Source organism: Maricaulis maris, from assembly GCF_003634045.1.
In the GTDB taxonomy this organism is placed as follows: domain Bacteria; phylum Pseudomonadota; class Alphaproteobacteria; order Caulobacterales; family Maricaulaceae; genus Maricaulis; species Maricaulis maris.
Genome location: NZ_RBIM01000006.1, coordinates 1 through 53,845, shown reverse-complemented (window position 1 = coordinate 53,845; position 53,845 = coordinate 1). Strand labels below are relative to the sequence as shown.

The 53,845-nt window shown below is 64.1% G+C and carries 66 protein-coding genes and 1 tRNA gene (1 of these 67 cut by a window edge); 48 read left to right on the top strand and 19 right to left on the bottom strand.

Annotated elements, in window-relative coordinates; translation table 11 throughout:
- From C7435_RS12820 to C7435_RS12810, 3 genes are all read right to left on the bottom strand, one after another.
- Window positions 1-284, bottom strand: the 5' portion of a protein-coding gene (locus C7435_RS12820) for a GNAT family N-acetyltransferase (RefSeq protein WP_121211997.1). 13 nt of this gene lie to the left of the window's left edge; the window shows 284 of its 297 coding nt (coding positions 1-284); it begins with the start codon at window positions 282-284; the stop codon falls past the left edge of the window.
- Between the two features lie 295 nt (window positions 285-579).
- Window positions 580-1,386: a crotonase/enoyl-CoA hydratase family protein gene (locus C7435_RS12815; protein WP_121211996.1), complete on the bottom strand. Its 807-nt coding sequence runs from the start codon at window positions 1,384-1,386 to the stop codon at window positions 580-582.
- Between the two features lie 136 nt (window positions 1,387-1,522).
- Window positions 1,523-1,912, bottom strand: coding sequence for a hypothetical protein (locus C7435_RS12810; protein ID WP_147422698.1), 390 nt, complete (start codon window positions 1,910-1,912; stop codon window positions 1,523-1,525).
- A gap of 334 nt (window positions 1,913-2,246) precedes the next feature.
- On the opposite strand from C7435_RS12810, the gene C7435_RS12805 reads away from it, so the two are divergent.
- Window positions 2,247-2,426 (top strand): hypothetical protein, encoded by a 180-nt coding sequence (locus C7435_RS12805; protein WP_075189715.1) that lies wholly within the window; start codon window positions 2,247-2,249, stop codon window positions 2,424-2,426.
- 81 nt (window positions 2,427-2,507) lie between these two features.
- Here the strand turns inward: C7435_RS12805 and C7435_RS12800 are convergent, their stop codons facing one another.
- Complete coding sequence (locus tag C7435_RS12800; protein WP_121211994.1) at window positions 2,508-3,314, bottom strand: response regulator; 807 nt, start codon at window positions 3,312-3,314, stop codon at window positions 2,508-2,510.
- A 151-nt stretch (window positions 3,315-3,465) separates the two neighbouring features.
- Between C7435_RS12800 and C7435_RS12795 the strand changes: the two genes are divergently transcribed.
- From C7435_RS12795 to C7435_RS17200, 4 genes are all read left to right on the top strand, one after another.
- Complete coding sequence (locus tag C7435_RS12795) at window positions 3,466-3,678, top strand: NepR family anti-sigma factor (protein WP_147422697.1); 213 nt, start codon at window positions 3,466-3,468, stop codon at window positions 3,676-3,678.
- Window positions 3,668-4,276: a sigma-70 family RNA polymerase sigma factor gene (locus tag C7435_RS12790; protein ID WP_121211992.1), complete on the top strand. Its 609-nt coding sequence runs from the start codon at window positions 3,668-3,670 to the stop codon at window positions 4,274-4,276. Before C7435_RS12795 ends, C7435_RS12790 begins: the two co-directional genes overlap by 11 nt.
- Window positions 4,273-6,039, top strand: coding sequence for a sensor histidine kinase (locus C7435_RS12785; RefSeq protein ID WP_121211991.1), 1,767 nt, complete (start codon window positions 4,273-4,275; stop codon window positions 6,037-6,039). The genes C7435_RS12790 and C7435_RS12785 overlap by 4 nt, the downstream gene beginning before the upstream one ends.
- An 83-nt stretch (window positions 6,040-6,122) precedes the next feature.
- Window positions 6,123-6,281 carry a hypothetical protein gene (locus C7435_RS17200; protein ID WP_158025583.1) on the top strand — a complete coding sequence of 53 codons (159 nt, stop codon included), beginning with the start codon at window positions 6,123-6,125 and terminating at the stop codon, window positions 6,279-6,281.
- On the opposite strand, the gene C7435_RS12775 is transcribed toward C7435_RS17200, so the two are convergent.
- Window positions 6,282-7,181, bottom strand: coding sequence for an alpha/beta fold hydrolase (locus C7435_RS12775; RefSeq protein WP_121211990.1), 900 nt, complete (start codon window positions 7,179-7,181; stop codon window positions 6,282-6,284).
- A 211-nt stretch (window positions 7,182-7,392) separates the two neighbouring features.
- Here C7435_RS12775 and C7435_RS17195 point away from each other — a divergent pair, with 211 nt between their 5' ends.
- The gene (locus C7435_RS17195) at window positions 7,393-7,836 is read left to right on the top strand and encodes a D-Ala-D-Ala carboxypeptidase family metallohydrolase (protein WP_170150474.1); all 444 of its coding nucleotides are present in this window, start codon (window positions 7,393-7,395) and stop codon (window positions 7,834-7,836) included.
- On the opposite strand, the gene C7435_RS12765 is transcribed toward C7435_RS17195, so the two are convergent.
- Entirely contained in the window at window positions 7,833-8,891 is a 1,059-nt protein-coding gene (locus C7435_RS12765; RefSeq protein WP_121211988.1) for an SMP-30/gluconolactonase/LRE family protein, read from the bottom strand. The genes C7435_RS17195 and C7435_RS12765 overlap by 4 nt on opposite strands.
- A gap of 184 nt (window positions 8,892-9,075) precedes the next feature.
- Between C7435_RS12765 and C7435_RS12760 the strand changes: the two genes are divergently transcribed.
- Window positions 9,076-9,696 carry a YdeI/OmpD-associated family protein gene (locus tag C7435_RS12760; protein WP_121211987.1) on the top strand — a complete coding sequence of 207 codons (621 nt, stop codon included), beginning with the start codon at window positions 9,076-9,078 and terminating at the stop codon, window positions 9,694-9,696.
- 2 nt (window positions 9,697-9,698) lie between these two features.
- Here C7435_RS12760 and C7435_RS12755 read toward each other — a convergent pair whose 3' ends face one another.
- The 4 genes from C7435_RS12755 to C7435_RS12740 are packed head-to-tail and all read right to left on the bottom strand — an operon-like array spanning window position 9,699 to window position 12,809.
- Entirely contained in the window at window positions 9,699-10,343 is a 645-nt protein-coding gene (locus C7435_RS12755; protein WP_121211986.1) for a DUF3299 domain-containing protein, read from the bottom strand.
- A gap of 8 nt (window positions 10,344-10,351) precedes the next feature.
- A complete protein-coding gene (locus C7435_RS12750; RefSeq protein ID WP_121211985.1) occupies window positions 10,352-11,602 on the bottom strand; it encodes an ABC transporter permease in 1,251 nt (416 codons plus the stop codon).
- A complete protein-coding gene (locus C7435_RS12745; protein WP_075189727.1) occupies window positions 11,599-12,297 on the bottom strand; it encodes an ATP-binding cassette domain-containing protein in 699 nt (232 codons plus the stop codon). The genes C7435_RS12750 and C7435_RS12745 overlap by 4 nt, the downstream gene beginning before the upstream one ends.
- On the bottom strand, window positions 12,294-12,809 hold the full coding sequence (locus tag C7435_RS12740; protein ID WP_075189728.1) for a ZrgA family zinc uptake protein: 516 nt from the start codon (window positions 12,807-12,809) through the stop codon (window positions 12,294-12,296). The genes C7435_RS12745 and C7435_RS12740 overlap by 4 nt, the downstream gene beginning before the upstream one ends.
- Window positions 12,810-12,926: 117 nt before the next feature.
- Between C7435_RS12740 and C7435_RS17190 the strand changes: the two genes are divergently transcribed.
- Both C7435_RS17190 and C7435_RS12730 read left to right on the top strand, forming a co-directional pair.
- Complete coding sequence (locus tag C7435_RS17190; protein WP_075189729.1) at window positions 12,927-13,295, top strand: MerC domain-containing protein; 369 nt, start codon at window positions 12,927-12,929, stop codon at window positions 13,293-13,295.
- A gap of 155 nt (window positions 13,296-13,450) precedes the next feature.
- Window positions 13,451-14,113, top strand: a complete 663-nt coding sequence (locus C7435_RS12730; RefSeq protein WP_233350772.1) for a class I SAM-dependent methyltransferase — start codon at window positions 13,451-13,453, stop codon at window positions 14,111-14,113.
- Window positions 14,114-14,274: 161 nt separating this feature from the next.
- Here the strand turns inward: C7435_RS12730 and C7435_RS12725 are convergent.
- The 8 genes from C7435_RS12725 to C7435_RS16990 all read right to left on the bottom strand — a co-directional run bounded on the left by C7435_RS12725 (window position 14,275) and on the right by C7435_RS16990 (window position 19,781).
- Window positions 14,275-14,365: transfer RNA gene (locus C7435_RS12725), tRNA-Ser, on the bottom strand.
- 79 nt (window positions 14,366-14,444) lie between these two features.
- Window positions 14,445-15,491, bottom strand: coding sequence for a tyrosine-type recombinase/integrase (locus tag C7435_RS12720; protein ID WP_121211979.1), 1,047 nt, complete (start codon window positions 15,489-15,491; stop codon window positions 14,445-14,447).
- Window positions 15,492-15,719: 228 nt separating this feature from the next.
- Window positions 15,720-16,205 (bottom strand): hypothetical protein, encoded by a 486-nt coding sequence (locus C7435_RS12715; RefSeq protein ID WP_121211977.1) that lies wholly within the window; start codon window positions 16,203-16,205, stop codon window positions 15,720-15,722.
- Complete coding sequence (locus C7435_RS12710) at window positions 16,202-16,723, bottom strand: hypothetical protein (protein ID WP_121211976.1); 522 nt, start codon at window positions 16,721-16,723, stop codon at window positions 16,202-16,204. Before C7435_RS12710 ends, C7435_RS12715 begins: the two co-directional genes overlap by 4 nt.
- 1 nt (window position 16,724) lies before the next feature.
- On the bottom strand, window positions 16,725-17,048 hold the full coding sequence (locus C7435_RS12705) for a hypothetical protein (protein ID WP_121211974.1): 324 nt from the start codon (window positions 17,046-17,048) through the stop codon (window positions 16,725-16,727).
- Entirely contained in the window at window positions 17,048-17,254 is a 207-nt protein-coding gene (locus C7435_RS12700; protein WP_121211972.1) for a hypothetical protein, read from the bottom strand. The genes C7435_RS12705 and C7435_RS12700 overlap by 1 nt, the downstream gene beginning before the upstream one ends.
- Complete coding sequence (locus C7435_RS12695; RefSeq protein WP_170150473.1) at window positions 17,254-19,410, bottom strand: ParB/RepB/Spo0J family partition protein; 2,157 nt, start codon at window positions 19,408-19,410, stop codon at window positions 17,254-17,256. The genes C7435_RS12700 and C7435_RS12695 overlap by 1 nt, the downstream gene beginning before the upstream one ends.
- Complete coding sequence (locus C7435_RS16990; RefSeq protein WP_147422696.1) at window positions 19,407-19,781, bottom strand: hypothetical protein; 375 nt, start codon at window positions 19,779-19,781, stop codon at window positions 19,407-19,409. Before C7435_RS16990 ends, C7435_RS12695 begins: the two co-directional genes overlap by 4 nt.
- 143 nt (window positions 19,782-19,924) lie before the next feature.
- Here C7435_RS16990 and C7435_RS12685 point away from each other — a divergent pair, with 143 nt between their 5' ends.
- A complete protein-coding gene (locus C7435_RS12685) occupies window positions 19,925-20,704 on the top strand; it encodes a TerB family tellurite resistance protein (RefSeq protein ID WP_147422695.1) in 780 nt (259 codons plus the stop codon).
- Window positions 20,705-20,707: 3 nt separating this feature from the next.
- On the opposite strand, the gene C7435_RS16985 is transcribed toward C7435_RS12685, so the two are convergent.
- Window positions 20,708-21,379 (bottom strand): helix-turn-helix domain-containing protein, encoded by a 672-nt coding sequence (locus C7435_RS16985; RefSeq protein ID WP_170150472.1) that lies wholly within the window; start codon window positions 21,377-21,379, stop codon window positions 20,708-20,710.
- A 59-nt stretch (window positions 21,380-21,438) separates the two neighbouring features.
- Between C7435_RS16985 and C7435_RS12675 the strand changes: the two genes are divergently transcribed.
- The 38 genes from C7435_RS12675 to C7435_RS12495 all read left to right on the top strand — a co-directional run.
- On the top strand, window positions 21,439-21,702 hold the full coding sequence (locus C7435_RS12675; RefSeq protein ID WP_121211964.1) for a helix-turn-helix domain-containing protein: 264 nt from the start codon (window positions 21,439-21,441) through the stop codon (window positions 21,700-21,702).
- A 373-nt stretch (window positions 21,703-22,075) separates the two neighbouring features.
- Complete coding sequence (locus C7435_RS12665) at window positions 22,076-22,591, top strand: hypothetical protein (RefSeq protein WP_121211961.1); 516 nt, start codon at window positions 22,076-22,078, stop codon at window positions 22,589-22,591.
- Window positions 22,591-22,734, top strand: coding sequence for a hypothetical protein (locus tag C7435_RS17185; protein WP_170150471.1), 144 nt, complete (start codon window positions 22,591-22,593; stop codon window positions 22,732-22,734). Before C7435_RS12665 ends, C7435_RS17185 begins: the two co-directional genes overlap by 1 nt.
- Window positions 22,731-23,102 carry a hypothetical protein gene (locus C7435_RS12660; RefSeq protein ID WP_121211959.1) on the top strand — a complete coding sequence of 124 codons (372 nt, stop codon included), beginning with the start codon at window positions 22,731-22,733 and terminating at the stop codon, window positions 23,100-23,102. The genes C7435_RS17185 and C7435_RS12660 overlap by 4 nt, the downstream gene beginning before the upstream one ends.
- The gene (locus C7435_RS12655; protein WP_121211957.1) at window positions 23,102-23,536 is read left to right on the top strand and encodes an ASCH domain-containing protein; all 435 of its coding nucleotides are present in this window, start codon (window positions 23,102-23,104) and stop codon (window positions 23,534-23,536) included. The genes C7435_RS12660 and C7435_RS12655 overlap by 1 nt, the downstream gene beginning before the upstream one ends.
- Window positions 23,533-23,742: a hypothetical protein gene (locus tag C7435_RS12650; RefSeq protein WP_121211956.1), complete on the top strand. Its 210-nt coding sequence runs from the start codon at window positions 23,533-23,535 to the stop codon at window positions 23,740-23,742. The genes C7435_RS12655 and C7435_RS12650 overlap by 4 nt, the downstream gene beginning before the upstream one ends.
- Window positions 23,739-25,028, top strand: a complete 1,290-nt coding sequence (locus C7435_RS12645) for a phage Gp37/Gp68 family protein (protein ID WP_121211954.1) — start codon at window positions 23,739-23,741, stop codon at window positions 25,026-25,028. The genes C7435_RS12650 and C7435_RS12645 overlap by 4 nt, the downstream gene beginning before the upstream one ends.
- Window positions 25,025-25,516, top strand: coding sequence for a helix-turn-helix domain-containing protein (locus tag C7435_RS12640; protein WP_121211952.1), 492 nt, complete (start codon window positions 25,025-25,027; stop codon window positions 25,514-25,516). Before C7435_RS12645 ends, C7435_RS12640 begins: the two co-directional genes overlap by 4 nt.
- On the top strand, window positions 25,513-25,749 hold the full coding sequence (locus tag C7435_RS12635) for a hypothetical protein (RefSeq protein ID WP_121211951.1): 237 nt from the start codon (window positions 25,513-25,515) through the stop codon (window positions 25,747-25,749). The genes C7435_RS12640 and C7435_RS12635 overlap by 4 nt, the downstream gene beginning before the upstream one ends.
- Window positions 25,742-26,221 carry a DUF4326 domain-containing protein gene (locus C7435_RS12630; RefSeq protein WP_121211949.1) on the top strand — a complete coding sequence of 160 codons (480 nt, stop codon included), beginning with the start codon at window positions 25,742-25,744 and terminating at the stop codon, window positions 26,219-26,221. Before C7435_RS12635 ends, C7435_RS12630 begins: the two co-directional genes overlap by 8 nt.
- On the top strand, window positions 26,218-26,601 hold the full coding sequence (locus C7435_RS12625) for a hypothetical protein (protein ID WP_121211947.1): 384 nt from the start codon (window positions 26,218-26,220) through the stop codon (window positions 26,599-26,601). The genes C7435_RS12630 and C7435_RS12625 overlap by 4 nt, the downstream gene beginning before the upstream one ends.
- A complete protein-coding gene (locus C7435_RS12620) occupies window positions 26,589-28,244 on the top strand; it encodes an SNF2-related protein (RefSeq protein WP_147422693.1) in 1,656 nt (551 codons plus the stop codon). The genes C7435_RS12625 and C7435_RS12620 overlap by 13 nt, the downstream gene beginning before the upstream one ends.
- A complete protein-coding gene (locus tag C7435_RS12615) occupies window positions 28,241-28,432 on the top strand; it encodes a hypothetical protein (RefSeq protein ID WP_121211943.1) in 192 nt (63 codons plus the stop codon). Before C7435_RS12620 ends, C7435_RS12615 begins: the two co-directional genes overlap by 4 nt.
- Entirely contained in the window at window positions 28,432-28,794 is a 363-nt protein-coding gene (locus tag C7435_RS12610) for a hypothetical protein (protein WP_121211941.1), read from the top strand. The genes C7435_RS12615 and C7435_RS12610 overlap by 1 nt, the downstream gene beginning before the upstream one ends.
- Window positions 28,787-29,293, top strand: a complete 507-nt coding sequence (locus tag C7435_RS12605) for a hypothetical protein (RefSeq protein WP_121211939.1) — start codon at window positions 28,787-28,789, stop codon at window positions 29,291-29,293. Before C7435_RS12610 ends, C7435_RS12605 begins: the two co-directional genes overlap by 8 nt.
- Entirely contained in the window at window positions 29,290-29,736 is a 447-nt protein-coding gene (locus C7435_RS17180; protein ID WP_170150470.1) for a hypothetical protein, read from the top strand. Before C7435_RS12605 ends, C7435_RS17180 begins: the two co-directional genes overlap by 4 nt.
- Complete coding sequence (locus C7435_RS12600) at window positions 29,733-30,986, top strand: helix-turn-helix domain-containing protein (protein WP_170150469.1); 1,254 nt, start codon at window positions 29,733-29,735, stop codon at window positions 30,984-30,986. The genes C7435_RS17180 and C7435_RS12600 overlap by 4 nt, the downstream gene beginning before the upstream one ends.
- Complete coding sequence (locus C7435_RS12595; protein ID WP_147422692.1) at window positions 30,979-31,773, top strand: hypothetical protein; 795 nt, start codon at window positions 30,979-30,981, stop codon at window positions 31,771-31,773. The genes C7435_RS12600 and C7435_RS12595 overlap by 8 nt, the downstream gene beginning before the upstream one ends.
- Window positions 31,774-32,061: 288 nt before the next feature.
- Complete coding sequence (locus tag C7435_RS12590; RefSeq protein WP_121211933.1) at window positions 32,062-32,796, top strand: hypothetical protein; 735 nt, start codon at window positions 32,062-32,064, stop codon at window positions 32,794-32,796.
- Window positions 32,789-34,954: a terminase gpA endonuclease subunit gene (locus tag C7435_RS12585; protein ID WP_121211931.1), complete on the top strand. Its 2,166-nt coding sequence runs from the start codon at window positions 32,789-32,791 to the stop codon at window positions 34,952-34,954. Before C7435_RS12590 ends, C7435_RS12585 begins: the two co-directional genes overlap by 8 nt.
- A gap of 366 nt (window positions 34,955-35,320) precedes the next feature.
- Window positions 35,321-35,569, top strand: a complete 249-nt coding sequence (locus tag C7435_RS12580; RefSeq protein WP_121211929.1) for a hypothetical protein — start codon at window positions 35,321-35,323, stop codon at window positions 35,567-35,569.
- Window positions 35,566-37,221, top strand: coding sequence for a phage portal protein (locus C7435_RS12575; protein ID WP_121211927.1), 1,656 nt, complete (start codon window positions 35,566-35,568; stop codon window positions 37,219-37,221). The genes C7435_RS12580 and C7435_RS12575 overlap by 4 nt, the downstream gene beginning before the upstream one ends.
- 8 nt (window positions 37,222-37,229) lie before the next feature.
- The gene (locus tag C7435_RS12570; RefSeq protein WP_121211925.1) at window positions 37,230-38,795 is read left to right on the top strand and encodes a S49 family peptidase; all 1,566 of its coding nucleotides are present in this window, start codon (window positions 37,230-37,232) and stop codon (window positions 38,793-38,795) included.
- 38 nt (window positions 38,796-38,833) lie between these two features.
- Window positions 38,834-39,526 (top strand): head decoration protein, encoded by a 693-nt coding sequence (locus C7435_RS12565; RefSeq protein ID WP_121211924.1) that lies wholly within the window; start codon window positions 38,834-38,836, stop codon window positions 39,524-39,526.
- 113 nt (window positions 39,527-39,639) lie between these two features.
- Window positions 39,640-40,698, top strand: coding sequence for a major capsid protein (locus tag C7435_RS12560; protein ID WP_121211922.1), 1,059 nt, complete (start codon window positions 39,640-39,642; stop codon window positions 40,696-40,698).
- Between the two features lie 121 nt (window positions 40,699-40,819).
- Window positions 40,820-41,218 carry a hypothetical protein gene (locus C7435_RS12555; protein ID WP_121211920.1) on the top strand — a complete coding sequence of 133 codons (399 nt, stop codon included), beginning with the start codon at window positions 40,820-40,822 and terminating at the stop codon, window positions 41,216-41,218.
- Entirely contained in the window at window positions 41,218-41,571 is a 354-nt protein-coding gene (locus tag C7435_RS12550; protein ID WP_121211918.1) for a head-tail joining protein, read from the top strand. Before C7435_RS12555 ends, C7435_RS12550 begins: the two co-directional genes overlap by 1 nt.
- Entirely contained in the window at window positions 41,571-42,290 is a 720-nt protein-coding gene (locus C7435_RS12545; protein WP_121211916.1) for a DUF6441 family protein, read from the top strand. The genes C7435_RS12550 and C7435_RS12545 overlap by 1 nt, the downstream gene beginning before the upstream one ends.
- Window positions 42,291-42,301: 11 nt before the next feature.
- On the top strand, window positions 42,302-42,775 hold the full coding sequence (locus tag C7435_RS12540; RefSeq protein WP_121211914.1) for a hypothetical protein: 474 nt from the start codon (window positions 42,302-42,304) through the stop codon (window positions 42,773-42,775).
- A gap of 23 nt (window positions 42,776-42,798) precedes the next feature.
- Window positions 42,799-43,017: a hypothetical protein gene (locus tag C7435_RS12535; RefSeq protein WP_121211913.1), complete on the top strand. Its 219-nt coding sequence runs from the start codon at window positions 42,799-42,801 to the stop codon at window positions 43,015-43,017.
- A gap of 66 nt (window positions 43,018-43,083) precedes the next feature.
- Window positions 43,084-44,052: a phage tail tube protein gene (locus C7435_RS12530; protein WP_121211911.1), complete on the top strand. Its 969-nt coding sequence runs from the start codon at window positions 43,084-43,086 to the stop codon at window positions 44,050-44,052.
- Window positions 44,049-44,540, top strand: a complete 492-nt coding sequence (locus tag C7435_RS12525) for a hypothetical protein (RefSeq protein WP_121211910.1) — start codon at window positions 44,049-44,051, stop codon at window positions 44,538-44,540. Before C7435_RS12530 ends, C7435_RS12525 begins: the two co-directional genes overlap by 4 nt.
- A gap of 59 nt (window positions 44,541-44,599) precedes the next feature.
- Window positions 44,600-44,926 carry a hypothetical protein gene (locus C7435_RS12520; RefSeq protein ID WP_121211908.1) on the top strand — a complete coding sequence of 109 codons (327 nt, stop codon included), beginning with the start codon at window positions 44,600-44,602 and terminating at the stop codon, window positions 44,924-44,926.
- A 1-nt stretch (window position 44,927) separates the two neighbouring features.
- Complete coding sequence (locus tag C7435_RS12515; protein WP_121211906.1) at window positions 44,928-47,213, top strand: coiled-coil domain-containing protein; 2,286 nt, start codon at window positions 44,928-44,930, stop codon at window positions 47,211-47,213.
- The gene (locus tag C7435_RS12510) at window positions 47,213-47,578 is read left to right on the top strand and encodes a hypothetical protein (RefSeq protein ID WP_121211904.1); all 366 of its coding nucleotides are present in this window, start codon (window positions 47,213-47,215) and stop codon (window positions 47,576-47,578) included. The genes C7435_RS12515 and C7435_RS12510 overlap by 1 nt, the downstream gene beginning before the upstream one ends.
- Window positions 47,578-48,081 carry a DUF1833 family protein gene (locus C7435_RS12505; RefSeq protein WP_121211903.1) on the top strand — a complete coding sequence of 168 codons (504 nt, stop codon included), beginning with the start codon at window positions 47,578-47,580 and terminating at the stop codon, window positions 48,079-48,081. The genes C7435_RS12510 and C7435_RS12505 overlap by 1 nt, the downstream gene beginning before the upstream one ends.
- A 7-nt stretch (window positions 48,082-48,088) precedes the next feature.
- Window positions 48,089-48,529, top strand: coding sequence for an NlpC/P60 family protein (locus C7435_RS12500; RefSeq protein ID WP_121211901.1), 441 nt, complete (start codon window positions 48,089-48,091; stop codon window positions 48,527-48,529).
- Window positions 48,513-53,845, top strand: a 5,333-nt coding sequence (locus C7435_RS12495; RefSeq protein WP_233350771.1) for a TipJ family phage tail tip protein, incomplete at its 3' end; no start/stop codon positions are given. The genes C7435_RS12500 and C7435_RS12495, both read left to right, overlap by 17 nt.

Sequence of the window (53,845 nt, the reverse complement as noted above, 5' to 3'; positions counted from 1 at the left end):
ATGACGTCGGCCCAGTCGGGATGTCGGTCGGCCTGTGCTTTCAGGAAGGGGCAGAGCGGCACAATGGTGAATCCCTTGGCGCGGGCCTCTGCCACGATGTGATGGGCCAGGGCACTGCCGACGCCCATGCCGCGCAAACTGTCCGGAACGCCGGTATGGTCGACGATGATCCGGTTCGCCGACAGGCGTGAATAGGTCATCTCGCCGCTGTCCGCCTGTCCTTCGACATGAGCGACATAGCGACCTTTCGAGCCGCTTTCTTCGTGGCTGAAACGGATTGTCATGGGATGTCTCCTGCTCAGGCGTCCCGTGACGGGGCGTCGGCCAGTGTTGCGACCGGGGCTGCCCGTACGGTCAGCGAACTTCCGGATGCGGAATCCTGCCAAACTAGGAAACCGGTTCCAACGAGGATCATGAGGGAAAGAATGAGTCCGACAAAGCGCACAATGATCTCCTTTGTGTTGCCAGGAGATCTAGGTGTCGTTCACCGGAGCGATTAGGGCGCAAATTGGAACAATTCGACCGCCGATATGGACAGAATTTCGCGATCTCGGTGCTGCCGCCTGCCCGTTGCCGCGATTAGTCGAAGACCGGCGCGCGCTTTTCCAGTTGTGCCATCACCGCTTCGGTTTGGTCGGGACCGCCCATGAGGGCCGACTGCTCTCGGGATTCTGCGAGCAAGACAGCGGCGGGATTGGCGCTGGCGGCAAGGTTCAGCAATCGCTTGCTGGCGCGTATCGCTGACGGGCTGCGGGTGGCGATGCCTGCGGCCATCGACCGAGCGACCGCCAGTGGATCCCCGGCGCATTGCGTGGCCAGCCCCAGGGCAACTGCGTCCTCGCCCGAGACGTCGTGACCGCCATAGGTGAGGGCGCGGATCTGGTCGTCGCGCATCAGGCCGGGCAGGACGACGCAGCCGCCCATGTCAGGCACCAGGCCCCAACGGATTTCCGCGATCGCCAGACGCGCATCGGGTGTCACGATGCGAATATCGGCGCCCAGCGCAATCTGCAGACCGCCCCCCAGCGCGCCGCCCTGGATGGCCGCAATCACCGGCACGGGCAAGTCGCGCCATTGCAGGCAGGCCTGTTGTGGTCGGTTGGTCAGGCCGTGTGTGCGTGTTTCCAGCGGCTCGGGCGTGCCGCTCTCGCCCGCCATGGCTGCAAAACTGGCAAAATCCAGCCCGGCGCAGAACATGCGGCCGGCACCGGTCAGTACAACGGCCCGGACATCGCTGCGACCGGCCAGGAATTCGCCCGCCGACAGAAGCCCCTCAAACATCGCCGGATCGATCGCGTTGAGCTTGTCGGGTCGATCCAGGGCCACCACCGCGACATGGTCGTCGATCCGGACCGCAACACGGTCTGCAAAACGTTCGTCCAGCATTTCTACGGTCTCCAGATGTCCGGTCCCAGGATTTCCTGATTCCCGCCGCCTGACTGCAAGGCCACCTCAGCAAAAAAAAAGCGGGCGCCCCGGCTTCGGGACGCCCGCTTGATGTGGATCGCGTTATCCGTCCGGATCAGGAATCCGAACCGGTTTCGGCATTCGCATCATCGCCAGCCGGGACAAAGTCCGGCAGGGCAGCGAATTCTTCGGCCGTAAAATTGGCCGACACACGCCAGCCGAGCTCGAGATCATCGAGGCGGAAATCGTCCGCAATGATGCGGACTTGGCGAATCTCGGCATCGGTGGCGCCGGACGTCTCGACGATAAGGGCGGCAACCGTGCCGTCCTCGGCCAATTCGACCTGGCTGACCTGGCCAAGCATGGTGCCGGTTTCACCGAAGACATCGGCTTCGATCAGCGCATGGTCGGGCGCCGGCATTTCCATGTTGGCCGGCTGGCTGTCATCGGCCAGGACGGCGGGCGTGGTGAGAAGGGCGGCGAGGGCAAGGGTGAGGGTTTTCATCATGGGCTCCGTTGAAGCTCTGTGCGCGTTCCGTGAATGCCGTGGCATCCGAAAACACAACGCGCGGGCTGTGGGGTGGTTCCATCTGTCCTCGTCATTTTCCGGTCCGAGGGCAGGCAGTGTGCGCCGACGCCAAGCAGGCGGAACGCAGCGACGAAAAGCTCGCGCCGACGCACAGGACAGAAACGTTCCGGCTCCGGTTCGGTTCCCGTGGAACCGGCGGCGATGGTCGGCGTTGCAGTGGGGAGGGCAGGAGATTTCATCCGGGCCCGACCGTGTTACCGAACAGTGTCGGCGAGACGTCCGGCACCGGCCTTTCCCAACGGAGGCGCACATGATTGTCTGGTCTTCACTCTTCACCCTCTTGGCTGCCGCGGCGAGTCTGATCGCCATGGTCGAGCCGGCGCGTCCACTCACCCCCGTCTTGTGGATATTGGCAGCGCTGTGCCTGGTGCTGGCCGCTCTGGCCGCGCTGGGCAACCGTCATAACGCGTCGGGTCGCCGACCTTATTGATGACGGGTCGAATATCAGACAGGAAAAAGCCTCGCCGGTTGGCGAGGCTTTGACGTTTTTGGCGACGCTGGCCTGTGGCGATCAGCCCGCGGCGGCCGGTTCGGATTGCCGCTCGCGCTTGGCGAGGAAGAGGGCTTGGGAGATGGTCGCCAGCACGGTTTCCGGCATGAAAGGCTTGGTGATCAGATAGGTCGGCTCCGGGCGTTCGCCGGTGAGAAGGGTTTCCGGATAGGCGGTGATGAAGATCACCGGTACTTCGAACTCGGTCAGAATATCCTGCACGGCATCAACCCCGGAACTACCGTCGGCGAGACGGATATCGGCCAGGATAAGCTGTGGCCGGGTCCCGGCGGCGAGCGCTACGGCTTCGTCGCGGGTGCGCGCGATGCCGGTGTGGGTGTGGCCATCGGACTCGATGATGGTCTTGAGATCGAGCGCGATGATCGGCTCGTCCTCGATAATCAGGATCTCGCTGGCCAGGCCGGCGCGCAGGCTGGCATGGGCCTCGGCGAGCAGCGTATCGACACGCGGGAAGGCAATGTCGAGGATGAGACCGATATCGCGCCGCGAAAACTCCTCGACGGCGCTCAACAACAAGGCCTGTCGCGCTTCCGCGGACACCGTATCAAGCTGGCTCGGCGTACCGACATCGCCCGGGCGTCCGGGCAGGACTTCGAGCCGGCCGCGTTGCAGCGGCAGGCTGTCTTGGAAAAGCTTGTAGCAGGCGACGCGCGCCGGCAGGTCGGCGCGAAGTGACAGCTTGCCGGAGATCAGCGCCTCGAGCGCGCCGGATACATAGGCATCGCCGACCGCCTGCGATCCAGACAGGATGCGGGCATAGCGGCGCAGCAGCGGAATATGCGGTCGGATCAGTTCGGCGTTGGACATTGTGGCTCCCACACATAGACTCCATCGCGTAGAAACGCACGGATCGGCGCCTGGTTCCATTGTCGTATACAAAGACGGGAACCATTTGTCGGCCAAGACGTTGTTTGAGGGCACGCAGCCGGTTTTCATTGCCAAGACAGCAGGAATTGCCATGTCCAACTCACCACCGGAACACGACCCGACCGAGCTCAGCGAACTTGCCATCGAGCGGGTGCGCGAAGACTTGCTCGGCCGACAATTGCGCCAGCTCTACGCCGATGTCGTGGAGGAGGGGGTTCCGGACCGGTTCGCCAGCCTGCTCGATCAGCTTGATGGTTCAACGGGCTTGGCCACTGACACGGGAGGGACGACTGATGAGTCATGACTCCACCACGGTGCCGGACGATGAGTTCAAGCAATTGCTGCAGGACGCGATCCCGCAGATGCGTGCCTTTTCGCGCGGTCTCGCTCGTGATCCGGCAGCGGCTGACGATCTCGCCCAGGAAGGCATGTTGCGGGCCTGGGCCAAGCGCGGCCAGTTTCGCGCCGGTACGAATTTCCGCGCCTGGGCGCTGACCATTATCCGCAATCTCTTCTATTCGGAAAAACGACGCTCTTGGCGCCAGGTTGCCTTGGATGAGGAAAAGGCCAAGCGGACCCTGCCCAGCGCGCTCGATCTGGACGTGCTTATGGAGCTCGACGAGGTTCGGCGGGCGCTGACCCAGCTGTCCGATGATCAGCGCGAAGCCCTGATGCTGGTCGGTGCCGGCGGCTATTCCTATGAGGAAGCGGCGGAAATCTGCGGCTGTGCGGTCGGGACGGTGAAAAGCCGGACCAACCGGGCCCGGCGCAATCTGGTTGAAATCCTCGAACAGGGGCCGGACCGGAAAAGCGGCTCCGACAAGGTCGGCGCCGGAGATGCCGCCGAGGCCCTGGTCGCCGATGTTGGCGCAATGGGGGCGGCGCTGCGGGCTCGCGGATGAGGAATGGCGGGCGCGGTCTTCGGTCAACGGTTGGCCTGCGCCTGCAATTGCTGGGGGTGCTTGCCCTCAGCCTGTTGCCGCTATTGCTGCTCGCGATTGCCCAGGGCGTTGTCGAATTCCGCTCGGAAGTTGCCACCCAGCGCGACCGGCTCTATGCCGCCGGCGCCCAAGCGACCGAGGAGTTCGGTGCGGTTCTGGAACGCGCGGCCGGCGTGGCCAGTGCAATTGCCGCCCATCCGCAATCGCGGCTCCTGCATCTGTATCGCTGTGAAGTCTCATTGCAGTCGATCGCGACCGCGGATCCAGTCTATGTCTCGGTGAGGATGATCGATCCGGGCGGCGCAGTTACCTGTGCGGCCACCACTGGACCGGAGCGGATCTCCGAGGCAGACCAGGAATGGTTCGATCGGTTGTCAGCGGGCGTGCCGGAAGTTTTCAGCCATATCCAGACAAGTCCGAAGACCGGCGAACCGGTGATTGTCGCGGCCCACGAAATCCGTGACCGCGGTGAGCTGGTCGGGGCGGTTGCCTTGAGTGTTGATGTCCGCACCGCGTTGGGGCGGGTCGACATTTCCGGCTTTCCGGCCAGTTTTGCGCTGGGTCTGAGTGATAGCGAAGGCAATCGCGTCGGCTTGGCCGAAGCCGAGACGCCACTGCCGGACTTCGAACTCTCGCCCGAGCAACTTAATCAGGCGCGCGAGCGCGGCGGGCCTGTCACACTGCGAAGTTCTGACGCTCACACCGTCATGATCACGCCGCTGGCGGGTGAGGGCATCTATCTGGTGGTGCACGGCCCGACCGTGATGCTCGACGGCTGGGCCGGATTTGACCTCGTCGGCACGGTCTTGATCCCGGTCTTGATGTGGGTGATGGCGCTGGTCTCTGTTGGTTTTGCCACCGACGTCTTCATCCTGCGCTGGATCAGTTATCTGGGCCGCTTTGCCCGGCTTTATGGGGCCGGGCGGCTCGATGCGCAGCCGGTCAAGGCGTCAGGAGCGCCGTCGGAAGTTCGGGCCTTTGCCGAGACGATGGCCTCGATGGCGTCTGCTCTCAATGAGCGCACGCTCGAGCTTGAGCGGCGGGTTGATGAGCGCGGTGCCCTGCTGCGTGAGATCCACCACCGGGTGAAGAACAACCTCCAGATCATCATCAGCCTGATCAATATCCAGGCCGGACGGGCGACCGACCCTGTCGCCGATGAGGTGTTGCGCGAGATGCGCGGGCGGATCAATGCCCTCGCGATGATCCACCGCACGCTCTACGAAGCGGACGATCTGCGCAGTGTCGACATGGGCGAGTTTCTCGACTTGCTGGCCAGCCAACTCACCGCGATCGCCAGCCAGCCGGGCCGCGACATTCGCCTGACGACGCAGGTCGAACCGGTCGTGCTGGAGCCGGACCAGGCGATCCCGGTGGCGCTCTTTGTCACCGAGGCGGTGACCAATGCCTACAAGTATGCTTTCAACGCGCGCGACGAGGGCGAGGTTCTCGTGGCGTTGAGCCGGGAGACCGACGGTTCGGGTTACCGCGTCGTGATCGAGGATGACGGACCCGGGCCGGACAAGACGTCGGGTACAAGCCCCGGCGGCGGGACAGGGTCGTCGCTGATGGAGGCCTTCGCGATGCAGTTGGGCGGCCGCTTTGTGCGCGAGACGGCGGGCAAGCGCGGATGCCGTGTCAGTTTGAGCTTTCCGGCGCAGGCGGATGGTGTCGAGAGTGCCGACAAAGCGGCCGCGCGCCGGAAAAAGCGCAGAGCGTCCTGACATCATCGGGGAACGTCCATGTACCCGGCGCGTTGATGACAGGGCCGGCAATTTTGCCGGACCCCGCCAACGGGAGGCTGATCATGCAAATCTCGCGCGACCGTTTCATCATTATTGCCCTGTTCTGCGCGCTCGCCGTGTCTGCCGCAGCGACAGGATATTTTCTCTGGCAGGACGCGCAGTCGGAGACTGTCCGCATCGAGTTGGGTGACCAGGAGATCGAGATGACCCGCGAGCGGTGATCAGTTGGCCTGGCCGGCGAGGCGGGTAGTGAGAGTGGCCGCAAGCCAATCGGCCACCCGGTCGGGCGCCTCCATCGGCGCAAGGTGGCCGGTTCCCGATAGGGTGTCGATCCGGATCCCGCGTCGGGTCAGCGTCCGGCGATTGACGATGGTCGAGGCGCGCTCGGCGCCAAGGACGTGTATCGGCCCGGCATGGCGGCGCAGCGCGGCGCCGATATCATGGCCCTGGGCCTCGTAATTCGCCGCTTCCCAGTGCGGCGCGCAGGCGAGACGGAATTGCCCGTCTGCGGCCTGTTTGAGACCATCGTCCAGATAATCGGTCAGCACGCCATCGGCCCAGTTCCGGAATGTCGGATGGCGCTGATAGCGGGCGGCTGCCTCCTCCGCCTGGTCCCAACCGTCAAACCGTTTGCGGGCCGCGCGTGCGATCCCGACCTTGCCGTGGAGCAAGCGATAAAAGGGGCTTCTCGCGACCATGTAGAAGGGCGCCGGCAAAACGACCGGCTCGACCAGGCAGAGTGGGGCTGACGGCGCATTCCGGCTGGCGCTGAGAAGGGCGATGATCGCGCCCATTGAGTGACCGGCAAAGGCGTCAGCCGGCCGATCCAGCGCGCTCAGCCAGGCCGTGATGTCGTCGGCATAGATATTCCAGTTGCGGTGATGGTCGGGGTCGACGGGAAGCTCCGACCTGCCATGGCCACGCAGATCAGGCGCGAGAATGTCGAACTCGGTCACCAGTCGCCCCAACACGGCTTGATAGGCGCTGGCACAGAACCCGTTGGCATGGATGAAGACGAGCCGGGGCTTGCCGGGATTGGGCCAGGCGAGGCCGGCTAGGCGGCCATCGGGCAGGGCGTGGGAAAAGCGCACCGGTCGGGTCGTGGCTGCGGGCTGGGTCATGTCATCGTCCGTTCAACCTTTGCCCGAGGCTAGTGCGTCGGGCGGTCACGTTCGAGCCGCGATCACACACGTCGATGCATGCGGGGCATGCGCGGCATGCGCGGCCACGTGGTCGGAATGCTTCGGGCGCGCGCATGGGCTGGCGTTTTACAGCTTCTGCGCGCGGAGCAATGCGCTACACTGTGTCCGTTTCTGGCTGGAGGATGAGGACATGTTGACCCGGAATTTCACACTCGAGGAGTTCACCCGCTCGGATACTGCCAAGTCGATGGGCGATCCCAACGCGCCGGAGGAGAGCCATATGCGCGCCCTGCATGCTCTGGCCTGCGGCATGGAGCAGGTGCGCCGCGTGCTCGGGGATAGGCCGATCAGCATCACCTCAGGCTATCGCAACCCGGCGGTCAATGCCAAGGTCGGGGGCGTGCCGAACTCGGCTCATGCGCTCGGTTATGCTGCGGATTTTTCGGTCAAGGACATGTCTCCGGTCGATGTGGCCAAGGCGCTGGAAGCGTCACCGCTGGCTTTTGACCAGCTGATCTATGAGGCCTCGCGCAAGATCAATCACATCAGTTTCGACCCGCGCATGCGCCGCGAGGTGAAAACCCAGAAAGGCGGGCCGGGCACGCCGGTCGTCTGGGGGATCGCCGAGGACTAATCCGCGGTCACCGGCGCGGCGAAGACGGTGATGCCGTCGCGGGCCAGTCCCGATGTCCACAACTCGCCGTTCCAGACGAGCGCCGTGGTGATGCCGTCGGCATCCTCGACCGGGCCGCGCAATCCGAACACGGGTTGGCCGTCGGTATCGATTGCAATCGCCATGGCCGGGCGATCGGGAAGGGGCGGCAGGCCGGCGATCTGGAGCCAACGCCAGACCAGGCGTTTCAGGAAGGGGCGCGCGTGCAGCATTTCCAGATCGGTCGAACGCAGCGAGGGCATGGCGGTCCAGATGAGGCCGCTGGCCGCGTCGAATTCCAGATTGTCGGGATAGCCGGGCAGGCCATCGATCAGCACTGTCAGCGATCCGTTGTCGGGATCGAGTTGCCAGATACGGCCGGCCCAGGTCTCGTTGACATAGACCAGGCTGGTCGCCGGATCATGGTCGACGCCATTGATGAAGCCCAACCCGCCGGCCAGTTCCGTCATTTCACCGGGGGCCGTCACAAGCAGGATGCGGCCGGTCTGCTCGGCCTCCATGAAGGAATCGAGGTGGGCGCCATAGCCGTGTCGCAAGGATGCATCGGTCAGGATGATGCCGCCGTCGGCGAGCACGGTGAGATCATCGGTGAAGACCAGCGAGCCGCCATCCTGGGCCGAGGCGAGCCAGACCTCAAAACCGTCCGGCGTGTGGCGCAGCAGGCCGCGCAGGGCATCAGCGATAAACAGGCTGCCGTCGGGTGCAAAGCTCAATCCCAGCGGCCGTCCGCTGGTATTGGCGTATTCAGACCAGTCGCCATCGCGCGTGCGGGCCATGATGCGGCCATCCGCCAGCGATGTGTAGAGCCGCCCGTCGGGACCGACTTCCAGATCTTCGGCGCCGTGCAAACCCGCGGCCTCGGTGCGGACGGGAGACGACGCGGTTTCGAACACCGCATCCAGGGCTGGATTGGCCGGCGGCGGGTTGAAGCGCATGGCGTCAAGTGAGCCGGGGCCATAAGCCGCCAAGCCGACAAGCGCGGCCAGCATGATCGCGATGATAAAAGTCGTGCGCATTCCAACCTCCCCCGGTCTGGTCGGGAGCTAAGCCGAAATCCGACGCGAACGGAAGCGTCAACAAAATTAACGGCCGTCCGGCCGGGTTGCGACAGGCTGCAGCCGGGAGGTTTTCGGCGATGGACGCGTCTCCTATCCTGCAAGGCGGGCCAAAGACCGATGAAGATGGCGCGGAGACCAACAGGTGATCACCGATATCGAGGACTTCTTCGCCAAGGGTTGTGGCCGCTGTGATCGCTTTGCGACGCCTGATTGCGTGGCCCGGATATGGAGTGAGGGTCTTGATGCCCTGCGCCGGATCTGTTTGGACGCCGGCCTCGCGGAGACCGTGAAATGGGGACACCCCTGTTATATGCATGCGGGCCGCAATATCGTGCTGATCGGCGCGCTGCGAGGCGATTTCCGACTCAACTTCTTCAAGTCGGCCCTGATGACCGACCCGGAAGGCCTGCTTGAACGCCAGGGGCCCAATACCCGCAATCCCGACACGATCCGCTTTGCCGGTCCTGCCGATGTGGCCCGGCTTGAACCTGTGCTGCGGGCCTATTTGCGCGAAGCGATGGATTATGCCGAGCAGGGTCTGGTGCCGCAGCAGGCACCGGCCGAGATCGTGCTGCCGGACGAGCTGGTCGATGCCCTCGACGCTGACCCGGAACTCGCCGAAGCCTTTCATGCCCTGACCCCGGGCCGCCAGCGCAGCTATGTCATCCACCTATCCTCTGCCAAGACCAGCGCCACCCGACTGGCGCGTATCGAGCGCTGCCGTGGCAAGATCATTGCCGGCAAGGGGTTCAATGAGCGCTGAGCCTAGCGCCGGTAAGGTTCGTGAGAGATCAGTTCCATTGTATAGGCCGCGTCGCCCAATTCGTTGATATGCCTGTCGGATGAGAGTTGACCCGTCACCCAGACGGCGGCCCACAGCCGTTCGACGCGGACCGGTTCGGCGGCGGTGACATAGACGATCTGATTGGGGGGCGGCGGCGGTGTGTGAATGCAGGCACCGAAATAGGGCACGAGCAGGAATTCGGTGATGTCGCCGCCAGGTTGATAGTCCAGGGGCAGGATGTAGCCGGGCATGCGCACGGTGCGCCCGATCAGGCCTTCTTCGACATTGAAGGTGCCGATCTGCATCATCTGGCCACCGAAATGGTTCATCTCCATGATTGCCGACGAGGCATTATAGAGTTCCTCGATCCGTTCCAGCTCACCTTCGGGCAAAAGATCATCCCAGTTGATGGTGGTGATGCCGTTTTCGTCCGGGGATGGCAGGCGTGGACCCGGCGGCGGCGGGGTGGCGTGAAGCGGCGCGTTGTCGTCAACGCTGTTCGCTTGGGACGCGGCTTGCTGGCTCGCTGCAACCACCTCGTCCGGGGCGGCGCTGGCGTCGTCGGAGTTGGCACCGCAGGCGGCCAGGGCAAGCGTGATTGCGACGATGCGGAAGGATTGGATCATGCAGGACCTCACAAGCGGATGGAAAGCCCGTCGGCCAGGGCGTTGCGTTGCGCGCGCCAGGCTGGCCACGCGCCCAGTGCCGCACCGGCCAGGGTGACAAGGACGAGAAGCAGCAATTCCGACAGGCCGGTATTGCCGCCCAGCTCCAAACCGAAACGGGTTCTGACAATTTCCGAGACCGCGACAAAGCCGATCCGGGTGACAAGAATGCCGATGATGGCGCCGGCTGCCGCGATGGACGCGGCCTCAAGAATGAGCAGGGCGAAAATGTCACGCGGTCGCGCCCCTGCAGCCCGCAGCACAGCCATCTCGCGCCGGCGTTCGTTCAGGCCGGAGGACAGGGCGGTCAGTATCCCGGACAAGCCGACCACAACCACAAGGCAGGAAATTGCGGTGAAGGCCGTTTCGGCGGCGCCGATCACCTCCCACAGCTGCGACAGCGCGACGCCCGGCATGACGGCGCTCAGGGCTTCGCCGCCATAGGTATTGATCTGGCGTTGCAGGCTCAGCACCCGAATTGGCGAGGTCGCACCAACAAGCACCGCCGTGATGCTGTCCGGGGTCAATGGGGCCGAGATGTTGGCGGTGCCGGTGCGTGGCGGTGCCCCGCTGTCCCAGCCGACATGTATGGCTTTGATGCTTTCGAGCGACACGTGGAGTGATCGGTCGACCGGCGTTCCGGTTCGGGCGAGGATGCCCACAACCGCAAACTCATACCCGGAATGCTCGGCAAAACTGACATCGCCGATCCCGTGCGACAAGGCGATCCTGTCGCCGATCCCGTAATTCAGTCGCCGCGCCACGTCGGCGCCCAGAACAACTTCGTGGCGGCCCTGGAAGGTCCGCCCGGTGGCGAGCACCAAGGGGCGGCTGCGGCCATATCTGTAGTGCCGGAAATAGTCGGGTGTCGTCCCGACCACGCGATAGCCGCGATGACTGTCGCCCAGTGATATCGGCACCGCCCAGTCCACATCCGGCGCCGAAGCGATCAGCAGATAGCTGTCCCAGCTCATATTGGCGGTCGGGTCTCCCAGGCGAAAGACCGAGTAGAGCAACAGGTTCAGCGCGCCGCCCCGCGCGCCGACGATCAGGTCGGTGTCGGAGATGGTCGAGTTGAAGCTGTCGCGTACTCCGGTGCGGATTTTCTCGACGCCGAGGAACAGGGTCACGCTGAGCGTGATCGCCAATATGGTCAGGCCGGCCGACAAGCTGCGGTTGACGAGGCTCTTCCAGGCCAAGGTCAGAAGCGGCGCCCTCATGCCGCTGCCGCATGATTGATGGTGTCCAGTTCGACCATGCGGTCAAACCGGTTCGCCAGCCTGCGGTCATGGCTGACGAACAGCAAGGCGGCGTCCGAGGCGCGGCACTCGGCGGCAAGCAGTGACAGGAAAGCGTCCCGGGTATCATGATCGAGGGCCGAGGTCGGCTCGTCGGCGATCACCAGGCCGGGGCGGCCCAGCAAGGCCCTGGCGGCCGCGACCCGCTGCTGCTGGCCGACACTGAGGGCCGTCGATGCCCGGTCCAGACCGTCGCTGTCCAGGCCCAATACATCCAGCAGCCGGGCGGCTTCCTGCTCCGGGCTCAGACCCGCCGCGCGCAGGCGGCTGGCGCGTTCCGGCGAGAAGCGAAGTGGCAGCAGCACGTTTTCGAGCGGGCTGAGATAGGGCACCAGGTTGAAGAGCTGGAAAATGACCCCCAAGCGCGAGGCGCGAATGGCATCGCGGCGGGACGGACGGTCCGGATCCATCACTTCGCCAAGCACGGTCACGTCGCCGGACAGGCACGGTGTGATGCCGGCGATCAGGCCGAGCAATGTGCTCTTGCCGCTGCCGCTGGCTCCGGCCAGGAACAGGCTCTCGGCGGCTTCCAATTTGAACGCGTCAATGGTCAGCAGGTCGGGGCCGCCGGGCCAGGCGAAACGCAGGTTTGAAATGGCGATTGCGGGCACACTCATCGTGCAAGGCGATGGCGTGGCGCGGCGGCGGTGAGCGCGAATCCTTCCTGTCCGCGCGGTGACAGGAAGACGGTCTCGATCTCTTCAAACCGCTCGAATGCCTCGAACAGGTCCGTCTCCATGCGGGTCAGCCGGTCCGGCTCGGCGCACGTGAATTGATAGACGATCCTTACATTCGAATGGGCGTCGTCATCCGGGTATTCATCGTCGTCCATTGACCCGTCTTCGAACACGCATTCGGCCTCATTGTTGAACCTGACCACGTGGTTCCCGTCCGCAAGCTGCGACCGGGCCAGATCGGCGATGCGCTGCTCCGCGGCTGTCCGGGGCGCGCCTTCAAAGCCGAACAGATTGTCGCCGGGTGTTTGCAGCTCTGCCAACAATACCCCGTCGGCATCGATGGCAATTGTCAGATGGCCCACGCCGTGAACATGGGCGCTGTGCGCGGGGGCGGCGTGATGGTCCGCCGTGAGGACAATCATGCCCGCCAGAAAGAATTCAGTCGGTCCCAATGCGAGCCTCCAGACCTGTTCAGTTCATGCATTGTCAATTTGATGATACGTTATTATGTAACATTGAATTCGCCAAGCATCCCGTCATTTCAATTTTGTCATTTTCAGGAGATCCCCATGCGCCGCCACGACGCGATAGGAATTGGGCTGTCCGGGCTTTGCCTGGTCCATTGTCTGGCCCTGCCGGTTTTGATCTCGGTCAGTCCGGCGCTGTTCTGGATCGAGAGTGAGTGGACCCATTTCGGGCTTGCCATGCTGGCGCTTCTGGTCAGCGTGATCGCGATGCGAAACTGGGTTGGCGGTGTGCGGGGCATGGTTTTGCGGTGGATGGCCGCAATCGCCGTGGGCCTGTTGTTCTATGGCGCGCTGGCGGACATTTCGGAGCTGGCGGAGCAAGGCGTGACGGTTGTCGGCGCAATCCTGCTTGCCCTGTCCCATTCGATGGCCTGGATCGCCGCACGATCAAGCGGGGCGCATCGCCACTAGCCGAGCCGCCGCCGCGGGCAGGCCCTCCGACGGGCTGATGTTTGAACCCGATCCGCAATCACCGCAGACCTTGAACGCCGCACCTCACAGGAGACAGGCCAATGACCTCAGATGCCGGGAAACACCCCTTGCCGACCGAGTTTTTCAACCGGGAGATGGCGGCTCGCTATGATGAGAGAAACAGCAAGCTCTCGCCGGTCTCGGACTGCATGCATTTCCTTTTCAGACTGGTTCTGGAGGACCTCCCGCCGGACGCACGGATCTTGAGCGTCGGGGCCGGGACCGGCGCGGAAATCCTGTCGCTGTCGAACACCTTTCCCGGTTGGCAGTTTGTGGCCGTCGACCCGTCCGGGCCGATGCTCGACGTGTGTCGGACACGGTTGGAGGCTGCGGGCGTCATTGATCGCTGCGAGCTTGTGCAGGGTGATGTGCACGACATTCCCGGGAGCGACACTTTCGATGCCGTGCTCGCGATCATGGTCGCGCATTTCATCGACCGGGAAGAACGACAGCGCTTCTATCAAGCCAGTCACGCGAGGTTGCGGCCCGGTGGCTTTTTCGTCAGCACCGAGATCAGCTACGACCTCGCTTCGCCGGAATACCCGTCCATGCTTGAAAACTGGGGCCGTATCCAATCGCGGATGGGAGCGACCCCCGACAGTCTCAAGACGCTTCCGGAAACGCTTCGCAACGTGTTGACCGTTATCGCCCCGGATGAAACCGAAAACCTGTGGCGTGATGCGGGATTCGCGCGGCCCGTTTGTTTCTTTCAGGCCTTTATGGCGCGCGGCTGGTATGCGCAAAAAAAAACCGGGTAGGAGGCCCGCAGGCTGTCTGATCGCCAGCCCAAGCCGACCGCCTCGCGGTTGCGGCCGAACCGCGCTCCCACCGTACGCCTTCTGGCGTCATTTCCCGCAAGAAGCCTCTGTTCCAACACGAAAAAAGGAACGAATTCGATTTCGGAACAGGAGAAAAGGAGTGGCGGAGAGGATGGGATTCGAACCCACGGTACGCTTTTGGCGCACACTCCCTTAGCAGGGGAGCGCCTTCGACCACTCGGCCACCTCTCCACTAACCGGGATAGCCCATGCTGCATCAGAAAAACAAGAGAGGATCGCATAGGGAGCTGCCTTCCGTTCTGCCGTGAAATTACGGAACATTGCGTGAAGTTTGGGAAGAGCTTGGGAGATATTGGGGAGATTCGTTCTCTGGCTGTTCCAGGCCGAACAATTCCCAGCCCGCTTCGATCACCTTCCGGCCGTAACCAGGCGGCGCCAGCTTGACGTATCGGCGTGGCATTTCCCCCGTCGCCCATCCTCCATGCTCGCCAATCCGATACGGATCCGGATTCACGGCATAGGCCCATGTCGCCCAGGTGTGGCGCAGGATGTGAGGCGTCACATCGTCGCCCATCCCGGCCTTGGCCTTGGCTTGGTTAAAGCCACGCTTGATGGGGTTTCCGCCGCTCTCACCTTTTGGCAGGCGATAGGGTTTGCCTTTGGGAGTGAGGAAGACGGCGCCTTCGCGGTGCGGCAGGGCTGCCAGCGCAGCGCGTGTGCGTCGGCCGAAATGGGCCCAGTGGCCGTGCGTATCCATCTTGGCCGGGCCGACCCATGCGCGGCAGGCATCGAGATCCACATCTGACCAGTCGACGGCCAGCGCCTGGCTGGTGCGCACGCCCGTGTTGAGGAAGAAGGTGAGGAGCGGCGCCAGCCGACCGGCATGCAGGATCAAGGCGTCGGCCTCTTCGACTGTCAGCCAGCGCGTGCGGGTGACTTCCTTGGGGCGTGGTTGCGGCCGTGTGCCCCTGGCGTGGCTGATCACGGCCCTGGCCGGAGTGATGGCCTGGCGCCGGCGCGTTGCGGGGGCGACCTTGGGATAGAGCTGGCGCGCGGCGCGCTCGATGTCTTCCCGGCCGATCTTGGCGATCGGCGTGTCTTTAAAGTAGGTGATGAGCGGGGCGAGGAAGCGGCGCTGGCCGGTTTCTTCCATATAGTCGATCGCCGCCTCGCCGAAGCCGACCACGGCAGCGCGACCGTGGATGCTTTCTTTCGAAATGCGGCTTTCTATCGCGAGCCGTTCGTCTTCGGCGATGTCCCTTGAGCGAGTTCCAGCGCTTTGATCCACGCGGATCCCTTTGAACGTGCCCCGGATGTGATAGAGGCCGGACGGCCTTTTATAGAGTTTGAGCGGCATGGCTGATTCTCAGCTTTCTCCGACGCCGCTGCCTCCATCACCGCTTCGACCAGGTCGATATGCCGGCGCGTGAGATAGCGGGATCGGCCAATCTTCATACAGGTGCCGGGAACCTTATCCAGTATTTCCCGACGAAGCCAAACCACCGACACGTTAAGGCCGGACGCGACAGCATCATCGCGCCAGCGCTCGGCCATGGGGGGCGGTGTGGATGCGGCGGCGGTCATGTCAGTCGGCCTCGTTGACCTGATAGCCGTCCGGCTTGAGATCGCCGGGCGGGCAGGGGTTGGGGTGCGGGGCGGCGCAATGGCTGCACAGGTCGGGTTCGGCCCACCAGCACGGGCCGCGCTCGTCGACGCAGGCGCGGATCTCGGTGCAGCCGCATTGGCGGCAGGCGCGGGTCATGTCGATCGGGCCGGCGCCCGTCTGGAATGTCTGCGCGGGTTGGAAACGCGCGGCGGCGTTCATCAGCGCCGCCCGGGTGTTGCCGATCTCGATGCTTGGCATGGCGCCTGTGTGCCAGCACTCGAAAATGTAGTCCCGCATCGCCAGCGCGTTGTGGCGTTGCCAGGCGCGAAACTGGGCAAGCCATTCGCCGATCGACAGCTTGCCCAGCTTGGCGAGTGTCTCAGGGCAGGTATGGGCAAAGTCGCTGTCGTGGTGGTGCATGAAGCCACGCTGGCGGCGCCAAGCGAGTTCAATGTGCTTGGTCATCGCGTCACCTTTCCGGTTTCGACTTCCGTCACCTTTGGGCTGTCGGCCAGATAGGCGTAGAAGCCATCGGTGTACCAGCCCGCCTCCCGGGCGGCGCTGTAGTCGGCCCAGCGTGCGGCGGCGGCAGACCGGGCGCGAAAGCAGCGAGGCGGATGATTGAACCGGTCGGTGACCACTTCGAATTTTGACAGCAGGGCTTCCGGAATGAAGGCACGGCGGCGCAAAATCCTGCGATTGGCGGGCGTATTCGGCACGACCGGGCCGACATTGCTGTCGATGATGCCGGGTGCCGGATCGGTGCCGCGCGCCTTGACCAGGGCGTGGTGGATTGGAAAGCGGATCAGCGACTGGCCGTCACGCTTCCAGTAGTAGTTGATCGCCTCGATCAGCTCTGCCTGGCCATAGCGACCCGCCCAGGAGAGTGGGTAGGCATAGCCACTGTTATTGGCGCGCCAGAAGGTGATGTAGGGATTGGCGCGCCATTCCGGACGCAGGTCGGCTATGTAGTATTGGCTCATCCTAGAAGCCCCTCTCGTCAGGTTCGCGAGGCAGGTCGCCCGGCTCGAGCCAGGTGGCCTTCATCGGTTTCCCGTTTCGGGTGATCAGGTACATCGTCGGCGCGGGCGTAATGCGGTCGACCTCGGCCTCGTCGACGTCATCTGGACCGAGCCAGCCGGAAGGATCGGGCGCGGCGGTTATGTTCTCGGCTTGCTGCCTGGCATCTTCCGCATCGTCGGCCTGGATCCGGATCCGCGCGGATCCAGAGAACCTGACGGTGGCGTAAAAGAGTCCGGTCTGTTCGTCCCGCTGGAAGTCATCGGGGTTGGGGCGTTCGGTTTCCATCAGCCCACCTCCCCGACGATCAGCCCAACCGCGAAGGCGATGGCCAAGCCCAGGGCCAGATAGAGGTGGGACTTGACGACAGGGGCCTTGGCAAAGGCGGGGTCCTTTGAATGGGTGAAGGCCGCGAAAAGGAGCGCGCCGTGGTGTGTGGCGCCCCAGGCGAGGGCCAGTCCGAGGATGGCGATCAGGATGGTAAGTACGTCCATCACGACGCCTCCCCGGCGAGCATGGCGCGGACATCGGCCTGGACCTTGGCGGGGGCGGCGAATTGCAGCTCGGGCGGGGTCCAGCCGGGGGTGCGCTTGGGGTGATCCATGATCCAGGCAATGCCGTCGGCCTTGGCGGTGGGCATGGCGTCGGCCTCGTCGGCCGGGATGCCGCAGGCCTTGGCGATCTGGCGGCGCTGGGCGGCGGTGAAGGGGGCGAGATAGTCGGCTGTCATCTCGAAGGCCGGCATCTGCCGGGTGAGGCCCTGGGCCAGCCGGGTGGTGAAGGCATCGCTGCCGCCATCGCGGGCGGTGCTCGGCCAGACGGCGGCTTGATCGGCGATCAGGGCCGCGAAGATGCCGGCGACCTGATCGGGCGAGGCGCGGTTCAACGTGTCGACGGCCTTGACCGGATCGGTGACGATCACGGCGGGGGGCTTGATGGCGAATCCGGGTGGGGATGCCGGCCCGCCTTCGCTGTCGCTGGTGGCCAGCGCGGCGATCCGCTCGGCCAGTTGGGGCGGGGTCTTGATGGTGGCGTCATCGCCGGAGCGATGTTCTCGGCGAAACCAGCCGGCCGGGCCGCGATGGTCCCATGTCAGATTGATGTCAGATGGCAGCAGGCCGATGATGGTAATGGCCATGGCCAGCGTGGCTTCACTGTTGCAGATGGCCTCGCGCAAGCGGCGGCTCTGGATCTGTGCGGCCTGCAGGAAGTGGCGGCGTTCGAAGGGCTGGACGGTCTCTTCCTTGGTGGCGGGCGCTTCGCTGTCACGGGGCGTCTTGACCGGGATGGGCGCTTTGCTCCTGCCATCAACATCGGCGCGGCGGACAACATGGCGTTGCTCGATCCGGTGGTTGGCCAAGCGAAGGATGTATCCGGCTGGCAGGTCAGGATAGTCCTCGGCGTTGGGGTGGTCGTAGCGACTGTTCCATTCGGGAAGGTCGACGAAGGCCGCGCCTTCGGCCAGCAGCTCTTTCGCGCGGCGCTTGATGGCCCTTTGCTGCAGCGTGGTGACCAGCGCCAGATCCATGTAGAGGGTCTCGCCGCTGTCTTCGTCGGTCAGGGTTTCTCCGTCATAATCCTCGGGCTGGAACCCGGCCTCGCTGGCGGGCAGGCCGGCGGCCTTGAGACTGTCGCGGATTTCATCATGGGTGCGCCAGCCGTGCTGCAAGTTCTGCATCAACTCCAGCGCATTGCGCTGGCGGTCGTGGCTGGCTTTGCGGATGGCGCGGGCCTGGGCGAGGGTGATGGCGTGGCGGTCGAGCGCGTCCTGCAGTTCGGGGGCGAGGTCTTCGACCAGGTTGAAGCGCAGCTCGACCCAGCGTGTGGTCTTGCCCATCGCCGCCGCGCATTCATGCATGGCCGTGCCGGTGGCCTGGCGGATTTCCGGGGCGATGTCGGCCTCGGTGAAGCCTTTCTCGAACGGGTCGCCCTTGTAGATGTCGGCGAGGATTTGCCTGATCCGCATCTCGCGGAAGGCGGCGATGCCGCGGGCTTCCTCCATCGCCGGCGGATCCACGCGGTCTCGGTTTTCCGCGAGGGCGACCAGCAGGAGGTCCTTGTCGGTCAGGTCCTGGACGAGCGAGCGGACGCTCTGCTGTGCGGTGTCGGGATTGCGCTCGAGCGTGCGGCCCATGGCGCGCCAGCGGCGCTCGCCGGCGGCGATTTCAAACTCGCCAGGCTTGTCCGGATGCGGCCGCACGACGATGTTTTGCAACTGGCCCTTTTCGGCGATGGCATCGGCCAACTCGTCCAGCGCGGCGTCGTCGAAACTCTTGCGCGGATTGAGCGGGCTGGGATGGATGCGATCGTGCGGGATGGCGTAGAGGCCACCGGGCGCGACCGGGCCTGCGCCTTCCGGCAAGGGCGCGGCGGGCACGCCAGCGGCGGCCGGCGCGTTGCCGGACCAGACGGCGTGCAGGGCGCGCGCGGTGTCGGACACGCGCAGCGGATCCAGCGTGACGAGGCCGGTGGCGGCCAGGCGGGTGACCGCCCTTCGTGTGTTCGATCCGTCGCGGCCGCCAAGGGTGGCGCCAAGCTCGACCCAGTTGGGGGTCTCGACCCCGCTGTCCTGCAGCGCGATCAGCGCGGCGATCATGTCTGGATCGGCAACCTTGAAGGCGGCAGGCTTCAGTTTGGGGCGGGCGCTCATTGGGCGTCTCCCGGGTTGGCGACCATGGGGCGGCCGCTGGCAAAGATAGGGGTGAGATTGATCAGGCATTCATGGCTGGTGATGCCGCGAAGGGGGCCGGTGGCGATCGTGACCAGGGCGTGGCCGGCCTCGCGATTGATCTGCTGGATGTGGCCTTCGACCCCATCGCGCTGGCGCATAAAGGCGACGCGCCGCCCGATGACCAGAAGGTCCAGCTCGCGCTTGCGCTCGGGCGAGGCAAGGGCAGCGTGATCGTTCGCCGCAATCTCGCCCACCGAACGGCGTTCGCCGGGCACGAAGAGACGCAGCAGGGATGCGGGCAGGTCGCCGCCGGCGGGGCAGAAAGCGGTGATGTCGGGTGTGTCGGCCATTGAATCCTCCGTGGTTCGGGAGGACCGTACTTACGAAAAATCGTAAAATCAATCAGAAATTACGAAACAGCGTAAATGATGCGGTTGGCGGGCACTGTTAGTGTTCCCTGGTTGTGCAACCGGAAGCCGTGGAGGTAACGCCATTGCTGCATGTTTTCGAGCGAGATTTGCCGAGTGTGTCGGCACGGCCGGCGCGGCTGCCTGACGCAGATGGTATGGTCGTTACCCCCGACACATCGATCGGGCGCGATGCTGTATCCTTGGAGGATCAGTATTTCGGCATTGTCTATGAGGATTCTGACGGCTTTGAATCAACGCGAGCGGTCATCGCCCGCAAGATCAAGTTCAACCGCGATGGAATACCCCTGCTTTGTGCTTTTTGCTGCGAGCGGGAGGCTTATCGCGAGTTTCGAATGGATCGGATCGTGGAATGTTGGGATGCAGAAACCGGCGAGTACGCGGAGGCGCGGGCGTTTCTGCTTGAAGTGATAGGGTTCGATAAACTGGCGCTTGCGGCGGCAGAGGATGTGTCTCTCGAAAAAATGGAACATGTCTTCGCGATGATTAGGCCGCACGTCGTGTTGCTGGGCGCGCTATCGAAGTGCGATCACTACATGCACAAGGCAGAAGTGACGGAAATCGTGAGGCATGTATTGAGCGTCGCCGATTGCATGAGTCTCTCAGATGATGAAATAAAGCGGGTTCATACCAGGGTGCGGCGTGTGAGGCCTTCGCCCGATAGTGTTGATGCGGCGCTTGATGAGTTGCGCCGCCGGCCGCCGGCACAAGTAGTGGCATTCATTGCGGCGGCGGTTGCGGTTGTGAAGGCTGACGGGAAGGTCAAGGACGACGAGATTGCAATGCTTGACGACCTGGCGCTGGAGCTTACGGGGCTCGGCGTTGAAGATCTGATGCCTGGTTAGTGGCTATTTGCGGACAATATGAGGATCCGCGATACTGACAAATGGCATGGCGCGGATGATCTGAACGTCTTCAATAAGTGGCGCGCCGTCCCAACTCTCCAGATTGTAAGCGCCGGGGCTGTACCCCCGCCGTACGACCTTGAACATCAACTTGCCATCAGCGAGTTCGACGACGCAGGCGCGACCTAAGACCTCGTCCGGCTGAAAGGCTTGGCGATCCAGGCAGTAGATTATCCAGCGCTCTTGAGCGGGAGGCATGGAGAAGCCTCTGATCTCAAAGGCCACGTAGTCAAAATCTGCCGGTGCCCCGGGGGGCAGGGCCACTTCGTAGAGGCCTTCATTCGGGCCAACGCCATCCATCACCGTGACAACCGCTCCTGCCCCAACCAATCCCTTCACCCAAACCCATTTGGTGTGTGCAGTAGATTGTTCATCGTAAAGTTGGTCAAGAGTAAGGCCGATAGCGGTCGCTAGCCGACGCGCGGTGTCCTCACGAAGAGAGCGGGTTTTTCCATCAAGATAAGAATAGATTGTTGATGCGGGAACGCCGGCGGCTTTGGACCAGCCGTGAACATTTATTCCTGCTCGCTCCATTGCGGAGCGGAGTGCGGCCCGCCGGATATCATTTTCGCTCACCATTCCTGACGAGGTAGCACACGGATAATTCATAGGCATTCGCGGAAAATCCGAATTCGACTTGACAGATTTACGAAAAACCGTGAATCAATTGCGGCATGACGCCGACCGAGAAAAACATTGAAGCGCTTCGAAGCGCGATAACGGCGAGGGGCGGAAGCCTTTCGGCCATCGCCCGTGAAGCTGAGGTCAAGCCGACCACCCTTTATGACATGTTGCGGGACGATTGGGCGCCTCGCTCTGTCCGCAACCTTATCGCCATCGAAAAAGCCCTCGGCCTCACCGCCGAAGAGCTCGCCCAAGCCCATCATGACGATCGCCTTGCGCGGGCCGGTGATGCCAGCGCGAAGGTGGCGTCGTGACCGTGTCATCCCTCAAACTCCCCGGGTCGAAGGCAGTGGAGCTTGTCCCCCTCCGCTTGCCGGCCAACCGGGCCGGGGGTGGCCCTCGCCGCGCTGTCCTGACCGGGCGCGGCGGGGGCCGTTTCTGTTTCAGCGTTGACGAAAAAGGCGACGGCACGATCGCGGGACGGGTCTGCCGGCAGGCCCATCTCAGCTGCCAGTTCGGCGCATCGCTGCGGCGTGATCGTGTCGCTGGCCGTTTCGCTGCCCGTGCCCATCTTGCACTCCCTCGCTGCGGTATCGCCGGGCGAGACTATCGCGCCGGCGGGGCTGTGTGTTTGGAGCGCACGGACGGCGTCCAAGGTTTGGCTGTCGGGACGGGGAGGGCGCGCGCATGACCGGTGTTGCCCGATCACCCGCGCATCGCTGCCACCCGGCGATCGCTTATTCACGGCTGAAGTCGGCCAGCGCCGATGTGATGGAACAAAATGGCGGCACCGTGCGGGCGGCGAGCCGTACACGCGGCAGTGACGAGACGCTGCGCAAGGCGATGCGCCATGAATATCCCGACAACTGGCTGGGCATTGACCAGGTCGCCGATCTGGAAGTGAGGGCGGGCCGACCTTTCGTGACGGCCGAGCTGGCCGAGCTGGCCGGATACATCCTGATCCCGTCGCCAGAGCAGATGCGCGGCGAAGGGCTGGAGCAGAGATCCATCAAGGAAGCGGCCGAGGCGATCACGGCGATCTCGGCCGCGATGGCGACCAAGAACAAGGTGGAACGCCATGAAGTGCCGCATGTGCGGCGCGAAGTGCGCGAGGCCATCATTGCCCTGTTTGCCTATGACACCGCGCTTGAGCGCACCTTCCCTGATCTGATGCCGGAAACAACCGGCGGGGAGGGCGACTGATGGCGCGATCCCTGTTTCGTCGCGGCCCTTCTTACCGGCGCGGCCAGCCGCTGGGCCTGAACATGCCCTTCTCCGGCTGGCTGACGTTGGCGCTGGCGGGCGGTCTCGCTGTGTTCTGGCTGATCCGTTGGGTGCTGTCATGAGCGGGCGGGTGGCCGAGTTCGAGATTGTCTGGCGCGAGGTGGCTTTCCGCGTGGCTGCGCATTTTGACGCGAGTGGTCGGGTGGTGGCGCTGGGCGATGTGACCCTGCCCTGGGACCGGCGCAATTCCGCCAAGGCGCTGGGCGAGATGTGCGGCGCGGTGATCCAGGCCGACCGGTATTTCCGCACGCCGGGACCGGACGGGCAGCAGCTGATTGCGATGTTCGACCTGGTCGAGGCGCTGAAACCCTATGGCGAGACCGCCTTTGTGGCGCTGTTGCGTGTGCTGGCCCAAGCCGAACGCGACGAATTCCAGGCCGTGAGCGAACGCCGTTCGGCGGCCTTTCTTTCCGGAATGGAGGATGTGTGATGAAAGCGCTCTCGATCCGACAGCCCTGGGTCTGGGCCATTCTGCATGCCGGCAAGGATGTTGAGAATCGGAGCTGGTCGACGCGCTATCGCGGGCTGGTGGCACTGCATGCCGCCAAGTCTGTCGACAAGACCGCGCATCACGCCTTCCTCGAGCAAGGCCATCCGTTGCCCGGCTCTGAGGCCGGGTCGGCCTGGCTGGGTGCCTATGTCGGCACGGCGCGGCTGGTGGATGTGGTCACGCAATCCGACAGCCGCTGGTGGCAGGGGCCTTACGGCTTTGTGCTGAGTGATGTGGTCGCCTTCGACACGCCGATCCCGGCGACCGGTCGGCTGGGCCTGTTCACGCCGGCCGACACCGACCTGATGCAGATCCACGCGGCGATGACATGGGCGGCCTTCGCGTCGGGTGATCCGGAAAGGGCGGTGCCATGAGCGAGTGCGCGCAACAGGCCAGCGCCCTGGCCACCCTGAAACTGGTTGAGGCCGGACTGAAGCGCATGCTGCCGGTCACCGGGATTGACGCGATGACGCCGGAAGAGGTGCGCGGCTGGACGATCGCGCAAGTCGAGCTGCTGGTCATCTTCCTCGGGGAGCAAATCGAGCGCGATCAGCTGAAGCCCTGGGAGGTGGTGCGATGACGCAGATTGAATGGACGCATCTGCCCGGGTTCAAGGGCGAGAGCTGGAACCCGATTGTGGGGTGCGCGATCGTCTCGAAGGGCTGCACGAACTGCTACGCCATGAAGCAGGCGGGGCGGATTTTGCGCATGACCGGTGGCGACAGCCACTACGCCGGCACCGTGACCGACAGCAAGGCCGGGCCGGTGTGGACCGGTAAGGTGGCGCGGGCGAGCGAGACGACACTCACGGCGCCGCTGCGCGCGCGCGATCCGCGCTGCTATTTCGTCAACTCGATGGGCGATCTGTTTGCCGAGGGCGTGCCGGACGAATGGATTGACCAGGTCTTTGCGGTGATGGCGCTGGCGCCGGAGCATCGCTTCATCGTGCTGACGAAACGGCCGGAGCGGATGCGGGAATATTTGAGCGCAGGCGTCTCCCCGAACGGTAAGCCGGGGAATGATGTGTTTATGCGCATCACCGGTGAATTGCTGGACCGCACTCTTAGTGACGCTGGCATTCGATGGCACGAACTTTCAGACGACCGGCACTCGACAGCCTTGTTTGCTAAAAAAGCGTGGCCGCTCCCCAATGTCTGGCTCGGCGTCTCTGTCGAAGACCAGGCCAGCGCGGATGCGCGCATCCCGCTGCTGCTGGAAACGCCGGCAGCGATCCGGTTTATCTCGGCAGAGCCGCTTCTGGGGCCGGTGGACCTGACATGGCTGGCGCAGCCGAATGAAGACGCCGACGGCGTTCTTGATTGCCTGCGCGGGCTGAACTGGGTTTGCGGCAAACGGTACGTCGCGGAAGACGGACGGGAAGGCGCGCCGCTGGTGCGGCTGGATCACATCGACGCGCACGGCAAGCGCGGTGAACCGCGCCTCTACGTCACGCGGGAAAATATTCGACCCGATCTTCAGCAGCACTGGGAGCCAGCATCATTTGACCCTGTCGCAAAGCTCGATTGGGTCATCGCCGGTGGCGAGTCCGGCCCGGATGCCCGGCCCATGCATTCCGTCTGGGCGCGGTCCCTGCGCGATCAATGCGCGGCGGCGGGCGTGCCGTTTTTCTTCAAACAGTGGGGAGAGTGGGCGCCGGATTGGACCCCTGAGCAGGGGCGGACATGTTCGGCCCGCGTCGTCTGTCCGGACGGCGAGGTTTTGACAGGCGCGCGCATGGTTTTCGGTCGGTCTGACGTGGCTGATGCAGAAGTCATGCTCGCGATCGGCAAGAAAGCTGCCGGCCACCTCCTCGATGGTGTCGAGCATTTCAACTGGCCGGATGATCCGGCGGGCGGGGCGTCATGATCGGCATGGAGCAATCCGAGATCACGGGCTGCCTGATCGGCTTTGCTCATGCCCGGGGCGAGCGCGCGATGGTGGCGCGCCTGTCCCAGCTGGACCCGGCCGAACGCCTGCGCGCCCTGTCGACCCAGCCTTACATTGCTGACCTGCTGGATGAGGCAGCGGCGATCTATGCGGTGGCGATCGATGACATTCTGTCACCGGCCAAGCCGACCCGGATTGTGCGGGCGCGGCAGTGGGTGATGTATCACGCCGCCCTGGCCGGCCGGATGAGCCTTCCCGACATTGCGCGGCGCTTGCAGCGCAAGGATCACGCGACCGTCATTCACGGTGTGCGCGTCCACGCTTTGCGGCACGGCCTGCCCCTGATGTCGGTGCCGAGGGATCTGGCGAGCCTGCCGCCTGTCATCTTCGAGGGGCCGGAGCCGACGCGCGACCGGCCATGGGATCCCGCCACGGCGATCTTCATGCCGGGGAGGGGGCTGGGATGACCGAAGCCGGATTGATCGTATGGGGCGTGGCCGGGCTGGGCGTGGGGTTTGTGTATCTGGGCAATGTGCGCCTCGCACTCAATTGGTTGCCCACCGACCTGCCCTTGCGGCGCCTGTGGGCCTGGCTCTGGTTTGTGCCTGTGGCCCTGTTCGCGCTCGGCTGGCTGGCCGGGATGGTTCATGTCGGGGGGCGCCGCCTGATCCGCTGGATGCGGGGGTGCGATCGTGGCTAAGCCCAAACCCCGCCGGATCCAGCTGAAACGCACGAAAGGGTGGCGCAAGCCTGCTGGCGCTGTCGTCGTCACGCGCGCCACGCGATGGGGCAATCCCTATCGGGTGGCCGATTGGGGGCAGCAGCGGGCGGTCTCGATGTTCCGGATTGATCTGCGGCGACAGGGCTGGATCGAAGGACCAAAGGGCCGGGTGACCGTCGAAGAGATCCGCGCCGAACTGCGCGGCAAGGATCTGGCCTGCTTTTGCGATGGTTGCGACCCCTGCCATGCCGATGTGCTGATCAAGATCGCCAATTCGCGCGGGCCGCTGGCGCCGCCGCGCCGCTCGGTTTCGGGCGGGTTTGGCATTGGCGAGAAGCCGGATCGGATCGCAGCGGCGGCTGCCGAACGGCGTTCGGCGGCGATGCTGGATGATCAGGGTGAGCCGCTGCCGGTGTGCTGGGATTTTGTGCTGGATCGGGGGGTGGGATGAGCGTGTCACCCCTGCGCCTGGCCGGCGATATCCGCCGCATCCTTTCCACCGCCCGGGTGGATCTGTCGGATGAGAAGCGGACACAGGCCGAAATTGAACGGGAGCTGGTCAAGGCGCTGCCGGATGGCCTTGTCGTGGAGCGCGAGGCGCGGCTGGAAGATGATCTGGGGATTATCGACTTTCTGATCGGGCGTGTGGGTGTGGAGGTGAAGCGCCGATCGGGTTCACCGCGATCGATCCTGCGCCAGCTGGAACGATACAGCCGATCGTCCAGCGTTGATGTGCTGGTGCTGGCCTCGAACAAGGCGATGGCCTTGCCGGCCGCGCTGCGCGGTGTGCCGCTGTACCGGGTTTCGCTGGGTGCGGGGTGGCTGCTGTGAAATATGGCAAGCTGATCCGCACCGAGACGGGCTGGCGCATGGAGGATGTGCCGGCGCATGTGTCGCTGCGGCTGAAACAGATATTCCCCCGCCTGGACAAGGCGGCGCGCGGGACGTTCGAGTTTCCCGGAGATGATGTCACGGCGGCGGATCTGGACTGGTTTCGCGACCGCTATCCTTTCCTGATCGAGCCGGAAGCCAATCAGGCCCTGATCCGGGGCCGACTGGCCCATGAAGAGCGCCAGAGCGAGACCGAACGCCTGTTTCTGAATGGCTTCAAGCCGCCGACCTATGCCGGGCTGCAGCCGGGCCAGACGGTGAGGCGCTATCAAGCCCAGGCTGTGGAGATGCTGCGCCTGTCGGGCGGGCTGTTGCTGGGCGATGATGTGGGGCTGGGCAAGACCTTCACCACGTGCGCGGCGATGCTGGTGCCCGGGGCCTTGCCGGCCGTGGTGGTGTGTCAGCCGCATTTGCAGCGGCAATGGTGCCGGGTGATTGAGAGCTTCACCACGCTGAAAGCGCACGCGGTGAAGAAAACCTCGCCCTACACGCTGCCCAAGGCCGATGTGCTGGTGTTTCGATACACGCAGCTGGCCGGCTGGGTTGAGCAATTCCCGGAACTGGCGCCGCGCCTGGTGGCCTTTGACGAGATCCAGGAGCTGCGCAAGGGCGAGGAAGCCTTGAAGGGCCGTGCCGCGCTGGAGCTGGTGCGGTCGGCGGATTATCGCGTCGGCCTGTCGGCGACGCCGATCTATAACAAGGGCGCCGAGATCTGGACGATCTACCAGTATCTGGCGCCCGACGTGCTGGGACCCTTCATGGAGTTTCAGCGGGAATGGTGTGGCTATGGCTATTGGGTGGCTGACCCGGTGGCGCTGGGCGATTACCTGCGCGATGGCCATGTCTTCCTGCGGCGGACGAAGGCCGATGTGGGGCAGGAGCTGCCCAAGGTCAGCCGCATCATCGAATACATCGAACACGATGCCGGCGAGCTGGCCAAAATTGAGGATGTCGCGCGCCGGCTGGCGCTGACCGCGACCACGTCGGACAGCTTTCATGAACGCGGCCAGGCGGCGCGGGATCTGGACCTGCGCCTGCGCCATGCGACGGGTGTGGCCAAGGCCCGCGTTGTGGCAGCGATGGCGCGGGTGCTGGTCGAGTCCGGCGAGCCGGTGATCATGGCCGGCTGGCACCGCGATGTTTACGACATCTGGAGCGAGGCCCTGCATGACCTCGAGCCGGCCTATTACACCGGCACGGAGACCGCTGCGGCCAAGCAGCGCGAAGTGGATCGCTTCGTCTCGGGTGAGACCAATCTGATGTTCATGTCCCTGCGTTCGGGCGCCGGCGTGGACGGGCTGCAGCTGCGCTGTTCGACCATGATCATCGGCGAGCTGGACTGGTCTCCGGCGACGCACACCCAAATCATCGGGCGCCTGGACCGGGAAGGGCAGACCCAGCCGGTCACCGCCATCTTCCCGGTGGCCAGTGATGGGTCGGACCCGCCGATGATGGAATTGAACGGCCTGAAGGCCAGCCAGGCGGCCGGCATCACCGATCGCGGGGTCGCACAAGCGGCGAGCACGGATCGCACGCGGTTGCAGGCCCTGGTGGGGCGCTATCTGAAAGGGGGGACGGGATGATCTGGACCGTAGAAAGGCCGGCTGTCCTTGTAGCCGAGCGCGTGAATGATGAAGGCAGCACGTTATCTCCAGTGGTTTTGCGACTGGATGACAGGTCGGCGGCGATCATTGTCGAGATCGAGGGTGTCGATTACGCGCTGACCTTGATGCGGGTGCCAAAACAGCGGCCCCGCAAGGTGGTGCATTGATGTCAATTCCAGCCACCATCCCCGGCCGCCTGATCTGCGATACTCAGGATGTCAGCGAGCCCGGCGAGTTTCAGTTTCTGGACCATAACTGGAATGTGACGCGGGGCCGTCTGTCGGCCTGGCGGGTCGAGCTGGCCTGCCCGCGCTGTGGCCGGGCGGTAGAGCGCCAATTGGCAGCGGCCGGTGATCGCCATGGCGCCGCTGACACGCTGCGCTGGGATGGCACTGTGCCGGCGCCGACCATTTATGGCCGGCTGCGCTTTGCACCTCACGGCAGCTGCGCGGGATGGTCCGGGCATCTGGAAGGCGGCGAGTTTCGCACCGATCCGGCGCTGTTGCGCAAGGGGGTGGGCGATGAGTGAGCCTCGCACCCGCGATGTGTTCGACACCCTCTTGCGCGACCGGATCACGGACCTTGAGGCGCGGCTGCAGCACGCCCTGCTGGCGGCGGACCCGGCGGCGCCCTGTGTGCCGTTTGAGTGGGGTCTCGACCGCGCGCAAGCCGTGCTGGCTGTCTGCCTGGCGCGCGGCCCTGTGGCGCTGTGCGAGGCGGCTGTGAGCCTTGATGCGGGACTGCCGGGGGGATGGGGGCAGGCGGGCGGCGTGGCGCGCGCTGTGGCCGCCCTGGCGGCGGGTCTGGACCGGGCGCTGGGCGCTTGGGGCTGGATCCTGACACGGCCCGATGGCGGGCTGCTGCGGATGGCTGATCGGCTGGCCATCCACCCGGCGCAACAGGCGCCGTTCCGCGCCGCTGTGCGGTTCGAGGGATCGCCGGCGACGGGACCGATCCAGCACCGCCGCATCCCGCCCGGGACGCGGGCTTATCGAGGATTGCAGATGCAGGCGGGGGGCGGCGCGTGAACAAGAGCGACGAAATTGGTGTGATGTGGAGCATGTCAGTGAAGGCCGTTTGGGCGCAACTGGCGCTTCACGGTTGCCCGTTGCCGCAGGGCGAGAATGGCTACGCCGGCTGGGTCGCCTTGTACGTTCCGTGCTGCGACAATTATCGCTTGTGCGATGAGGATTACCGGAGCGTCCGGCGTCTGCACCCGCCACCCTTTTTACCAAAGAGCCAGTGCGACCTGCCGACACCTGGTGGCTATGTCGGGGTGGTGAAAGTGGGGCGACAGCGGCGCTCAAACGGTGGTGGCGGCTATTTCGGGTTTGTTCGTCCCGTTCGCCACGCGGTGGTGTTTGATCAATCCTTGCCGGCCGAATGCCCTGGCGGGCCGAGACCAATTCGGGATGCAGCGCTGTTGCAGGCGCTTCGTGCCGCTGTGGTAGCGGCGGAGGGTCGGTCATGAGCCGGTTGTCGGTGATCCCCGCGGCGGCGCTTGATGACGTCGCTGAGAAACGAATGACGCTGACCCACCTGCGTGTTTTGTGTGGCCTGGGAACGTGCACGAACAAGCACGGCTGGGCGACCGACACCAATCAGCAGAAGATCGCGCGCAAGGCGGGATTGGCGCGGGAGACCGTGAATCGAGCGTTGAACAAGCTGGAAGAGCTGGGTTGGGTCGAGGTTTATGAGAGCCGAAATCAATATGCCCAACTGGCTGGGCTGCTGTGTTATCGCGTGGTGTTGGACCCGCCCTATGGCCCGGAAGGGGAGCGTCTAGAATCGCCAACCTACAAGCGGCGTCGCGCCCATATTCCAAGTAGCCAGGAGCGTGAAGCGGATCACGTCGGGCAGGTCAATGACGACGCCGAATCGGACTCGCAGGCAGATGCGTCCGATCTGTCGGGTGATCTTGCCGATTTGCAAGGCAGTGAAGGGCTGGACGATACCCCTTGTGATCGAGACGTCACAGGGGGGGGTGTGATCGAGACGTCACAGGGGGGGTGTGACTACTGTGGTCACAGGGGGTGTGACTACTGCGATCACAACAGAGTCGATTCTTTTATCGATAAGAGTTCTATGAGAACCAGCGCGCGCCGGATGGTGCGAGGCGAGCGGGTGACCGGCGTCTGGTTCAATCCGGATATTCAGCTGGCCACAGCACTGCATGACGCCAAGGCGAAGCAGGACGTGACTCGGCAGCTGAACGAGCTGCTCGGCAGCGCCGAAGCAGCAACGCATTCCGCGAAGATGGATGTGAGGGCCTATATCGAGCGCGGTTTTGTGCGTTGGAATATGATCTTTGCGATGCATGCAGATGCCCAAGCGCTCCGCGATCGCTTGCGTGGGCTAGGCAAGGGGGTTGTCGATGCTTCGGGTAGTCGCGTCCAAATCTGCACTGAAGCGCACTGGGCGCGCCTCACGGCCGAGATCACCATGCCCTACAATCCGCCTGTGGGTGAGCTGGGGCAGTTATTTGACCAAGCCATCGAATGTGGGCGCTCGGAGACTGATCTCGCGCCCTGCTGCGAAGATGGTTTCGTTCTGATCCCTGACCCTGATTTCAAGTGGGCCGTGCGCTCTACCGGCATGTCGAGTCGGGAGGTCGGGCGCGTGTTTATCGGTGCCATCAAGGCGCTGGGATGGAACCCTGAAATCAAACCCCTACCGCTTGTCGAGCGACATGTACCTGCAACGGAGACCGCCCATGGGTAAGCTCACCGCATCCCCAGAAATGATCAGTGGACAGGCAAGCCAGCGCAAGCGGCTGGATGATGCCAGCGGGCGGGATGAGATCGCCAAGGCGCGGGGCTTCTCCAGCTGGGCCGCGTTCGAGGTTGACCAGGCGGAGAAGCGAGAGGCCAAGGCCAAGTATGCGGCCAAGCGCAAGGCGGAAGAGGACCAGTCGCCAGAGGTTCAAGCCGCGCAGGATCGCCAGGCGCTGCAGTTCGAGGCGCTCAAGCAGCTGGGGCGGTCTGTCCGGTTTGCCGATGTCGACAGCTATACAGCGGCGGTGCGGGGTCTCGATATCACGGACGGTGTGATGCGCGTGCTGGCGCCGAATGTCCATGTGCTCAAGCTCTGGCGCCCGGGCAATGGACGGGCGGGCGTGATCAGCCGGGAAGATATGCTCGCGGCGGCGGATTACGCCTCACTGCGCGACAGCTTGCTGGTCGGTGGGGCCGGTCGCGACCCGGCTGACATTCGCGTCGATGGTGGGGGCGGCGGGTCAACCGAGCTGGCCCTGATCCATCGCTTGAAGGCGGCGGAACAATTCAAGGCGGCGGAGCTGGCACTGGTCACATCGTCGATCGTGCCGGTCTGGGGGCGGGTGATTCGTCGGATAGTGGACTGGGTCTGTCTCGATGGTGGCCAGCCGCTCGATGATTTCAGCCTCGGCGAGTACGCGATATTGAAGGGCGAAAACGAGGCCAAGGCCAGCAGGCGCTTGCTTCTCAAGCAGGGGCTGGGCGCACTCTGTCAACATTTTGTCCGACGCTAGTTGACATCCTACCGGGTTATGTGATGTCAATCTGGCTTAGATGAGGTCACTGCGCCTCGGCAGGCCCCGCCCGGACACCCGGCGCGGGGCCTTTTCATGCCCCATTCCAGCAAAATCAGACGCTTAGCGGGTCCTTCCTGGCCTTTCCCCGTATACGGGGCATCTCAGCGCGTGGCTTTTGAACACACAGGGCCGGTCAACATTGTTGACGCTTTGGCCTTGTCTCGTTGACGTTTCAACCGATTTAGGAGGCTCCACCCGGCCGGCCGGTGGCCTGTTTCACACACGATGCCTGACACTCCGCTGCTCGCGCGATCCCTCGAGAATGGTGAACCGGCCTATTTCAAATCGCTTTCGAGCTATGGCGAAGCGCGCGGGGTGACCCGCCAGGCCGCGTCGATGTGGAATAGCCGGGACGGGCACATCGTGTTTGCGGACTGCCCGGTCACTGGCAAGCGCGTGATCGACGCCCTGGCGAGTGACGCGCGCCGAACCGGCAATTCAAACCCGTTGAAGCGGCTTGCGCCTGGTGCAGCGGCGTCCACCGAACGCCGTTCGTCCGCCGAGGCGGAGGGGCTGTTCGAGCCGGAAACTGATGCACCGTCGCCTGACGAGGTTCCCGAGCCTGCCAAGCCCGCGCCCCAGGCCGACCCGTTCAAGCAGAGCGCTGCCGAAGCAGTTGCTCGCGACAAATGGTTGGCAGTGCGTGAACGCGAAATGCGGGTCCGCGAAAAAATGGGGGAGCTGGGCCGGCTGCAGGACATGCAGGATGCGCTTTTCCAATCGGTGCGCCGGCTGCGCGACTCGATGCAGGCTGTCGCGGCGGAGTGTTGCGAGCGCGCCAATCCGGATGACCCAGCGCTGGCGCGACGGGAAATGCAGAAGGAGATCGACAAGCGCCTGACGGCGATCGGTGTCGAGATCGAGCAAATCGTCAGCGGTCAGTCGGTGGCGGATCTGCCCGAATTCGGCGTCAGCTCCTCCGCAGACGGGGTCGAAGCGGGCGAATTGATCAATGCCTGACGGCTCGGCACCGGGCGATCAGTTCGCGGACTGGCCTGAGTTCGATGCGCATCTGGACGGTCAGCGGGTCACCTATGGCCGCCTGTTGCGCGAGGCCATCACGCCCGACCCGCCGCAAAATCTGCTGGATTGGACCTGCAACAACCGGGTTTTTGATGACATGTCGTCAAACCCGGGGCCTTACGACCCGGACACGGCACCCTATCTCAACGAGCCGATCGAGGCGTTGTCGGTAGGTTCCGGCGTCGAAGAGCTGGACGTCATCAAGTGCGCGCAATCTGGCGGCACGGTGATCCTGGAGAGCTTCAAGGCAGGCCTCCTGTCCACGGTCGCAGCACCGGCGATGCTGGTGCACCCGACCATCCGGGCGTTCGAGGATTGGGCAGAGGAAAAGTGGTGGCCGTTCGTCTACGCCACGCCGGCGCTCGATCCAGACCGAGGCGGTGAAGTCCGAGACCGGACGGACAAGAAGTCGGGCGGTTCCACCGGCAAGCGAATCCGCTTCCGCAAGGGTGGGTGGATCGTCGGAGCCGGCTCCAATTCGGCCGCGACCCTCCGGCAAAAGTCGATCCGCTTCATGGCGCTCGACGATCTGGACGGCTTCGAACTCAGTGCCGCCGAGGAAGGCGACCCGGAGAACCTCGCGCATCAGCGCACCAAGACTTATCGCCGCCGCGGCCTGGCGGTAACGCTTCGCGTCTCGACACCCCTCCTGGAAGGGTCGTCGCGGATCATGAAGCATTACGGCAATTCGGACCGTCGGCGCTTCTATCATCGCTGCAAGTCGCCGGAATGCCGGGCCATCATCGACTTTGATTGGGAGGATGTTGTCCGGGCGGAAAAGCCGCCCTATCGGTCACACGTTAACTGCCCGGCTTGCAAGACAGAGCATCGCCACGGCGACAAGCAGCGCATGCAGATCACCGGCGCGTGGATCCCGACGGCCGAATTCGACGGGGAACACGATGCAGACGGTGTGGTTATTGCCCCGCCCAAGGTAATCGCCGCTGCTGATGTCGATCGCTGGCGTTATCGCGACATGAAGCACCTGACCAAGCATCGGGGCTACTGGATCACCGGCTTCATGAATTTCGCCGAAACCTGGGACTCGATAGCCGAGGCCGAGGATCGCGCGGGAACCGATCCGGAAGCGCTCAAGGTGTTCAACAACACCGTGCTGGGCCGCACCTTCAAGATCGAGTCCAAGACACCGACCTGGGAGGCGCTCCACGGCTGCCGATCAGACGGGTTCAGGCGCGGCGAGGGGGCCTATGGCCCGTGCGTCTTTGTGCTCTCGGTCGACGTGCAGAGTTACGGCCTCTACTGGCTGTCCAAGGGCTACAACGCCAATGAGGAGCAATGGTATCTCGATTGGGGCCTGATCCCCGGCGAGACCGACATCAAGGGCGAGGGCGCCTGGAAAGAACTGGACAAGATCGCCGAACGTGGCGCGCCTCTGCCGGGCGGAAATCGCGTGCCGTTCGATGTCGAGGTGGTCGACACCAATTACAACACAGACGCGGCCAAGGCCTGGGTCGGCCGCCGCCCCCTCGCAATCGCCGTTAATGGCGATCCGGGTTGGGGCACCGACATCATCAAGCTGGCCCGGCGGACCGAGGTCGGCAAGAACGGGAAAAAGAAGAAGTTCGGCCCGCGCGTGTGGCACGTCTCAACTTGGTCGGCCAAGGCGGCCGTCGTGGCGCGCTATGGCCGTACGACGGCCAATCGCGCGATTGACGAGACCGGTGTCCCGAAGGGTTATTGCTGGCTACCGATGAACGCGGACGAAGCGCTGTGCCGTCAGCTCACGTCGGAGTATCTGCACAGCGCCCGCCGCAAGACTGATGGGCTGATGGTGCGCACCTGGAAGGTGCGAACCGGAGAAGAAAACCACCTCTTCGACTGCGACATCTACAGCTTTGCCGGCATTTGCTATCTGGGCGCCCGTGCACCAGGCGATCGCGGTTCATGGACGCTGGAAGACTGGATCGCCCGTGAGGAGCGGATCCGCGACATTCTCGACGTGGCCCAGCGCGATCTGTTCGACCAGCAACGCCGGGCACCCGAAGCCGCCGCCAACAGTGGCGCAGCCGCTCGCAAGTCATCGGATCTGCCCTCGGCTCTGGCCGCCATGGCGGCCGCAAATCGGGCGGGCTGACACCGGCGCCTTAGCCACCCAGCAACAGGACGCACGCATGCCAGCATCGACACGCCGAATTGAAGACGCCGTGGCGAAGCGTGACGAGAATGACCGCGCGTTGATGGGTTGCCTTAATGGGCGCTGTGACGCGGTTCCCCGCATGGTTGCCGGAACCCGCCGAGGCGGCTTGAAGGTCGAGGCGTTGCGTTGCTCCGATTGCGGCGAGACGTGGTCGCGCATTCACGTCAACTGACACCAACACACGCCACCGAACGCCGTTCGGTGGCTTCGTCTTCGCGGCATCTCTCCAGCCAGCCGCGAAGAGGCGGGACGCCAGCGCGATATGGCGTCCCGCCGCTTTCACTCATAAATCAGGAGACGCCCATGCCGCGCCCGCTCGAAGAGATCGATGCAGATATCGCGACGTTTCAGGCGGCGTACGACAAGCTGCTGCTGGGCACCCGGCCGCAGGGGCTGAAGCATGGCGACCGCGAGATCCAATTCGGTTCGAACTTCTCGGCCACCGAGAAGGCACTGAAACAGCGCCTGCACACCCTCACCGTCGAGCGTGCGCGCCTCACGGGCGACCCGCTGCCTCACCGGCCCTATTCGCCGCGAGGTATGGTCGGATGAAGCAGCGCCCCCGCGTTCGCGTCCAGGCCGGTTCCCGGCGTGTGCAGCCGGCCTCGACCGGCACGCTGACGGAACAGTACCGGCCCGCCTATCGCGCTGCCGATCCGCTCGACCAGGCATTGGGCGGGATTCAGCGCTCACGCGGCTCGGCGGACCGTGACTGGCTTCACAACCGCTTGTCCGCCGTCGCGGGCATTCGCGACAGCGTTCGCAATGATCCAATGGCTGCGTCGATGGTTCGTCGCCGCAAGGCGCTGGAAGTTGGGTGGGGCTGGATCTTCAAGCCGCGTCCCGATGCCGAGGCGCTCGGCTTCAACCTGGAAGACGAGGCCGACGAGGCCCGATTTGATGCGCTGATAGATGCGCTCAAGCGCGAATGGCGGCGCTGGGCGGAAGATCCGCTGTTTCGGTGCGACTGGGAAAGCGAGCTGGATTTCGATCTGATGCTTGGCTTGGCGGTTCGCCACCGGATCATTGATGGCGAGGCTGTTGGCCTGGTCTGCTTCCGGGAGGAAGAGGATCGGATAGGCCGCTTCAAATACGGCACTTGTCTTCACCTGATCGATCCCGATCGCCTGGCAAACCCGATGGGCCGGCCAGACAGTGACACGCTGCGCGGTGGCGTGGCGCTGGAAGAAGATGGGCGGACAGCCGGCTATCATGTGACACGCGGCCATCCCGCCGATGTCTCCGGCTCGTTCAAGGGCCTTCAGACCGATTACTACCCCGCGCGCGAACCTTGGGGGCGCCCGCGCGTCATCCATCTGTTCGACAAAAAGCGGGCAGGCCAGCACCGCGGCGTTTCCGACCTTGTCGCCAGCCTGCGCCGCCTCAAGACTCTGGAGGCCTACACGGATGCAGAGCTGCGCTCGAAGGTGATCAACGCCCTGGTCGTCGCCAGCTTTTCTTCCGAGATGGGAGGCGACTATCTGGCCGAGCTTTTCGGCGACGACAAGCAAGCCAATGCGCTGCTCGATCTGCGCAATCAGTATTATGAGACGGCCGGCATCGCGGTCGGTGGCTCCAAGGTTATCCAGCCCTTCCCGGGCGAGCGCCTGGAATGGAACACGGAAGGCCGCAAGGCTGATGGCTATGCCGACTTCGTGTTCTCGCTGGCGGCACAGGTCGCCGCCGGCGGTGGCGGGACCATCGAAATGGTCACCGGCGATTTTACGCGCCACAATTATTCATCTGGTCGGATGAGCCTGAATGAGGCCTGGCGCGACGTTGAAGTCGATCGCGCCCTGGTCGCGAAGAAGTTCGCCACACCGCTGGCCATGTGTGTGTTCGAGGAAGCTTTCTACGCCGGGCGCCTGCCCCTGCCGGTGAATGCGCCGGACTTCTGGGATGAGCCGGGCGCCTATGTGCGTGGCGAGTGGATCGGCCCGCCGCGTGGTCATGTGGATCCCGTCAAGGAGCCGCAAGGCGGTGCCCTGCGTGCGGCCAATCTGTCTTCCTCGCTCGAACAGATCGCGATGGAAGACGGCAATGATCCCGATGATGTGATCGAAGACAACCGCCGTTTCCGTCGCCGTCTCGAGCGGCGCGGTGAAGTCCCGGTCAGCCTGCGTGAAATCCTGGCCGTCTCCGGCCCCACCGATGATCCGCGCTCGGAAGAGCGCGGCACCGATAGCCGCGCTGGCGCGCGATAGGAGTTCCCATGAGCAAACGCCGCCGCCTTTCGATGAATGCGTCCCAGGGCGCCATCATGCTGGCCATGCATGCCGGTTTCGAGCCGGAGCTGGGCCGTCTCGCCAAGGTCAATGGCTGGCGCTACGACCCGGATCAATCGCCCGGCCTGATGGATCGGGCCGTCGACAAGATGCGGCGCATGGTGTCCGGCGATGCCCGGCCTGTCATGCCGGAAGCCAGCGCCCTTGATGCGGACCTGACATGGGAGCGCGCCGGCTATTTCGCCGCCGGCGATGTCGCCGTGATCCCGGTCCAGGGCGTGCTGGCCCGCAACGGATACTATGATTATTGGGATGATTGCTGGGTCAGCGGCTATGCCGATATCGGTGATGCGATCGTCGAGGCCCGCGCTGATGAGCGGATTGCGGCCTCGGTTCTGGTGATCGACAGCCCGGGTGGACTTTCCTACGGCACGGACGAGCTGTCCGAACTGATCCAGGCCAATCGCATGGCGGCGGGTGGCAAGCCCATCGTCGCTTTCTGCCACATGGCCTACAGCGCCGCGCAACAGATCGCCGCCAGCTGCGATGCCTGTTTCGCCCCGCGTGGGGCAGGGCTGGGATCGATCGGCGTCCGCATGGGCTGGTTCGACTGGTCCGGCATGATGGCGGAAGACAAGGTCAAGCGGGAAGAATTCCTGTCCGGCCGCTTCAAGGATATGGGCTCGCCCTTCCGCGAAGTCACCAAGGAAGAGCGGGCCATGTTCCAGGCCCAGATCGATTCCCATGCCGGTTTCTTTTTCGAGGCGGTTGCGACCGGTCGCGGCATTTCTGTCGACACCGTTCGCAGCTGGGAAGCGCGCACCTTCACGGCGGGCGGCGAGGGCGATCTCGACCCCATCGCGGCCGGTCTTCTCGATGCAGTTCTCACCGAAGACGAGGCCTTCCAGGCCGCCCGTGCCCTTGCCGGGCTGACACCTTCCAGCGAGGCGGCTGACGGCCGCGTTGCCTCGCATACGGATCCAGCGGCCGCGACCAGAAAGAAGGAGGGTTCGATGTCGATCGAAGCCGAGATCGCGGCCTTGCGTGCCAAGGCTGCCAAAGGAAACACGGATGCGATTGCCAAACTTGGCAGTCTCGGCGTTTCCGTGAAACCGCCCAAGTCGGAGGGCGAGGATCCCAAGGGCACTGACCCGGTTGACCCTGAAGAGGAAGACGACGTCGATCCTGAAGAAGAGGAAGACGACGTCGATCCGGAAGCGGCTGACGACGCTGACGATCCGAACGCCGCCGATGACGAGGAAGAGCCGAAGTCGAAAAGCGCCGCCGGCCGCAAGATCGGCCGGATTGGCGTGCGCGACAACAAGGCCCGCCTCGGCTCGTCCCTGGCCGCGGATGTCGCCGCCGGTGAAACCAGCTTCAAGGCCGCCTTGCGCACGCTTCGCGCCGCCGGTGCGGAAGCATCGCCGTTCGACAAGGCCATGAAGGGTGGTCGTCGTGGCGCACCTCAGGCCAAGCCGGTCGATGCGCCCAAGAGCGGGGACGCAAACCGTGTCCTGGCCAAGATGAACAATCGGCTCGGCATCAAGGCCTGAGTCTTCGTCAATCGCTCCGGACCTGAAAGGAAATCCCCATGAGCGTTCTTGGATCCAATGTGTACGCCGAGCCGATGCGGCTCACGGACGTGCTCAAATACGAAGTATCGCCGCTTTTCTGCCGCGGGCAGGAAATCCTTTTGGCGGGTGATGGCGCTGTGCGCACCGTAGCGCTGGGCGCCGTGCTGGGCATGGCCTTGTTCGGCACGCCGACCACCACGTCCGATGAGGGTAATACTGGCGAGGGAACGATCGAAAGCATCACGCTGAAAGCGGGTGCACAGCTGGGTGTGTACTCGCTCGAGTGCATTGCGGCCTCGACCGGTGCTGCGACGTTTGCGGTCTTCGATCCCAGCGGCAACCGGTTGGCGGATGCTGTCGAAGCAGTGGCTTATGACAATGGGCAGATTGCGTTCACGGTGGGCACCGACTCCACCGATACCGAGTATGCGATCGGTGATAGCCACACCGTCACTGTGCCGGTTGGCACACTCAAGGTTACGGCCATCGATTTCACGGCCGTTGATGGCTCGCAGCGGGCTTGTGGGGTGGCGACCTTGTCGGCGACCGCGCCTGATGGCGTCGATGCGCGTGTGTCGGTCCTGAAACGCGGCCCGGCGGTCATCAATTCGGTCGATCTGACTTGGCCTTCCGGCGCAACCAGCGATCAGAAAGCCCAGGCCCTGGCTGAACTGGCAGCCCTGAATATCGAGGCCCAGTCCGCCGTCTGACGCGCGGTCAAATTCGGGCCTGATGCCCGGTCTCGGCGTGGTGCCGGGGCCGGGTTTTTGATGCGCGGCCGGCGCGGTCGCCCGTCTCCACCCACTCCTGAAAGGATAATACGATGGAGTTCGATTTTCTCTACGACTCGACCGCGCTGACCGGTCTGATCAATCGCGTGCCCAACCGCTTCGGTCTGGTCGGCTCGCTCGGCATCTTCGCCTCCGAAGGTATCGGCTCGACCAAGGTTGAAGTGCGCGAAGAAGAGGGCTCGCTGACCGTCCTCAATCACCGCCCACGTGGGTCCGGTGCCCAGGTCAATGAGCGCAAGCGTGGTAAGACCCGTGTCATCCAGGCCGGCCATTTCGAGCTGGAAGACCTGATCACGCCCCAGGATGTGCAGGATCGTCTTGCGGTGATCGGCCGTGAGAAGACGCCGGAAGCGGTCGAAGATCTTGTCGCCAAACTTCTGATCTCGATGGCCAACAAGCACTACATCACGCTCGAATGGAACCGTGTGGGCGCTCTCTCCGGCATTGTGCTGGATGGCGACGGCACCACCGAGCTGGTCAACCTGTTCGACGAATTCTCCATTGTCGAAAAGGTCGTGGACTTCGCCCTTGATTCCGATACCACCAAGGTGTTGGAAAAGTGCGAAGAGGTCACCGACCATATCGGCCGGAACCTCAAGGGCGAAACCATGACGGAGGTGGAAGGGATTTGCGGCACCACCTTCTTCAACAGCTTCGTTCAGCACGCCAATGTCGAGAAATACTATCAGAACTGGCAGGCGGCCGCCGCGCTGGCCAACCCCGACCGTAACAAGCAGGGCGGAAATTGGGGCCGCACCTTTGAATTTGGCGGGCTTCGCCTGATCGAATACAAGGGCACGGCGCCGCTTTCGACCGGCTCCAGCACGCCGTTCATCGCGGCTTCGGAATGCCGGTTTTACCCGGTCGGCACCACCGAAACCTTTGCCACCTATTTCGCGCCACCGGACACGCTGGACGCAGCCAATGCGCTCGCTGAGTTGCACAGCGATCCGGACTTCGGTGGCGAGGCCCAAATGTTCGCATCGCCGGACATTCTCAAACACGGCAAGGGTGTCGAGATTTATACAGAGTCCAATCCGATCTCGATCTGCCGGCGCCCGGAATTGCTCGTAAAGGGCACGGTGACTTAACCGTCCCCTAACCCAACTCAACAAGGGCCGGGCATTTGCCCGGCCCTTTTCTGAAGCGCTGGCCGTTCGACCAGGGTTTCAGTCAGGGGCCGATTGGCCTTGTTGAAAATGGAGAGACCCAATGACGACCAGAAAAACCGGCGCGACCAAGCGTGCCAAGACCGTGAAGGCTGAGGCCACACCACCCGCTGCCGCCGAGAGCAAGTCTGACGATCAGCTGTCGCTGGGCAGTGAGGGTGAAGGCGAGGCTGCGGCGACGGGCCAGTCGGCCGACGCTGATACGACGGCGGGCGGTGAAGCCAGCGCTGCCCCCGTCGAAGCTCCGGCTGGAGCGGATGGCGCTCAGATCGATGAGGGTCTGATTGTCGCTGTCGGGCTGGACTCGCAGCCCCTGCCCGCGCCTGCCGCCTTCGCTGGCGGTGTCGGCCGTTATCGCGTGGTCGCCTCGGGCGCCGAGATCCGTCTCGCCAATACGCGCGCTGCTGAGCGCGTTGCCGCCGGCGAGCTGGAACGCATCTGATGTCGCTGTCCGACTTCGACACCGCCTTCAATGAGCAGGCCCTGCCGGCGCTCTACGCGCAATTCGGTGAGACTGTGAGCTATACGCCGTCAGGCGGGGAGGCGGTGTCGGGTGTGGTGATCATCCCGGATGAAAGCGATCGCGAGCATGATGCGGGCGATGGCTTTGGGCAGATCCGCTCGGCCAGCCGCATCTGGCGCGTGCAACAGGCGGATCCGAAACTGGTCGCGGCCGGCGTGGTCCCGGCCAGGGGCGGTGTCTTTACCCGGTCCAATGGCCAGCGCTGCCGGATCGATGGCGCCCCGCGCGATGATAATGGCGAATGGGTGTTGGACATGGTCGAGATCGGCTGATGTCCTTCGACCCTGGCCAGCCGGATTTCACGATTGATGCCGGCATCGTCGAAAGCCTGTCGGCCGATATCGACGCCACTCTAGAAGAACTGGCTGATGCCGCCATGGCGGCGGCGGATTCGGTTGAGGCCTGGGGCAAGCAGGAATTGCGGGCCGATACCCGCGCCCCGCTGGGCGACAAGGTCGCCAATGCCTGGCGATCGCGCGTCTGGCCGAACAAGGGCGGTCAGGCGTCGATGGCGCCGTCGATCGGCTGGTGGTCGAACGCGCCGCATATTGTGCGGGCGTTCGCCGATGGCGAGACGATGCGGGCGGGCACGGGCAAGTATCTGCTCATCCCGACCGAGAATGCGCCACAGGCCGGTTACGGGTTTGGCCAATCCGGCCGCATGCGCAAATCGAGATCCTATGCGCTGGTCCAGGCGGAAAAGCGCTTCGGCAAGCTGCGCTATGTGAAGGTGAAGGGGCGAGACCTGATCCTCATGGTCGCCGACAAGGTCCAGAAGAATAAGCGCGGCTACGCGCCGGCCAGCAAGACAACGCTGCGGCGCGGTCGTGAGGAAAATGGCGTGGTCATGTTCATCCTCGTCCCCTCTGCGACCATGCCGAAATCGGTGAACCCGGACAGGATCGCCGCTGCCATCGGCCGCGAAGGCGTAGAGCGCTTTTCCCGGGCCTTCCGCGAAATTGCAACCCGTCGCTTCGGCGCTGACGACTGACAGGATCCATCATGGCGACACTCATTCATGACGAGGTCCGCACGGCCCTGGTCAGCGTCATCAGTGCGGCCCTGGCCGAGCTGGATGATCCGCTGGATTGGGTGGTGAACGATCCAAGCTATCTCGATGTGGATCGGGCTGAAAACTTCGTGCGATCTCGCGGCGTTCTGCTCGATGGAAAGGTCGTCAAAACCAGAGATGATCCACTGATTGGCCTCGCGCCGAGCTGGGATTTGAAGGCGATGTTTCCCTTCGTGGTCGAGGCGCTGGGCGGTGAAGCGGCTGACCGCCAGTCACGGGTTTCGGAGGTTCGCCAAGCGATCGCTGTGGCGATCACCGCTGATTACCGGCTCGGCGGCGGGTGTCTGTATGCAGGGGTCACGGATTTTGAGCCGGAACACCTGAAGACCACGGGCGTGGAAATCTCCACGCTCAACGCATTCACCATCGAGGTCGAATTCGTCAGCCTCACCCCAACCGGCTGACCCAACCACCAGAGGAGGCCGCCATGGCCACGAAAACCACCAAGGCTCCCAAGGCCGCTGCATCGGCTGTCGCCGATCGCCGGCCGTTCAAGGCCGTCCTGCTGCGTGATGTGGCCGGGATCGGCGTGCACGGCGCCATTGTCCAGTTCGATGCGGCGATGGTGTCGGAGGCGGGCCTGAAGGCCGGCACGGACTATCGCAAGGCCACGTCGCGCGACCTTTGCATCGCCGGGCAGGGCTGACCCCGCCTCTTTCTTCCCGCCGAACGCCGTTCGGTGGCGTGATTTTATCCAGCCAGGAGACATATCATGGCGCATCTCATTGGCCGCGAGGTCCAGCTGTTCACGCTTGCTCAGGCAGCGGCGGGAACCGCCGCCAGCGGCGATTTCAATCCGATCTCGCATTATGGCTTCACGCCCCGGCGCACGGATCCGCTGGTCGACGACCCGTTGATCGGTGTGGCCCTGGCCAATGTGCTGGATCCGCAACCGCCGACCAATGGCCTGGTCGAAGCCGGCCTCGATATCGACCTGCCCATGTGTTTCAACCAGCTGGGCTGGGTCTTGCCGCATATTTTCGGCGTCACCGCGCCCTCGGGCAGCGATCCCTACACGCATGTGTTTTCCTCCGGCGCGCGCGCCCATGCCGGTGGCTCATTTGCCTGGCCAGACGGGCCGGACTGGCGCCTTGCCAACACGGTCACCTGGTCGCGCCTCGAATTCGGCTTCACGCCCGAGGCCGGGCGTCGCCGGATCCGGTTGCAGGGCAAGGCGTCCAATATCGTCACGCTGGAAAGCGACCCGACCGGCACGCCGAACAGCCAGCTGGCGCTGAACACCTTCCCGGGCGCGGTCGGCTGCGCGATCACCTATAATGATGTGGCCGTGGCCAACATCATGGGCGGGTCATTCTTCTATGAGCGACAGCTGGTTGATGATCGGCCCATTCCGCGCCCCGATCGCACGGCCAAGGAATTCATTCCCGACGCCAATCCGCGCATCGGCGGCGCGCTGGACATTCGCCCGGTCGACAATACCTGGTTTGACATCGCCGCCGGCGGTGCAGTCGACAATCTGGCTCTGAGTTTCGCCACCGATTCCGACAACAAGCTGACCATCGCCCTGCCAGCCGTGCGGTTCGAGCCCAAGCAACGCGCGGCCACCGGCCAGGGCCTGCGCACGGAAAGCTATGACATGCGGGCCGAACAAACGGCGGCCGCGGCGGCTGTCACGGCCACGCTGATCAATTCGATCGCCGCTTATGCGGGTGAATCATGATCCGGCTTGCCAGCGGGCCGACTGATACCGGCGAAATCGTCATCACATTCCCGGAATTTGCTGAAACACGCGACGGCCAGCGCTGCATCCCGTCCATCACGCTGGACCGGCCAACCACGCCATCGCGAAAGGCAGCGGAGCTGGCCGCCTGGCGGGCGGTGCCTGTGCCCGATCAGGATGAAAGCGACGAAGACTTCGCCGTGCGGGCCACGCCCATCATGCAGGCCCTGGGTTTTACCGATGTGATCAAGCGCGCAGGCCTGCAGGATGGCATTCAGGCGGCGGTTCAGGCCCTTGATCTGGTCAAGATGGTGCAGCTGCATATCCGTAGCTGGGAGCATTTCGGAGACCAGGAGACCGGCGCTCCGCTCGAGCCGACGCCGCAGGCCGTGCAAGCCCTGATCCTGGGGCATCCGGTGATCGCGCGTCGCATTGAACGGGAAATCAATGTCGCGCTTGGCCGGGTGGTGCGTGAGGGAAACGCATAAGCGCCTCTCTCGCCTGGTTGCACGGGGGCGGCGCGAAAAACTGTCATGACTGTGTCGAGATGGGCGCAGCCTGTGCCCGGGGCGCTCGCACGCGCGATCCGCGCACGGACGCGCGCGATGCGGCGCCCGCACATCTTTGCCCCTTCAAGGAACACGCGCCCCGATCTTTCGAGGGGGCGCTGGTTCTGGGTCTGGTGCGGTCCGGCGCCTGCCTGAAACGCGGCGGGTGGGGCTTTGAAGGCCTTGATGCCGAGACCGCCCTGCGCCGCCTGGCACAGATGACACCGCGCCTGCCGGACTGGCTGGCGCTGGAATTACTGGACTTTGCAGAGGCCGGCGTTTTCGCCGGCATTGCCGCTGCCCGTGAGGCGCAAGGGGAGAGCTGACATGGCTGATCGCAAGGCCGGTTCCGTCATCATCAAGCTCGACCTGCGTGGGCAGGAAGAGATGAAACGCCGGCTCGAGGAGCTCGGCCCTGCCGGCGAGCGCATGTGGCGCGACATGTCGCGGGGGGCGCAGTCGACCAAGCAGGGCTTCAAGGCCTTCGACAATGCCCGCAAGGAAGTCCAATCCGGCATTGACGATCTGGCCTCGCGCGCCGGGCCTCTGGGCAGTTTCCTGACATCGATTGGCCCGTGGGGGCTGGCGGCAGCGGCGGGGCTTGGTGCGGTGGCGCTGGCCGCGACGCAAGTGTTCCGCTTGATGGAGCGGGCGGGAGAAACGGCCGAATTTGCCGAGCGTCTGGCCAATGTAGAACGGTCATCAGGTCTCGCCGCCTCGCGCGTTCTGTCACTGAGTTCCGCGGTTGAAATTGCCGGCGGAACGGTCGACGGCACGCTGAACAGTCTGGAGGAATTTTCCAAGCGTTTGGGGGAATTCCGGGCAACAGGGCAGGGGGAGGCCCGTGACGGTCTCGCCGCGCTGGGCTTGGTCGATCTGGCCGACAGCGGCGCGGATGCGAATGTCGTGCTGGATGCCGTGATTGAGCGGCTGCAGGAGATTGAAGACCCATCGCGGCGACTGGCGATCAGTGACAAGCTCGGCTTGCGTGAGGCGGGGCCCCTGCTTCAGCGCACCGGCGACGAGATGGCGCGCATTCTCAGTACTGCCGATCAAATCAACGCCGCCTTCTCTGATGCAACGATCACCCGGATGGCGGAAGGGGCCATGCGTATCCGCGAGGCGGAGGCTCGCCGAGAGGCTGCGCAGCGCCTGCAATCGGTCGGCTTCCTCGAGCTGGAAGTGTCCCTGACAGAAGCCAGGGCCGATCTGGACGAGCGGATTGCGGCCGCATTGAACTTGATGGTCGATGAGCGTGATCGCGAGACGGCCGCGTTGGAAGAGCAACGCGACCTGATGGTGGATATCGCGCAATGGATGAGCATCATACCGGGGCTACAGCAAGCCTCGCTGCGAGAGGCCACGCGGCTCAATGAAGTCCTGCGCGAGCGCGCCATGTATGACAGGGCGGTTTCCTCGGAAGATGCGGCCGTAGCCTATCAGGCCATGCTGGCGGACTGGGAGCGGGATGGCCAGTCCGGTGGTGATGACGGGCCGGACCTCGAACGCCGCCGCGAGCTGGAAGCGTTGGTCGAGGCCCAGTTGCGGGCCATGCAGACCCCGCTCGAACGGCTGGCGGAGCTGGAAACCGAATTGAACGAGGCGCGTGAAGCCGGGCTGGATATAACCCAAGCCCAGATCGATGCGATTCTCGAGCATCAGCGCGGCGTGCTGGGCCTGATCGAACCGATCAAGCAGCTGACGGAAGACGAAATCAAGCTGGCCGGTGCCATGGCTGCGGCCGCTGATCCGATGGAAGCCCAGAAGGCGCTGCTCGAGGAATTGCGGGCGCCGGCCACGCAGGCGGCCGAACGCCTGGATCGTCTATTCGCGCTGTGGCGCACCAGCCCCGATGATGCCGACATCATCATTGCCGAGATCGAGCGCGTGAAGGAGGCGCTGCACGGCGAGGATGGCAGCGGCGTGGTCGAAATGGATGATCGCTTCCCGACCCTGCGCAAGATGGCTGAGGAATACGCCAATCTGAATGATGTGATCGATCGCGGCGGATCCGAGATGCTGGACGGGATTGGCGACGGTCTCACCGATATCGTCACCGGGGCCGGGTCGGTCGGTGATGCCTTTGAGGATATGGGCAACCGCATCCTGCGAACCTTGGCTGAGATCGCGACCCAGCGATTCATCATCGGGCCGCTGGCCGGGGCGTTTGATTCCTTCCTCGATGGCGCGTTCGGCGCCAGCCAAGGCACCAGTTCGGGTGGCAGTGGCCTGCCTTTGCCCAAAAATGACACGGGCGGCCACTACACGGTTCGGGGCAATGCTGGCATCGATCGCAATGTGTTGTCGATCAATGGCAATCCCTTTGCCCAGGTGTCGCGCGGCGAGGATGTCGCGGTGGTGCCGGCGCTGTCCGCCATGGGCGGCGGCCGGGGGGGCAGCGTGCAACAGCTCGCTTTGCCTCCGCTGCAGATCCTGCTGGAAGACAAGCGCACGGAGGGCGGCAAGGCCTCGGTAAGCGAGCGCCGTTCGTCGGATGGCGGTCGGCAGCTGCGCATCCTGCTGGAAGAGCAGGTCGGCGACCTGATCGGCGCGGGTGCCTTTGATGATCAATTCGGGCGCTATGGGCTGTCGCCACATCCTGGGAGGCGGTGATGGCTGTCAGCTGGCCCGAGGGCCTGTCCTCTGCTCCGCGCCGGGAAGGCTACAGGCCGCCACGCGCGGGCGAAAACCTGTTGGAGACCCAGACCGATGCCGGCCCGGCCAAGCGGCGACGGCGCTTCACGTCTGTTCCCCATTTTGTCGAGCTGTCCTGGCGCTGGTCGGTGGCCGACTGGAAAGACAAATGGCTGCCCTTTCTCGAAGATGATCTGGAAGACGGATCGCTGGCCTTTGAGTGGACCGAACCGCTGACCGGCGAGGATTTCACGGCGACGATCATCAAGGGTTCGGCGGGCGTTACCACGTCGATCGGGCCGGGCGACAATATGGTCGTGTCGGTCAAGTTGCGGGTGATCTGATGCCCTCTCGCGCGTTTCTGGAATCGGCCATCGCGCAAGATGGCGATGAAATTTACCTGGTCTTGCTCACCATCACCCATCCGGACCTGGCGGCGCTGGGCCTGGACTATCCCGATCTGGGCATTAGCGATGGTGCGTTGCGCTTTGTGAACAATAACGCCGACATCACCAGTCGCGGCGATGTCTTCAAGGCCTATGGGTTTGAGTTCACGCCGCCGGGGCAGGGCGAAGGCGAGCGCATGCTGGCCAGCCTCACAGTCGACAATGTGGACCGCCGGATCGCGTTGACACTGCGTGCCTTGCAGTCGCGCCCAACTGTCCTGGTCGAAGTTATTCTCGCAGCGGATCCGGACACGGTGGAGCAATCCCTGCCTGAATTCTCCTTTACTGGCGCCGAAGGGGATGCGCTGGAAGTGACTGGCCAGCTCTCGGTCGATATCGATGAAGATGAGCCGGTGACCTCCTTTGATTTCACGCCGCGCACGGCGCCGGCGCTGTTCTGACAAGGACATGACGCCGCCTCGCGGATGGCACCGGCCTTACCTGGTGACCCCCTATGTCTGGCGTGGCCGGGATCCGGCCGGCTGGGATTGTTGGGGCGTGGTCGATTGGTGCCGGTCGAAGCATTACGGCCGCCCGGCGCACAGTCATGCGGATCTCTATGAGGTCAGCTCGCCTGCGACGCGCGGCGAGCGCTTTGCCCTGCAGGCCGATCTGATCGGCCGGCAACTGGTTCATTGGCATCCGGTCGAACGACGGCCGGGCGCTGCCATCCTGTTCCGCATTGCCGGTCAGCCGGTCCATGTCGGCCTTTATCTGGGGCAGGGCAGTTTTCTGCATGCCATCGCCCCGGCCGGTTATCGCCCCGGCACCCCCGCCACCCATCTTGAGCGCCTGGACGATCCCGTCTGGGCCAATCGCCTGGAAGGCTTCTATGACAGCACCGCGTGACGACATGCCGCCTGGGCCGTCGCAACTTCCTGTCACCACAGCTCCGCCCGCCGGCCAGCCCGGAACGGCGTTGAAGCGTTTGCGCCGCGGCGAATGCCCGGTCACCCTTTCCCTGCATCCCTTCACCGCCGACTCGGTGCAAACGGTGACCGCTCCGGCGGGGTTCACCCTGGCGGACATCGTCGAGCGCCATGTGCCAGACCCGATCTTGCGGGCGCATCTGGTTGTCGAGCTGGATGGAATTGAGGTCGATCGTGGCAGCTGGGATGTCACCCGCATCGAGCCGGGCGAATTCCTCCTCCTGCGCGTTCGCCCTGCCGGCGATGATGGATCCAAGATCCTGCGCACCATCCTTCAAGTCGCTGTCATCGCTGCGGCGACCTGGGTCGGCGGTGGTGCGGGTGGCGCGATCGCTTCGGCATTCTGGGCAGCAGCTGCTGCTGCTACGGTACAGATTGTCGGCAGTCTGATCGTCAATGCCCTGGTGCCGCCACCGCAGCCTAATTTCGGCCAGGGCGAGGCGCCGTCGCCGACTTATTCGGTAGATGGCGCTCGCAATCAACGGCTGGTCTATCGGCCCATGCCGGTCCTGTTCGGCGAGCACAGGGTCTACCCGCCCCTTCAAGGCATTCCGGTCCAGGAGATTGTCGGCGACGATGTCTATCTGCGCTATCTGCTGAATCTGGGTCCGATGCCGCTCGATTGTGATGTGGCTGACATCCGCATCGGCGAGACCCCGATCACTGAATATGTCGGTGTCGAATACGAAGTTCGCTCGAAGCCAACGGATCCGCCGATCACGCTCTATCGGGATGATCCTTACACGGAATCCGTGGGGTCGCTTCTCGATGGCGGAGCCTGGGTCAGCCGCTCTACCCAGACCGATACGACTGAAATTGTTGTGGTGCTGGCCTTTCCCCAGGGCCTGGGGCAAGTCGATGATCAGGGCCGCAACAAATCCCTCTCGGCCAGTTTCGAGATGCGTTACCGCCCGGCCGGATCCAGCGATCTCTGGGTCACCGCCCGCCCGACCGCCCCGCAGGGCAATGCCGCCGCAAGCGCCGGCGGCAGTGATCGTCTGGACTGGTTTGTTGGCGAGGGCGACCTGTCCAATTGGACGTCCAATTTCCCGGAGGGCACGGCCTCCGGTGCGCAGACCGAGACCCGGTCCGAGCCGGGCAGGCCGTTTCGGGTCGCGCTGCGCGCTGCGGTGCCCAAAGGGCAGTATGATGTCGAAGTGCGCCGCACGAACGCTGCCCAGGGCGACAGCAAGCAGAAATTCGATCGGCTGGAATGGGCGGCGCTGCGCTCAATATCGTCGCGCGATCCGATGCCGTTGGGTGATTACGCTTATATGGGCGTCTTCATCAAGGCATCGGATCAATTGTCTGGCGTGGTTGATGCGATTAATCTTGTTACCAAGCGGCGCGCGCACACCCTCGATGCAGCGATCGCCGATGCCGATGATCCCGACCTTTCTGAAGTGTCTGTCGATGATTGGAATGGTGAAGCAGCCACACGCAATGTCGCTGACAACACGCTCTTTCTTTATCGAGGCGGCCATACTGCCGTCCCGCTGGCGGATAGCCGGATCGACTGGCCGGCCTGGGCTGCCTTCTGGCGTTGGTGTCGGGATAATGGCTACACCGTCGACTATGTGATCGACACGCCAATGACCAGGGCTAAGGCGGCGCAGCTCCTGTGCGCCGCTGGGCGTGCACGCCCCATCTGGATCAATGGCAAACTGTCGGTGGTGATCGATGGTCCGCGAGCCGATGGTGAGCGCCAATTGTTCACGCCGCGATCGACGCGCGGCTTTCGCTGGCGCAAGGCCTTCCCGGGCACGGTCCACGCGCTGCGCGTCGCTTTCACAAATCGCGAGCAGGGCTATCGTGAAGACGAGATGCTGGTCTTCGCCGATGGTTATTCGGAATTGGGCGAGGCGGGTGGTGGCCCGACAGGCACACTGGCGGCCAGCGCCTATGAGAAGTTCGAGCTGCCTGGTGTTACCGATCCGGAGGTCGTCTGGAAGCTTGGCCGGTTCTGGCTCTACACGGCGTTGCTCCAGACCGAGACTGTCGAGTTTGACGTCGATATTGAGTCGGTCGCCTCGCGGGCAGGTGATCTGGCGGCGGTCGCCCATGATGTCATGCTTGTCGGCTTGGGCTCGGCCCGGGTTGCCGGGCTGACCTTAGACGAGTCCGGCGATGTTACGGCGATCACTCTCGATCAAGCGGCAGATGCGTCGTCCGGCCTTCTCGTCATGGAAGCCGGCAAAGACTATGCGATCCGCTGGCGTGAAGTGGTTGAGACCGGACCGTCATCAGGAAACTACAAGGTTACGGTGACGGCGGCGTTGCCGGTCTCGACGGTGGCCGGGCCGATCACCGCCCTGCAATTGCCGGATCCGGTTGATCCAGCTGATGCGCCAAAGGTCGGCCAGCTGGTTGCGTTCGGGGAATCCGGCAAGGAAACCTTCCCGGTTCTGATCAAGCGGATCCGGCCCGGTCGCGATTTTGCGGCGCGGATCGAGGCGGTGGCCTATGCGCCGGAACGCTTCGATGCTGACAGCGGCACCGTGCCGGCCTTCGACACCCGCATCACATTGCCCCGTGCGCCGCGACCGCCGACGCCGACCCACACTGAAACCCATGTGACCGATGACGGGATCTTCGTGCGCTTTGATGTGCCGGAGGCCTACGCCGACAATCTGTCCGGCTTCCAGGTGCGCTGGCGGCAGTCGCCAGAGGATGGATCAACGGCCCGGTTTGAGCGGCTGCCGGACTTGCGCAGTGATGAGCGCGTGGCCGTGCTGCCGCCCGGCGTGCCCGGCCGTACCTATGACGTTGAGATCATCACGCTGGGCGATGATGGCAGGGGGTCTGACCCGTTGCTCGTCACAGAGATTGGGGCGTCTGATGCCGTGTCTGCCCCCGCCGGCGTCAACGTCACGCCGGCGACATTCACCGGACCGGGCGGGGCCTCCATTCCGGGGGTGAGCCTGCAATGGACGGCGGCGGAAGATCCACGCCTGGTCGATTTACTGGTTTACGCCAAGGTGGCCGGCGCCGACGCCGACGAATATGTGGTGGTCGACACCGAACCGCCGCGCGCCGGCCAGGGCGATATCCGGGGACTGGTGCCCGGCCGGGAGTATGATTTCGGATTTGCCTATCGCGACCAGCGCGGCGCGGTGACACAGGTCTGGACGGAAGTTGCTGGCATTACAGTGCCGGATGCGCTGGTTGCGACGGACACAAATGCAGTCGGAGGAGAGGCTGCCGCCGCCGTCCTCGCCGACGTAGACGCCGCACTCGACGGTCTGGCGCAAGAGGTGATCGACCGCATCGACGGTGATGAGGGCTTGGGCGTCTCGCTTGACGAGGCCAATGCACGGCTGGATCTGGCGCGGGCGGATATCGACCACGAGCGGCGCCGTCTGTCTTCGACCCTTGCGCAGATGTTGGCCGGGTTTACCGGCCTGGTCTCGGAGGTCGAGTTCCGCGCCGACCAGACCGAAACCGCCTTCGTCCAGATCGAGGGCGCGGTTGTCCGATTGGGCAATGCCGAAGCTGCGATCATTGCGGAAAACACCGCGTGGACGGACGCGGTTGCGGCCGAGGCGGCGGCTCGGCTGTTGCTCACGGCCCGCATGGACGTGGTTGAAGGCGAGGCGAGCGACAATGCCGACGCGGTGGCGGCCGTCGCGGCCGACCTGGCGACGGAAGAGACCACGCGGGCATCCGAGACCGGCGCCAATGCGGGTGACATCGTCACGCTCGAAGGCCGCATGACCAATGCCGAGGAAGATATTCTCGTTCGAGCCACCAATGATCGGGTCAATGAAGTCGAGGTTGATGCGACCGAAGGTCTGCGTGCAGCGGCGCGGCGGCTGGACAGCTTGACGGCACAAGTGCTGGCCGGTTTTGCGGGCTATGCTGCCGAGCGCGAGGTGCGCGCCGACGAAACCGAGGCAGCCTTCGTGGAGATCGAGGGTGCGGTTGTCCGGTTGGGCAATGCCGAAGCTGCGATCATTGCGGAAAACACCGCGTGGACGGACGCGGTTGCGGCCGAGGCGGCGGCTCGGCTGTTGCTCACGGCCCGCATGGACGTGGTTGAAGGCGAGGCGAGCGACAATGCCGACGCGGTGGCGGCCGTCGCGGCCGATCTGGCGACAGAAGAGACCACACGGGCGAGCGAGACCGGCGCCAACGCGGGTGACATCGTCACGCTCGAAGGTCGCATGACCAATGCCGAGGGTGATATCCTCACCCGCGCGACCAATGATCGGGTCAATGAAGTCGAGGTTGATGCGACCGAAGGCCTGCGCGCGGCGTCGCGGGGGCTGGACAGCTTGACGGCGCAAGTCCTGGCCGGCTTCGCGGGATATGCTGCTGAGCTGGAGGTGCGCGCCGCCGAAACCGAAACGGCCTTCGTGGAGATCGAGGGTGCGGTTGTCCGATTGGGCAATGCCGAGGCTGCGATCATTGCGGAAAACACCGCGTGGACGGATGGGGTGGCGGTCAACGCGGCGGCCATTGTCGCGCTCGATGCGCGCCAGACGACGGCCGAGGAGGATATCCTCGCGCGTGCCACCATTGCCCGCGTTGATGAAGTCGAGCTGAACGCAGAGACCGCGCTTTCGGAATCTGAGGACCTGATCTACGCCGCGATTGGGGACAATGCGTCTGCGGTTTCTGTGAATGCCGGCGCGCTGGCTGATGTGAACAACCGGTTGGAAGCGACCTATGGGTTCACGCTGGATGTGGGCGGCAAGATCAATGGGATGCAGGCGCATTCCGATGGCGAGACAGCGACCGTCAACTTCGCCTTCGACTTCCTTGTAATCGAGGGTGAAGAGCGATTCACGTTTGACACCGAGACCGGCGTGCTGGGTGCGCCCGGTCTGGCTGTTGATACTGTCGTCGCGGAGACGGTTACAGCCCGCTCCATCGTTAATGGGCAGCTTGGCACGCGCTCGGCCGTTTATCTTGATGAGTTTGATTTCGTGTCGCTGGCCTCTGGCACGGTCAACCAGGAGAGTCATTTTCACACGTTGACCCTGACCACTGAAGCGATACCGGTGAAGCCAGGGTCGTTGCTCGAAGTCTCCATCGGATACGAGATTTCGGTCGAGTCCAATTCCTATGAATACTTCCGTTTCAAAGACGCGATCAGCCTGCTCGTGACCCGGTCAGATGATGCGGTTGTTGAGGTCACGCCAACCACTTGGCGGGACAGCTTTCATATCCACACGGCGACAACGAATACCGGCAGTGGCCCGAATGTGGGTAATCCCTATCCAATTGAAGATCA

Coding starts and splice junctions, on each gene's coding strand:
- C7435_RS12795 (WP_147422697.1), top strand. CDS start 3,466: ATGTCCAACTCACCACCGGAACACGACCCGACCGAGCTCAGCGAACTT.
- C7435_RS12785 (WP_121211991.1), top strand. CDS start 4,273: ATGAGGAATGGCGGGCGCGGTCTTCGGTCAACGGTTGGCCTGCGCCTG.
- C7435_RS12505 (WP_121211903.1), top strand. CDS start 47,578: ATGCCCTCTCGCGCGTTTCTGGAATCGGCCATCGCGCAAGATGGCGAT.
- C7435_RS16985 (WP_170150472.1), bottom strand. CDS start 21,379: ATGCCTATGAATTATCCGTGTGCTACCTCGTCAGGAATGGTGAGCGAA.
- C7435_RS12580 (WP_121211929.1), top strand. CDS start 35,321: ATGCCGCGCCCGCTCGAAGAGATCGATGCAGATATCGCGACGTTTCAG.
- C7435_RS17195 (WP_170150474.1), top strand. CDS start 7,393: ATGTTGACCCGGAATTTCACACTCGAGGAGTTCACCCGCTCGGATACT.
- C7435_RS12545 (WP_121211916.1), top strand. CDS start 41,571: ATGTCCTTCGACCCTGGCCAGCCGGATTTCACGATTGATGCCGGCATC.
- C7435_RS12645 (WP_121211954.1), top strand. CDS start 23,739: ATGACGCAGATTGAATGGACGCATCTGCCCGGGTTCAAGGGCGAGAGC.
- C7435_RS12595 (WP_147422692.1), top strand. CDS start 30,979: ATGGGTAAGCTCACCGCATCCCCAGAAATGATCAGTGGACAGGCAAGC.
- C7435_RS12805 (WP_075189715.1), top strand. CDS start 2,247: ATGATTGTCTGGTCTTCACTCTTCACCCTCTTGGCTGCCGCGGCGAGT.
- C7435_RS12610 (WP_121211941.1), top strand. CDS start 28,432: ATGTCAATTCCAGCCACCATCCCCGGCCGCCTGATCTGCGATACTCAG.
- C7435_RS12570 (WP_121211925.1), top strand. CDS start 37,230: ATGAGCAAACGCCGCCGCCTTTCGATGAATGCGTCCCAGGGCGCCATC.
- C7435_RS12635 (WP_121211951.1), top strand. CDS start 25,513: ATGACCGAAGCCGGATTGATCGTATGGGGCGTGGCCGGGCTGGGCGTG.
- C7435_RS12750 (WP_121211985.1), bottom strand. CDS start 11,602: ATGAGGGCGCCGCTTCTGACCTTGGCCTGGAAGAGCCTCGTCAACCGC.
- C7435_RS12525 (WP_121211910.1), top strand. CDS start 44,049: ATGATCCGGCTTGCCAGCGGGCCGACTGATACCGGCGAAATCGTCATC.
- C7435_RS12710 (WP_121211976.1), bottom strand. CDS start 16,723: ATGAGCCAATACTACATAGCCGACCTGCGTCCGGAATGGCGCGCCAAT.
- C7435_RS12575 (WP_121211927.1), top strand. CDS start 35,566: ATGAAGCAGCGCCCCCGCGTTCGCGTCCAGGCCGGTTCCCGGCGTGTG.
- C7435_RS12665 (WP_121211961.1), top strand. CDS start 22,076: ATGACCGGTGTTGCCCGATCACCCGCGCATCGCTGCCACCCGGCGATC.
- C7435_RS12540 (WP_121211914.1), top strand. CDS start 42,302: ATGGCGACACTCATTCATGACGAGGTCCGCACGGCCCTGGTCAGCGTC.
- C7435_RS12585 (WP_121211931.1), top strand. CDS start 32,789: ATGCCTGACGGCTCGGCACCGGGCGATCAGTTCGCGGACTGGCCTGAG.
- C7435_RS12550 (WP_121211918.1), top strand. CDS start 41,218: ATGTCGCTGTCCGACTTCGACACCGCCTTCAATGAGCAGGCCCTGCCG.
- C7435_RS12695 (WP_170150473.1), bottom strand. CDS start 19,410: ATGAGCGCCCGCCCCAAACTGAAGCCTGCCGCCTTCAAGGTTGCCGAT.
- C7435_RS12810 (WP_147422698.1), bottom strand. CDS start 1,912: ATGAAAACCCTCACCCTTGCCCTCGCCGCCCTTCTCACCACGCCCGCC.
- C7435_RS12800 (WP_121211994.1), bottom strand. CDS start 3,314: ATGTCCAACGCCGAACTGATCCGACCGCATATTCCGCTGCTGCGCCGC.
- C7435_RS12555 (WP_121211920.1), top strand. CDS start 40,820: ATGACGACCAGAAAAACCGGCGCGACCAAGCGTGCCAAGACCGTGAAG.
- C7435_RS12625 (WP_121211947.1), top strand. CDS start 26,218: ATGAGCGTGTCACCCCTGCGCCTGGCCGGCGATATCCGCCGCATCCTT.
- C7435_RS17200 (WP_158025583.1), top strand. CDS start 6,123: ATGCAAATCTCGCGCGACCGTTTCATCATTATTGCCCTGTTCTGCGCG.
- C7435_RS12520 (WP_121211908.1), top strand. CDS start 44,600: ATGGGCGCAGCCTGTGCCCGGGGCGCTCGCACGCGCGATCCGCGCACG.
- C7435_RS12535 (WP_121211913.1), top strand. CDS start 42,799: ATGGCCACGAAAACCACCAAGGCTCCCAAGGCCGCTGCATCGGCTGTC.
- C7435_RS12560 (WP_121211922.1), top strand. CDS start 39,640: ATGGAGTTCGATTTTCTCTACGACTCGACCGCGCTGACCGGTCTGATC.
- C7435_RS12530 (WP_121211911.1), top strand. CDS start 43,084: ATGGCGCATCTCATTGGCCGCGAGGTCCAGCTGTTCACGCTTGCTCAG.
- C7435_RS12700 (WP_121211972.1), bottom strand. CDS start 17,254: ATGGACGTACTTACCATCCTGATCGCCATCCTCGGACTGGCCCTCGCC.
- C7435_RS12660 (WP_121211959.1), top strand. CDS start 22,731: ATGAGCGGGCGGGTGGCCGAGTTCGAGATTGTCTGGCGCGAGGTGGCT.
- C7435_RS12755 (WP_121211986.1), bottom strand. CDS start 10,343: ATGATCCAATCCTTCCGCATCGTCGCAATCACGCTTGCCCTGGCCGCC.
- C7435_RS12515 (WP_121211906.1), top strand. CDS start 44,928: ATGGCTGATCGCAAGGCCGGTTCCGTCATCATCAAGCTCGACCTGCGT.
- C7435_RS12815 (WP_121211996.1), bottom strand. CDS start 1,386: ATGCTGGACGAACGTTTTGCAGACCGTGTTGCGGTCCGGATCGACGAC.
- C7435_RS12605 (WP_121211939.1), top strand. CDS start 28,787: ATGAGTGAGCCTCGCACCCGCGATGTGTTCGACACCCTCTTGCGCGAC.
- C7435_RS12705 (WP_121211974.1), bottom strand. CDS start 17,048: ATGGAAACCGAACGCCCCAACCCCGATGACTTCCAGCGGGACGAACAG.
- C7435_RS17190 (WP_075189729.1), top strand. CDS start 12,927: ATGCGCCGCCACGACGCGATAGGAATTGGGCTGTCCGGGCTTTGCCTG.
- C7435_RS17185 (WP_170150471.1), top strand. CDS start 22,591: ATGGCGCGATCCCTGTTTCGTCGCGGCCCTTCTTACCGGCGCGGCCAG.
- C7435_RS12600 (WP_170150469.1), top strand. CDS start 29,733: ATGAGCCGGTTGTCGGTGATCCCCGCGGCGGCGCTTGATGACGTCGCT.
- C7435_RS12650 (WP_121211956.1), top strand. CDS start 23,533: ATGAGCGAGTGCGCGCAACAGGCCAGCGCCCTGGCCACCCTGAAACTG.
- C7435_RS12715 (WP_121211977.1), bottom strand. CDS start 16,205: ATGACCAAGCACATTGAACTCGCTTGGCGCCGCCAGCGTGGCTTCATG.
- C7435_RS12765 (WP_121211988.1), bottom strand. CDS start 8,891: ATGCGCACGACTTTTATCATCGCGATCATGCTGGCCGCGCTTGTCGGC.
- C7435_RS12655 (WP_121211957.1), top strand. CDS start 23,102: ATGAAAGCGCTCTCGATCCGACAGCCCTGGGTCTGGGCCATTCTGCAT.
- C7435_RS12720 (WP_121211979.1), bottom strand. CDS start 15,491: ATGCCGCTCAAACTCTATAAAAGGCCGTCCGGCCTCTATCACATCCGG.
- C7435_RS12565 (WP_121211924.1), top strand. CDS start 38,834: ATGAGCGTTCTTGGATCCAATGTGTACGCCGAGCCGATGCGGCTCACG.
- C7435_RS16990 (WP_147422696.1), bottom strand. CDS start 19,781: ATGGCCGACACACCCGACATCACCGCTTTCTGCCCCGCCGGCGGCGAC.
- C7435_RS12775 (WP_121211990.1), bottom strand. CDS start 7,181: ATGACCCAGCCCGCAGCCACGACCCGACCGGTGCGCTTTTCCCACGCC.
- C7435_RS12675 (WP_121211964.1), top strand. CDS start 21,439: ATGACGCCGACCGAGAAAAACATTGAAGCGCTTCGAAGCGCGATAACG.
- C7435_RS12615 (WP_121211943.1), top strand. CDS start 28,241: ATGATCTGGACCGTAGAAAGGCCGGCTGTCCTTGTAGCCGAGCGCGTG.
- C7435_RS12510 (WP_121211904.1), top strand. CDS start 47,213: ATGGCTGTCAGCTGGCCCGAGGGCCTGTCCTCTGCTCCGCGCCGGGAA.
- C7435_RS12730 (WP_233350772.1), top strand. CDS start 13,451: ATGGCGGCTCGCTATGATGAGAGAAACAGCAAGCTCTCGCCGGTCTCG.
- C7435_RS12500 (WP_121211901.1), top strand. CDS start 48,089: ATGACGCCGCCTCGCGGATGGCACCGGCCTTACCTGGTGACCCCCTAT.
- C7435_RS12745 (WP_075189727.1), bottom strand. CDS start 12,297: ATGAGTGTGCCCGCAATCGCCATTTCAAACCTGCGTTTCGCCTGGCCC.
- C7435_RS12790 (WP_121211992.1), top strand. CDS start 3,668: ATGAGTCATGACTCCACCACGGTGCCGGACGATGAGTTCAAGCAATTG.
- C7435_RS12640 (WP_121211952.1), top strand. CDS start 25,025: ATGATCGGCATGGAGCAATCCGAGATCACGGGCTGCCTGATCGGCTTT.
- C7435_RS12590 (WP_121211933.1), top strand. CDS start 32,062: ATGCCTGACACTCCGCTGCTCGCGCGATCCCTCGAGAATGGTGAACCG.